The following is a 50818-nucleotide window of genomic DNA, read 5'->3' on the forward strand; positions in this document are numbered from 1 at the left end:
TAACGGGTACAAAATACCCGTTATTTTAAAAGATGATACTAATATCAAAGAATCCTTACTATGCTTTTTTATCCAACGCTAGTTTTTCTTCATTTTCTGAGTATCTTCTCATCCTCACTTTGTAGTTGTATACACCTCTTTTTGAAGGATATTTCTCAGCGTAACCTTCTTCGTACCAAAGCTTATCGGCATATTTTTTCCATTCATCGGCAAGTTGGTCTAATTCAGGGGCTAATTCATTCACGGTCCGTTCACTACCGGGATGCTGTGGAATAGCGTTGAACTTTTTTACCATTGCTCTGAATACCTTGGGATTATCTATTATAGGGCATGGTCTAAACAAATTATTGGAATAAGGAATGGTTCTCTTATAACCCTCAAAAAACGGCGATTTTAATATATCTACAATTCTCTTTTCCCTTATATTATCTACAGCAAACTGTTGAAAGACACATGGTTCTGCATAACCTTTGGCGTTTATATGTAAATACTTAGATCCCGCTGCCAAACAACCGTTGGTTAAGAAACCATGATTCCAAAAATCGGCAACAAACGCGAACTTTCCACTTAACCTTAACTCTTCCAATTTGTAAAACCTTTCATACCTTTGTTCTGGAGTTGGCACTAAATCCATTGAAGCATCCGCTCCTACGGGCATAAATTGGAAAACCCACGAGTAACTCACATTGTTTTCTTTTAAGTACTCCCAAAAATCGTCGTTCATTATTGCGTCGTGATTCTTTCTCGTTGCCGTGACGGAGGCTCCATATATAACACCATTCTCACTCAAGAGCTTCCAAGCGTTTTGAATTTTTTCAAAAACACCTTTACCTCTTCTCCAATCGGTATCGGCTTCATACCCTTCCACTGAGATAGCCAATGTAGCATTACCTAATTCTGCCAACTTTTTAGCGTTTTCTTCATTAATCAAGGTCCCATTCGTATAAAGCAAAAAATAAGAATCGTTGAACTCTTCTAATACATCAAATAGATAAGGATATACAAATGGCTCTCCACCTGTTATAATGAAGAAATAGATACCCAAATCGTTAAATTGTCGAATTACATCAAAAATTTCCTCTTTGGAAAGCATGTACTTGTGTCCATACATAGCAGCATAACAACCCACACATCTGAGGTTACATGCATATGTAGGAGAAAGCACAGCTAATTTTGGAAGAACGATTCCATACTCATGCATCTTTTCCTGTCTTGTTTTTTCACCAACTGCAAATTCGTTGATGATTAGATTGTTTATTATTTTTTCAACAACTTTGGGATTAGATTTCTTGAACAAATCAGCCCAGTTCACGAGCATTGGATCATGATTTTCCGCCCCCGTAGCTAATTTTCTAAGTCCACTTTTCGCAGGTTCCTTAGAGAATTTCGATAAAGTCCATAACAATTTCCCCAGTTGATCTACATCAGAGTTTCTTACGACGCGGGTTATTAATTTAGAACTTTGTTTAAGTAACATATTTTTCATTGAGTCCATAACTGCCATACCAGGCACCTCCTAATTTTTGTTATCTTCTGTAAAACTTAAAATCATTTTTTTAAAATTATTCTTTATTTCATCATTAGAAAATTCTATTCCTACGGCTCTGTATATAACTAAACCATCAAACATCGCTTGTAACATAAATGCTTTCGTTTTCGAATTGAATAACTTTTCAAATCTGCTAAGGATCTTTCCGTAATTTGCTTTAAATGTTAGAGTTAAAATTTGCATCATACTTTGATCATGTGTCGAATTCATCAAAATTTCAAACAATCGCATCAGTTCTTTTGAAGGAAAAGTATTTAAAATTTCTGAATAAAGATTTGCATAAAGTTCAGCACTAGCTTCCACACAATCCTGAGTGGGCTTAGATTCCTTTTCTTCAAAAATTTTTTGGACTTTTTCCAAAAGAACACTAAAAGCAGAAACAATTAGTGCATTTTTATTTTTGAAATAGTTATATATAGAACCTTTAGATAAATTACAAGAAGAGGCAACCTCTTCCATCGTTATATTTGTCAAACCTTTTTCATTTATTAATTCTAGCGTTTTTTCTGCTATGTATTTTTTCCGTTCTTGTTTATCCAGAACCTTTACTCCCACATTCATCTGGATCACCTCTTTTTTACTGACTGGTCAGTCAATTAAATTATAAACTAATGTGAAAAATAATTCAAATATGACCAAATTTATCCTATTTCTTATCGTACGATTTATAATCAGATATAATTCTGTATTTATAGTTAATAGATAGCAAAATTATTAATTAGAATCAAAATCGTATTTTTTTAACTTAATATTTTTAGAAAAGACATTCTAATTACATATTTTGCTTGAAAGTTTTCTATTCTTTTCTACTTTCAATTTGTCAAAAGAGAAGATAAAAAGACTAACCTTTGTAATCTTTTATGCACTCAAGACTTATTTTTACTTGTTCTATTCGAAAAAATATAGGTCTAAAATCTCTATTATGTTATAATTTATGTGTACAAAAAATTTTATATAAATTATAAAGGTGAAATAAAATGCAAGTTGTAGTTATTAGAGTAGACGAAATCGGTCTAAAAAATAAAAATAAAATGTTTTTTATGAATCAACTTAAAAACAACATTCAAAACAAAATTTCAGGGCACGCCATTGTCAAGATTTTCAACAACAGGATATATTTAATTCCTCAAGGCAATAGGGAGATAACAGAAAAAGATACTGATATTCTAAAAAAGATTTTTGGGATACATTCATTTTCGATTGCTGAAAAAACCGAATTAGATATCGATTCAATTAAAAACAAGGTATATGAGGTGGCAAAAAATGCTCTTGAAAACAACAATTATAAAACTTTTAAAATAAGTGTCATTAGAGCCAATAAATCTTTCCCTTATAACAGTCAAGAATTCGCCGGGATGATAGGTGAATTTACGTTGAACTATTTTCCTCAACTTAAAGTTGACTTAAATAACGCGGAGCTTAATATAGAAATAGATATTAGAACAGAAGGCGTATTTATATTCAGCAGTCGTTTAGAAGGACCCAGTGGTTTACCCGTTGGTACATCTTCAAGAGGTACGGTTTTGTTGTCAGGAGGGATTGATAGTCCAGTAGCCGCTCTTTTAATGACGCGGCGAGGAATGTTACTAAATGCTGTGAACTTTTATAGTCCGCCATTTACCGGACCTAAATCTTTAAGTAAAATTTTGAAAATCGGTTCTATAGTGTCTGAATATACTTCTTTCCCTTTTTATTTATATGTGGTACCTTTAACTAAGATCCAACTCTATTTCAAAGATATAAAAGAAAATAAATATTCGGTTATTCTACAACGAAGATCTATGATGAGGATTACCAATAAAATTTCTGATATTACAAACACAAAAGTTTTGGTTAGCGGCGAAAGTTTAGGACAAGTAGCCTCACAAACTATGGAAAATCTACTAACAATTTCTGACTCCAGCCAAAAAGTTGTTTTAAGACCACTTATAGGTTATACAAAAAACGAAACCATTAAATTATCCAAAAAATTTGGATTGTATGAAACATCTATTTTACCATACGAAGATTCCTGTAGCGTATTTATTCCTTCTAAACCTGCCACTAAATCAGATATAAATCACATAAAATCAATTGAAAATTCTTTACCGCGTTTAAGTGAATTAGAAGAAGAAGCCTTAAATGATGTTAAAAAATACAAAATTGAAGATAGTAAAATCTCAGAAATTGATCGCTTTGAATCATAACCTTATGTATATTAAAGAAAACGAACAAAAAAGGAGGACATTCGATGAAAAAGATATTAGAAACAATAAAGGCAATTTTCTTCACAATATGGTTAATTATTGGATTTTTCGGTGTTGTAATTGTATACGGAACTTATGTATTGATAAAAGCAAATATCATAGAAAAAAGAAAAGGCATCAAAGCCTCTCAAGAATATATTAGAAAGGTTGTATCTTGGTTTGGAAGAGCTACTTTTAAATTTTTAAACAGCAAGATTTCAGTTTTCGGTGAAGAAAATATCCCACAGCAAGGTCCTTATGTAATAGTAGCGAATCATCAAAGCATGTTCGATATACCTTTAATTTTAGGTTATATTTATCCCACAGCTTTTATAGCAAAAAAAGAGCTTTCTATGATTCCTATACTGGGAAGTTTTATCAAAAAGCTTGGCTCTATCTTAATAGATAGAAGTAATGCAAAAAGTGGCGCTATAGCTCTTAAAAAATTTGCAAAATTATCACAATCAGGAGAAATAATATCCCTTTTCCCGGAAGGAACAAGGAGTTTAGACGGTCAAGTAGGTGAGTTTAAGAAGGGAACTCTTTTAATACCTTTTAGGTATAATATAAAAATATTACCTGTCACAATAGATGGGACTATCAAAATGAGCAAAAAAGGAAGCGCGTTTATCAAACCTTCAAATATTAATTTATTCATACACGAACCCGTTGAACCAAAACACTTTGCTAGCGAAGGAGAATTAAGAGAATGTCTCAAAAGTATTATCAGTGAAAAGGTTACAAGTGAACCTCAACTGGCTTTGAAAGAGACAAGAAAGTAATTCAAGCTTTTTAAAGGAGGTTGTCAACCATGAAAAAAGTAAGCAATGTTACCATGGGAATAGATAAAGTTTCGAATTCACCAATAGTTTTTTTAAAGGTAGAAGATACAAACGTTGTTGTACCAATATGGATAGGGCCATGCGAAGCTGGAATTTTGGCTTTAATATTGAGAAACGAAGATTTTGAAAGACCTTTAACCCATGATCTCATTGGCAATATACTCGAACAACTTAAGGCGAAAGCTGTTAAGATAGAAATTGGCGAATTCAAGCACGATATTTATTATGCTAAATTAGTCCTGAAAAATAGTGATTCTAAAGAGATCTATATCGATGCAAGGCCTTCGGATTGTATTATTTTATCCTTAAAACACAACTTACCTATTTACATAGAGGAAGAAATAGTATCCGAACATGGTATTGATGCTTCTTTTATAAACACGGAAGATGAAAGCGAATCCAGACAAGATTTCGAGAACTTCAATATAGACGAGCTAAGAAGGAAGTTTGAAAATAAAAATAAAGATCAAGATGACGAATAATTTGTTTAATAGTACGAGGTGAATCGATGGAATTTCTAAAATTACCTGAGTTTAAAAATATCTTTGACCAGAAGATAACGGATTTTTTTGAAAATTTGAATCTGAAAAGTCATTTAAAAGACCCGCTGTTTTATTACATAGAAAACGGAGGTAAAAGACTAAGACCATGGATTATATATAACTTTGGGCAAATAGTCTCTGCAAATAAAAAGAATTTAATGGACATTGCGATAGCTATCGAAATTTTACACTCCTCATCTTTAATACATGATGATCTACCTGCCTTAGACAATGCAAAGTTAAGAAGAGGAGGACCCGCAAACCATTTAAAGTTTGGAGAATATAAGGCTCTACTAGCTGGAGATTATGGATTCACTCTCCCACTGCAGATTGTTGCCAAGTTAGATAATATAAACGAAGGAAATAAACTTCTTTTAATGGATTATTTTATAAAAACCATTTTAAAATTATTCCAAGGAGAAATGGAAGATCTAATCTTTGAAAAAGAAGATAAAGATGTAAGTGAAAAAGAAATTCTTGAGATGTATTCAAAGAAAACAGGGGCGGTTTTTGGTTTTTGCTTCGCCTCTCCTTTTTTAATGACCGGGGAAGTACAACTAGCTAAAGAAATGAATATAATAGGAACTGATTTCGGTGTATCTTTCCAAATTTTCGATGATCTAAAAGATTTATTTACTACCGAAGAAGAAATTGGAAAAGAAACCAATAAAGATATAAACAAAAAAACTCTTTTAAATTTTTATAACTATCAAGAAACACAAATAATCGCCGATAATATCTATAGAAGCGTTTTACAAAAATTAGAAGAAATCAACCTAAAAGAACTATCTCAAATTTTGAAGGAAGTTAGAAAAACTGTAGAAACAAGATAACAATCTCAAAAGGAGTTGACTTGGTTATTAAATTTAAACCTTTTAACTTTTTAAATAACATTAAATATATGAAGAAAAACTACAAAATTCTTTTATTTATTACTGTAATTGCTATTGTAATACTTGTTTTTTCCCTCATTTTTAAAAACGTCTTTTTCCCTCCAAAAGAGAGAATACCTTCTTCTACAAATATTCAAATAATTATATCTAATTTTGCTTTTTCTTCAATCAAAGACATCGGAATCCAAGTTGTAGATAAAAGCTCTTCAGAATATCAAGAATTGATCAAATCTAAAAATTTTTATGGTGACATATATAAAATAACTTTCCAAGATGAAAGTAATGAATCTTCTATTTTACCAGTTACTGTAAGATATAGGATTCCAAAAGATAATTACTTCGGAGATAACTTCGTGAATTTCGCCTTGGCTTACATTACGCGCGAAGATCCCCCTATTGTTTCAGAATTCAAAGGGGGAAAAATAGTAAAAGTTGAGAATGAGTATTACATAGAAGCACAGACATTCCAAATAACTAAAGTAAATTATATAGGTCTAATCATAGAATCTCCAGAAGAATCATCCGGTGGACTCAAGGTTATAAAAGAAGCACCACCAACTCTTGAACCTGATATTATTTTAATTCCTGGAACAGATCTCAACTTCCTTGGAAAGGTAATGAATGTTCCTAAAAATGGTTATCCGCAATCTTTTTGGTCCTCCCTTTTCCCAAATAGAACCATTTGGAGTTACAATTACCCATTGATATCTACTAGAAGTAAAAATTATAATGATTCTTTTGTTGGTTTTGTTGAAAGAACGGGGATTAACAGTTATGTCGAATTTGAAGGAAGGCGACTTGCTCAAGAACTTTCTAGATTTCCTAATAAAAAGTTTGATATCATTGCACATGGCATTGGGGGATTAATTGCTCGATATGCCTTAGAGTCTAGTCAAACAATTCAAAACGTGGAAAATTTAGTACTCATCTCTACTCCAAATAAAGGAAGCAATCTTGCCAACCCACTTTTTTTAAATTTACTCTTTGGAAAAAACACATATATATTATCTCAATTGTTTAATGTTGAGGATAGTACAATATTAAAAATCACCCTACAAATTAGTTCCTACCTAGATCAAATCAATTCATATTATGAAGACCTTATCCCTAACTCTGAGTTTCTCAAAAAATTGAACTCTTTTGGCATAAGAAATGACATCAGATACTTATCAATAATCGGTACTAATCCGGCAATTGAGGAAAATTTATCAGACAAATATATATCCAGACTGTATCCAGAATTTGTTCAAGGAAATGGGGATGGAATAGTGAGTGTCGATAGTGCAAAGTTAGATGGGATAGACAAAACTTACTATTCTAAAAAAAGCTTTTATGAAATTTATAATGACGCTGATGTTCTGAATACGATAGTTAATTTTTTAGATGAATCCGTACCCTCATATTCAGTGGAGCCTTTTAAAGATGATAATTTTGTCGAATACACATACGAAACAGGAGATGAAAACAGCTCTGCCGTTCAAAATAAAAATACCTACCCCAGTATTGTTTCCACTTTTACCCTTCCATCACAGTATAAAGAAAGTACAATCTTACTGAATCCAACTAAGCAAAGAGAAATAGATGAAGATATAATGAGCATTATTGAAATAGGAGAAAACATCTACTTTAAAAGTCCAAATGCTATTTACAACAAAAATCTAGAAAAAATATTTTTCGGCAAAATTATGGGAGGAATAGTATTTAACAATCAATATTATATATCTACCGTCAATGGTGTATACGTTTTGAATGAAAACAGTAAAATTGATAAAATTAATACAAAAATGCCTTCTAAAGGTACCGAAATTTACTATTTACCTAATATTGGTTTTTTAACTGTGGAATATGAACCAAACAATTGTAGAGTCTATCTCAACGATTCTTTGATAAATGAAGTTAGTAATTTTATATCATTAAAAGTAATAAATGGGGAAGTATACGTTATTTTTGAAGATAAACTAACAAAACTACTAAACAGTGATGTCGTAGAATTAATAAATAATTCTACCATTCAAGATGTTTTAGGAACTCAGTTAGGAGAGATTACTGATTTTGCATTATATAACAATAACTACTTTATTTTATTTTCAAATTATAAGTTGGTCCTTTGGGATAGTTCAAAAAGTGGATTACAACTTATAGAAGACGGAAATATAGGAAGACTAAAATTACAAATATTTAATGATAAATTATTTGTATTTGGAAAAGATCATGTGAGCTACCTACTTTTAAAAGAAGCTATTTTCCCTGGCTTTTTTCAGAGATCTGAAACTCACATAATCGATGTCCATATAGATAAAAGAGGCAAAGGATGGATGATTACTAAAAATAACCGAATTGAAATAATATCATTCTCCTTGTGAGGTGAGTCAACATTAAGAAAGTTCTTACTCTTTTAATCATGCTTCTTCAAATAATGTTAATATTCTCCGATAATTATGATATTGCTTACGAATACTATATGAATGGCCTAAAATACTATAGAAATGCTCAATATGATTTAGCTCAAAATTTTTTTGAGCAGACCTTGCAATTATCACCTAGATTAGAAAGTGAAATGCCTGAAATAAAAATGTATTTAGGATTATCTGCATTCCACAACAACGATTATACTACAGCTAAAATATATTTGCAGCCATTTAAGGGTATCCCTCTTGTAGATGAAGCTTTAAATGTTATTGAATCTTTACCACCAGAATCAGATGATTTCTACTCTACAAATCTAAAAATTAATAATGCTCAACCGTTCGAAGAAGAACAACAAAACTTCCATTATTTAACTTTTTTTATAGTAATGCTAATAATATTTGTCATTTCCTTAGCTGCCTCTTTTTTTACTATTTTTTTGATACGCAAACATCTCTCTTTTGAAAAAAAGGAAAATGTGTTAAATGAAATGGAAACATTGACCAATATAGACAAAGTTGAAACTCAAGGAATCAAATACAAAACAATAGACCAATTTGATGAACCACACATAAAAAAAGTTTGGAAGGTATCATCTCCTTTAAAAAAACTTATAGGGATAACTTCAAATGAAGACATTTTATCAGAAGGAAACAACATATCGAAAGACCACAAAGATGGAAAATTAAATGAGATAGAAGACCTTGAAAACAAACTTGATAAAGATATAGACGATATCTTAAAAGAATCAAATCTTGAAGAGATTGAAGAAATTCTAATTGAGTTAGAAAATAATGGTGAAAAAAGCAGCATTCAAGACCCAGGCACCCTTGAAGAGGAAAGCAAAGAAAAAAACCGAGAAGAATATTCACATTTGGAAAATGTTATAAAACCTGATACAGAGATAAAAAACAACTATTCTTTGATAATGGAAAAAGAAGAAAAAGAATTATTATTTGAAGACGATCTAGTAGATAATGACCTTTTTGATATAATTAAGGAACTAGATACAAAAAAACTTTCTCAAAATAGTTTGCAAGAGTTTTTTCATAAATTATTTTACGATGTTAACAAGGACAAAATATAATTAAAATATGAAATATTGATTTTCTATACAAATGTTGGTATAATATATTTGATTCGAAGTAAGGAATAGCCAATGCGGATGTGGCTCAGTTGGTAGAGCTCCAGCTTCCCAAGCTGGGAGTCGCGGGTTCGAGTCCCGTCATCCGCTCCAAAAAATGGAAGGGGCAGAACGAAGCTCCTTCTTTGTTTGTATAAGGTGTAAAAATGGCTTTGAAGATTGAAAGTGGTAAATTTAAGAATATTACCATAGAAACAGTTGATGATCGTAGGACAAGATATACGCCTGCTACTTTAAGAAGAGCTTTGATGAGCATTTTTGATTTTTCAGGCGTTAACTTCTTGGAATTTTTTGCAGGTAGCGGAATAATGAGCTTCGAAACTCTAAGTAATGGAGCAAAAAGCTCCACAATGATAGATATTTCATCGAAAGCAGTTCACTCAATTTTAAAAAACGCTAAATCTTTAGGAGTATTAGACAATATAAAGGTTATAAAATCGGATTTTAGAAAATCCATTACAAAACTTTCAGGTGAACAATTTGACTACATATTCGCGGATCCTCCATTTAATAATCGTTATGTCCAAGGATTTTTAAAATTCATAGATTCTAATAAATCTTTAATCAGAAGGGGAGGCTACATTATTATCGAAAAACACAAGAGTGAAAAATTCGATTATATACCAAAAAATATAATTAGGGAAGAAGTAAGAGATTACGGGGATATTGAAATCTTAATCTTTATTAAACCATAAAAAAAGGGCCTTAATAAGGCCCTAATTTGGAAATGAATTCTTCCGGGGACAGAACACTCCAGGAGGGAGGGTAACCTACAAAAGTGCTCTGTAGATGTATTATACATCATGAAATTTTTTTCTCAAAATCCAGTTATAGGCAATTACTTTCAATTAATGACGATTAAGGTCGTTTAAATCGATTTAAATCAATAAATCTCAAAAATAGAAAAAATTTCATTATTTGATATTATATTTTTATTAAAAGGAACGTTGGAAAAAAGAGGCACATAATCTAGTGTGTGCCCAAAAGTACCCCAATTTATACCCACAGGATCGTTTAACCCTTCATAAAAAGTTTTGATCACAGACGATTGATAAGTTACATTTTCTCTGGAATCCTTGGTATCATAAAACTCTTTTTCTAAATCTAGCGTCAAACCCAATTTTTCTTGAAACTCTTCATAGTTATTAGATTGGTTAAATGTATTTATCAGCTTTTCATACGAATACTCGCTTCGTTGAAGTTTATTCAACGTTAAAAAACCATCTCCTAAACTTAAACCTCCTGTTGAATGATCCGCAGTCACTATGATCAAAGTTTCTTGAGGATACCGCATGTAAAAATCGATTGCAACTTTCACCGCATCGTCAAAATCTAATATTTCGTTTATCAATGAATAAGTATCATGTGCGTGTGCGGCGTGATCAATTCTTCCACCTTCAATCAAAATGAAAAAAGGAGAACCATCAAATTTACTTAATGCATAATTTAAAATTTCTTCTAACGTAACTCTTTCTGGTTCGTCAGTTAAAAAGGGAAAATTCCCATAATATAACATAATAATTTCATTAGCAAGAGGCGGAATTTCATTAAGTTTCTCTCTGTAAAAATATCCATATTCCTCAGCATTTCTATCCTTAAAATAAGCTTTTCCACCCCCAATGAAAAGATCAAAATTACTTTCTAAAAGATCTTGAGTTATCTTTTGGTAATCTCTTCTATTTACCACGAAACCATAAGCTCCTGCAGGGGTAGCATCGATAATGGTGTTAGTTGTAATGACACCAATTTTGTACCCTCGCTTTTTTAGTTCATAAGTAATGGGAAAAATTTTTTCATCATCAGGGCCAATGTTTATCCTGTCGTTGTAGGTTTTTTCTTTAGATAAAATTGCAGTTATAGCGGCTGCTGAATCCGTTACTCCGTTCATTGAAGAAGTTTCAACCATTCCATAGTACGGTAATTCTAGGATGTGTAGTTGTTCTGTAAATAAATATTGTTTGTACATATTAGATAACTGCATATGTGGTATTCCCATTCCATCCGCTATAAATAGAAAAACATAGTCAAATGAAAAAGAAAGATAAACTAAAAGAGTACTGAAAACAACCAACAAAATTCTTTTCACTTTTAAACACCTTCATTGTTTAAAAAATATTTCAACTAAATTTGCAAAACTTTTATCATCTAATTTATCAAAATTATTTAAAATATATCTTTCTAGATCAAATATCTTTTCTTTGTCAAAGTCTAATCTTTCCATGAAAGATATCACACTTTGTCCATAAGGTTCATCATAAAAGCCTGTTTTTTTGAGTTCTAATTCTGTCAAATAATCCTTAGGCAATACTTCTCTAAGAAATAATAACGAATTGGTTTCAGCTAATATTTCGTGCCAAGTATCATTCGAGGAAGTTTTTACCCTGTAACCAAAAAAGTAATGAGATAATTCATGAATTAAATCCTTGACAGAATTAACAACATAAATACTGGGCAAAACTTGAAAAGACCTACCTTGATCCATATAAAGAATATACATAGGTTCATCGATTTCTGAAATATTTTTCAAAAAATCTTTAGAATCAACTATCCAATCCTTTAACCATTTTTCGTTATAGAAAAAATTATCATAGTTATAAAGAGTATTTTTACTTTTGAAATAAACCATTGCCGTTGAATCGTCACTTTGCCTTTGAACTAAAGAATCACCTTTTTGTCGCGGCAAAAATCCGTTTTGTACATTTAACAAGGCAAACTTTTCAAAAGGAATTGCTGCGTAAAAAAAGATAGTTTTTTCTATAAAGCTGTATCCTATATCTTCATAGAAAATTACCTTTGTTAACCCTGTTGAAAATATTCTAATATTATTATCTTCTTCATCAACTAAAGTTACTGGATAAAAGAAAAAAAATAGAAATAAAACAAAAACAACAAGAAGTAACGTCCTTTTTCTATTATAAAATTTCATTTTTATTCCTTTCTTCATACTTAAAAAAGTTATCCAATTTGAATGCTAATGATTATGTAAAGTACATACAAAGAAAACAGGAAGACTCCTAAACCTCTTCCCACTTTTCGATCTTTTTTGAGCATCGTACCAAGCAACAAGATCAACGCCAGTAAAAGTCCATACGATACATCAAAAGTAACCGGTCTATCTGCCCTAGCACCATTTATTAACGCTGATATACCAAGTATGGCTGCGATGTTGAATGTATTGGAACCAACTATATTCCCCAATACTATATCATCCGAATGTTTAATCGCTGCGACAATAGCGGTAACTAATTCCGGAAGGGAAGTTCCTATAGCGACTATAGTTACCCCTATCAAAGATTCTGAGATTCCAATACTTTTAGCAAATATAATTGAATTATTTACCGTCAATTCTCCTCCTATTGTCAACATAGCCAACCCTAAGGCAGAAAAAGTGATTATTTTAGCCCAGGACTCTTCTTTTTCAACTTTTTTCATTTCTTCGTTTTCAACAAGTTGTTTCCTGACTTGTTGATCATTTTTTGCCATATAATAGAGATAAGCCATAAAAATAAGCAAAAAGGTTATCAATATCATGCCATCGTATCTAGTTAATACACTATTCCCTTCCATTATCATTGCAAATATAACTACTGAAATAATAAGCAAAAAAGGCATTTCTATGTTTACTGTAGATTTTTGAATTTTTGTTGGGGAGATTAAAAAAGAGATCCCCAAAATCAATCCAATGTTTGCGACATTGGAGCCAAGAACGTTTCCTAATCCTACACTGGCTCCTTTTATAGACGAAGAAATAGTAACAACTAATTCAGGTGCACTGGTACCAAAGGCCACTACCGTCAAACCTGCAAACAGTTCGGATACACCTGCTTTCCTTGTTAATCCAAGGGCACCTTCTATTAACCTATCTGCCCCTCTTATTAAGAGGAAAATACCTAAAGCTATTAATAGAATATTCACCAATCAATCTTCACTCCTTTTTTTGGCTATTTCCCTTTTGTTTCTCAGGTATACAAAAAGCAAAAAGCCTAGCACGATTAAAATAAAGCTTATAACCACAGCCACCCGAAAATTTCCAAGGTAAAGACTATCTGTTCTTAATCTTTCGATTGGGATTCGGCCAATAGAATAAAGAACTAAATACAGAGCGGTAACTTCTCCATATGTTTTTCTCCTATTTCTAATAAAATAAAACAATATCAGAAATACCACCAAATTCCAGGCAGATTCATACAAAAATGTGGGGTGAAAATACTCATAGGCTTCATATCCCGACATTCGGTCCTGTAATGAAACGTACATCTTCCATGGAAGGTTTGTAGGTGAACCATATGCTTCGTGATTGAAAAAATTACCCCATCTCCCAATAGCCTGAGCTAATGGTAAAACAAAGGTGAATAAATCTAACCCTTGCAGAAAGGTAAAGGTACATTTCTTTTGCAACCGTGTATACAAAAAAACAATTAAAAAGGCAGCCAATATCGCTCCATGTATAGCCAGACCGCCATGCCATATCTTAAAAATTTCTGAAGGATTTTGAGAGAAATATTTAATATTAAAAAGAACATAATATAATCTTGCTCCTACAATACCAAATATAATTCCTAAAGAAACAGCCGTAAAAAGATCGTCTTCGTTTATTTTTTCTCTTTCAGCTTCTTTCTGAGCAATAAATGTTCCCAACAGTATCGATGAAGCGATTAACAGTCCGTACCATCTTATTTCTAATGAACCAACCGTAACCAAAACAGGACTGAAATACCATTCCCCAGAAAAACTTTTTGGCAAGATAACTATACAAATAACTAAAAAAGATGTTATTGAGATCCACAAAGTGTTAAAAAAGACTTTATCCCTTTTCATACTCTTCCTCCTAAAAGTCAAAAATCCCTATAGAACATTTATTAAGTGTATTGAATCTCCATACCTTGTTTGCAATTCGTGTTTTAAATTAGGATATCTATCGAAACTTTGAATAGAAGATAAAAAACGCTCTACCATTTTTCTTGAACTTTCTATTATGTTCACATCTTCGGCTAAATCTAAAAATTTAAATTCCGGTACCCCATGCTGTTCCACTCCAAAGAATTTACCAGGGCCTCTCCATTTTAAATCGATTTCTGCTACCTCAAAACCATCTAATGTTTTAGAAAAGGAGTTCATTTTACTTTTTATCTCATTGTTGGCATCATCATCTAATACTAAGAAACAATAAGATTGTTTTTCACTTCTACCAACTCTTCCCCTGAGCTGATGCAATTGAGATAATCCAAAACGATCGGGATGTTCTATGACCATTACCGTGGCATCAGGAATATCTATCCCAACTTCTACTACCGATGTGGAAACCAATATATCGTATTCTCTTTGAACAAATTTGTCCATAACTTCATTTTTTTCTGAAGGTGAAAGCCTTCCATGTAAAAGTCCGACTTTATATTCTTTAAAAACTTCACTTAGCTCTTCATACATACTCATCGCGTTTTTTAATTCTAAGGCTTCAGATTCTTCTATCAATGGATACACGAAAAACACTTGGTTCCCCTGATCTAATTCTTCTTTAACAAACTCATACAAACTTTTTCTGTTGGATTCAGCAACAAGTATTGTTTTAATCGGTCTTCTTCCTTTAGGCACTTCGTCGATTAAGCTAACGTCTAAGTCGCCATAAAAAGTCATTGCCAAGGTTCTAGGAATGGGAGTTGCTGTCATTACCAAAATATCGGGATGATTCCCTTTTTTAATAAGTTCCAACCTCTGATTCACTCCAAATCTATGTTGTTCATCAATCACTACCAACCCTAGTTTTTTAAATTCCACATCCTGTTGAATGATTGCATGGGTACCAACTACAACATCAATTTCTCCAACCCTTAGCTTTTCTTTTATTAATATTTTGTCGCTTTCCTTCGTATCTCCTGTTAACAAAGCTACTTTCAAACCTAAAGGCTCTAAATCCTTTGATAGCCTTTTAAACTGTTGCTTTGATAAAACAGAGGTGGGGTTCATAACCGCTGCTTGATAGCCGGCTTCACAAACATCTATAATCGCTAGCTCTGAAACAACGGTTTTACCAGAACCAACATCCCCCTGTAAAAGCCTGTTCATAGGATATGGAGAAATCAAATCTTTTTTTATCTCTTCATAACTTCTTTTTTGAGCTTGTGTGAGCTCAAAATTTAAAGTATTGAGAAAGTTTTTAGATAATTCTCCCTTTATCTCCTTCGTCGCACCTTTTTTCATCTCTTTCATCTTCAATTTCAGATATATCATGGCTAATTCAAATAAAATTGCCTCTTCGTATTTTAAAGAGTACCAAGCCCTTTCTTTATGATAAATACTCAAAGGGAAATGGATTCCCTTTATTCGCTTTTTCAAATCTAATAAATTGAATCCTTGAACAAATTCTTCGGGTAAAAATTCTTCTAAAAAATATGTCTGTTTAATAACTTCTTTTGCTATTTTTCGCATAGTTGTTTGGAAGATACCAGAGGTCAGTGGATAAACCGGTAGAATTTCTCTTTTGAAATCCTCCTCATTTTCAATCACTTGGAAATCGGGTGACTTCATCTGTTTCATACCGTATGAATATTCTATCTTTCCATAAAAAGCAGATTTTACGCCTCTTTTTAAAAAAGATTTTACATAGTCCTGGTTGAAAAAAGTAACGATTATGACCCCAGTGTCATCTTCCACGGAAAAGTTGTAAATAGTTAACCCTTTATTTATTTTTGCTTCCTCACTTTTCACTACATTTCCTATTATTACGACTTTTTCATCCTCTTTGGCGTTAAATATTTTAACAACCTTTCTTCTGTCTTCGTAATCCCTTGGTGGATAGTAAAAGAAATCTTTTAATGAAAAAATACCTAATCTATTTAGAACTAAAGCCCTTTTTGTTCCTACTTTTTTTATATATTTTATATCGGTGAGTGGTGCTAATTTTTTTTCTGGTTCTACCGAAACTTCATCAATTAAATATCGCTCTTTTAAAATCTTTAAGGAATCTCTTAAGCCTTCTAGACGTCTTTCCTTGCGTTTTTCTGGCAATGTTTTAAGAGGTTTTATATAAGTCAAAATCTTTTTAACATCTTCTAAAAGACCATTTTCTTTAATTGTTTTAAAATTATTTTTTGCAACGCTATAAAAACTTGGGAAGATCTCTTCCCAAGTTATCATTCCTTTTTCTTTAAGTTGAACTACATAATCAAAAGAATTTATGACTTCTTCTATCATTGTCCTTGAAAACTCCTATTCTTTAAGAGAATATTTTTCAAAGTTACTCAATGACTCTGTTTATAATAATTTTACCATCTTTTTGATATATCTTATATCCATTCAATTCAGCTTCTTCAATTTGACCATCTTCTATAAAAGGTTTAACTTTCATCAAAGAAGCATTTTCAACATAGAAATCCTTCAGGCTACCTTCAAGTGTGTATCCATAAGATTTTACTTTCAAGTAAACAGAAAATACGATCAAAAACCAACTCAAAGATACCAGCAATAAAAAAGTCATTACTTTAATCATTACTTTACTATCCTTCTTGTGATGAATTCGTAATCACTGAAGAAACTTTCGATCCTATCTTGATATCTGGAATAATTAGACGATCCTTCTTCTTTTAAACCCTTATAATAGTTATAAACAGCTTCATAATTGCTAACAATGTTTTCTGCCAGTTGATTTTTTAAGTTTTCATCCCTCAAGGTTGAGTATAACTCAGATAACAATTTTAACGAATTATCTGGTATTCCTCTAAATTTTTGGGCCATGTAATAGTCCGCTTCTCCCTCTTTTTGGGTAATAAAAATTATATTGTTTATTAATTCATCTTGTGGATATATATTTATCAATCTTGCGGTTAACAGCAAATATTCGTAATAAACATCTTCCCATTCAGGGAACCTGTTCCAACCCCCGGGAAGGATATATATAGCTTGCTGCTCCCAATGATGAAAATTATTGTAAGCGTCATTTTGAAGTTTTTCTAATACTTCTATCTTATCCAATGGAATATAATTCTTTAACTGTTCGTATAGAATTACAATGTTATAATATATTCTGCCTATCAATCTATAGGCATTTTTTTCATTGAAGGATAAGTATGAATATTCCAACTGGTTTATCCCGTCGTAAAGGGTTTGAATTTTTAAAATAATCTGTTTAGCGTTGTTGTTTGTGTCACTGGAATAAATTGGTTCCACGGTGTCTCTTAAAATATTATCTGGAAATGGCATTAAATCAAGTACACCCTCAAATTCTTCGATCATAAAATCGTAACCATTGATTTCTTTTGCAAATATTTTAGGTAAATCTTCATAAGTAAGAGAATTTTGCCGAATTCTAGACGTCAAAAGTTGAGAAAGATAAAATGCTGACTTCCCAAAATTAGGGTTCCATTTTAATGATTTCTGAAAATATTCGAAGGCATTTTCATAGCTTTGTTGTGCTTTACTTTCATATGATATCTTCATATTTCTGTAATTTTCTATCTGCGATTCTATCTGATTTATACTTTGAGTTACTCTTTGAAAACTGGCACTTCCAGGAGTGTAATTCACTAATTGTTTTTGAAGGCTAGATTTTTGAGCTTCAAGTTGACTTATAATATTCGGTATTTGACTTTCAGTAGCGTTAATAAGAGATACCATGGAATTGTATTCACCATTTCCTTTAACGAAAAAAGCTTCCGAGGTAACCTCGTTCATTTTGTAGTATGATGCTACTATCCCAACCACCACTAAAGGAATAATCACAATCTGACTTTTTTTGATATTAAAGCTTTTTACATGTGGATTGAACTGTTCTGATACAGCACTTGAGAGAATAAATACACTTAATATAAGATTTGGATGCATGTGAAATGCAAACTCTGTGAAAGCGTGGATTACCATAACCGCAGCACTCCATCCAAGTAAGGGAAATAAAAGGCTCTTGTTGTCATCGTCTTTTTCAGACTTTAAAACCTTAAAGTATATCACCATTAAACTTACCAACATTAGCAATATTGAGGAGAAACCTAAAATGCCCGTCTCCCCCAACACCTGTAAATAATCGTTGTGAGCCCTTTTGAAGTTATTCCACGCATATAAAAATCTTTCGGGGTTTCCAGCTTGCACCTCAGCTAGGTAGTGAACCGAATAAACTGGATATGTATTTATTCCACTTCCGATTATAAAATGATTTTTATGATTCTCATCTGCAAATTGTTTTACAGCGGAAAGCCATGACAGACTTCTTTCATCCCAAGAAGAAACAGAAGTCATTGCTGCGAAGCGGTCTGCAGCAATTACCTCTCCCCCTCGGTTGAATGGTGTTTCAAAATTAAACATAAGAAATAAAAAGGCTAAAACAGATAAAACCAAAATTATCCAAATTTTAAACTCTTTACTTTTTACATAATTTTTCAAGGTTTCTTTTTTATTGGAAATGAGGTGAGATATTATAGCTAATCCTAAACCAACAAAAGTGGCAAGGTAAATAGAACGAGTTTGGGCTAACAAAACAACCCAATACATTATCAAAACATTCGCTAAAGCATATATTCGAATGTAGGTATTCGTATTTTTCCTTAAAGTAAAATATATAGAAATTGGTAACAGCTGTGCCAAATAATCTGAAACAAAATTTGGATTCCCAATAGTTGTTCTTAAGGCAATTCTTTGAGATGGATCGCCATACTTACCAAAAAACAAATCAAAACCTAAAAACTTATTCAAAAGCCCATCTATGGCAATAACAGTCCCAGTAACCATAAAAACAAAAAGACCGTACTCAATAAATTTAAAATCCTTTCCAAAGCGTGTGGTAATTACATACGAAAAAAAAACAATAAGAACGATATAAAAAGCTATCCCTAAAGATGTAGATAGATAATATTTATTCTCCATATAAACCGATATCAAAGATAAAAAGGCAAAAATGCTGAAAAAAGATAAAAAAATTTGTGGATAAGTGAACTTTATTGAAATAGGTTTAGAAAGGTATCTGAACAAATAATAAATTAAAATAACGACCATGAATAAAGAAAAAACCAAATGTTTTTGTGTGGAATACTCATACACCAAATTGGGTAACATTAAAAAAGGTATTAAAGCAAACAAAACTAACAAAATCAATATATCATTAGGAAATTTAGCTTTCTCTTGCAAATAAATTAACCTCCTTTGTGGTTCGCCGGTTTGTGCAAACCAATTAATCAAAATAGATTTAAAATACTTCTGGGGGTTTGGTTTGCCGGTTTTCTAAACGATGTTTTTTAATTGTTTTATGGTTTTTAAAAAGGTTTTAGGGGCCTTGGCCCTTAAAGGTTTACGCCTTTTAGAATGCCCTTCCAAATACTAAAATAAATTTAAAGGTTCTTGGGGGGTATCCCCCAACGCCCTATTTTAAACCAAAAAAATCAATAACTGCATTTTTAATAATTTCAGCAAAAACATCTACATATTTTCCATTTGTAAACTCATCTACCACTTTAGGGTTACTGATAAATTCCATTTCAAATAAAACAGCGGGGCTTCTAGTATAAGCCAAAACAGCAAACTCCGCAGTATAAACTCCCCTAAATTTAACTCCATTTACATTCAAATAATTTCCCAATATATTAGCAAACTTCTCACTTTCATCTAGACTGTTTTCTTTATCCGTTACCCATGTTTCTATGAGAGTCTTATCGGAATTAAAATCTAAATTTTCCCGATAGGCTATTCTTCTTGCATATGCGCTTTCTGAAAAATCAAAATAGTAAACCTCCGATCCATAAACTGTTGAATCTTGAGGATAATCATTCAAGTGTAAACTAATGAATAAATCCGCACCTTTTTCATTAGAAAAAACCGCTCTATCATGTAAATCAACGTATACATCATTTGCCCTAGTCAAATAAACGTTAACACTGTACGGTTTCAAAAGTTCTTGAGCTCTTTTTGCTACTTCTAAAGTAATATCTTTTTCAAAAGTTTGGTTAGGGCCAACAGCTCCCGGATCTATCCCTCCATGACCTGGATCCAAGACTAAAACAGGCAAGGTTATTTTATCTTTAAAAGAAAGGTCTAATATGATTCTATTTTCTTCAATTAATTCCTCTAAATCAGCAGAGTTGTTCAGTTTTACCTGTATCCATACTTCTGTTGGTGAATAGTGATACGCCTTTATGTAATTAATCTTATTGTTGTATTCTTCATAGTAATAAGAATTGGGAATTTCGGCCCCTTTAATCTTAATCAAATATCCAGATTTATTAACCAAGGGATATATTCCAACATCTTCAGGACTTGAAGAAAGTTCTATTATTATTCTAGCATCAGTTTTTTGTATGATCGTTTTTATTGAACTTAATTGAGTTAGTGGCAGATTCAAGTACACAGCAGAAACATTAGAAATTAATTCTAGGTTGATCAACTTAGCTATCAATTCTGTAGTTAAATAAATCTCTCCATCGACTATTTTTAGATCATTTGGATCGAAATGAATGGATTCGGTGCTGTTAATAATTGCTAAACTATTCTGGGGAAAAATGAAAACTTTCCATTTACTATCTTTTATGTAAATCAACGTATCGTTATATACATCTAAAGTTCTTCCACTTTTTTCAGAAATAACCTTTAAACTAACATATAGATTCTCCCCATCTTCATAATAGTAAGCAGAATCTATTTCTCTCCATTGAAAATAAAGTGTTTTTGGAAATGTAATAACTGAGAGAAATAAAAAACCAAAAATTATTAACCGCCGAATTACCCTTTTACTCATCTTTTTATCCCCTTGGTTGATCAGTTAAAATTTCTAATATCTTTTCTGCAATATCGTAATTGGGAAGAACAAAATCCGCATAACCTTCTTGGGCAACAATTTTAGGCATTCCATAAACAACGGAAGTTTCTTTTGACTCCGCTATAACCGTCCCACCGTAATGTTTAACTTTAAATGCCCCTTTCGCACCGTCTCTTCCCATCCCTGTCAGAATAACTACTAGTGCGTTTTCTTTAAAAATCTCCGCAGCTAGGTCAAAAGTGAAATCAGCTGAAGGCCGTACGTTATTAATTTTATCGCTTTTATCTAGAAACAATTTTATTTTATGATCCTCTTGCTTTAAACCTAAATGAAAATCCCCCGGGGCAACATATACAACATTCTTTTGTAAAGATTCACCATCTTCGGCTTCTTTCACCTTTAAATTTGAAATTTTATCCAATCTATAAGCCAACGAAGCTGTGAAACCTGCCGGCATATGTTGAACAATAATTATAGGGACATTTAAATTTTCTGGTAGTTGTGGAATTAAAACGTCTAAAGAACGAGGCCCTCCTGTTGAACTCGCTATCAAAACAACTTTTTCTCCCAATATATTTATTCTTGCACTTTTCCTTATCTTCTTGCTTCCTACAAAATGGATATTTTTCAATCTTTCGATAGAGACATTCATACTTTCTCTTATCTTTCTCAACAATTCATCCTGAACGTCTCTTATAGTCCAAGAGGTACTTCAGCTGGTTTTTGAATGAAATCAAAAGCTCCCTTTTCTAAACATTCTATTGTAATAGAGGCTTCTTTTGAAGTTAAACTACTTACCATAATAACCCTTGTTGGAGATTTTAACATTATCTCACTTAAAGCATCGAGCCCATTCTTTTTAGGCATTTCAACATCTAAAGTAATCACGTCTGGTTTTAAGGACACAGCTTTTTCTACCGCTTCAACTCCATCTTTAGCTAATCCAACCACTTTCATGTCAGGTTCTTTGTCTATAATATCTCTTAGAACCATTCGCATAAAAGCGGAATCATCAACTATTAAGGCCTTTATCTGATCCAAGTATTTTCCTCCTCATTATTTTTCTCTTTTTTTATAAATAAAACCACATAAATTTAAGAAAAGCAAAAAAACTATTGCTAAGATTATACCATATTTAGGATTTAGATTGAAAAAAGCGCGACCGAATATAATTATTCCGATCGCAACAGCGAAGATAGAAGTTATAAAAACCGATGCAGCAGAAACATCTTTGATTATCTTTACCGACGAACTATAAAAAGGATGAAGAAAATCCAACAGTTTCTCTGTTACGGTATTCACTGTTTCCATGATCAACACTAGCATAACTGTGAATATTAAAAGTATAAACTCTACTTGAGTTAAGTTGGCAAAAATAGCAACAATTAACACTATCAACCCTATTAAACTTTGTATTCTAAAATTTCTTTGAGTTTTATAAATTTCAATGAGCCCTTTCAATGCGTAAGAAAAACTACTTTTTAGGCTCCTATTTTCATCATTTTTATTCATAACCTTTCCCTAATTTTTTATACATTTTAGTTGACTCTAAAGGATACCTTTTTTTATATAAAGCATAACCAATTTTGAGAGCTTTTTCATCAATTTCTAAGTAACTTTCTGATACGTTCAAATTGACTTCTTCTATAAGCCTTTCCAAACTAATTACCTCAGTTACTGAACAAAGGACCCCTAACCCTATCATGTTAGCCACATTTTTGTTTGATAATTCTTCTATAGCTATTTGTGAAGCTGGGACTTTGATTATTTTTTTGGTAATCCTTTCTACATACTGAGGTATATTTTCAACAAATTTTTCATCGTATAATAAAATGCCATTTCTTTTGAGATTCCCAATATGACTTAAACCAACATCGTGCATCAAATACAATATATCAAAATTTTCAGCTTCAGGATAATCTATAGGTTCTTGATCGAAAAGCACATCACAATAAGAAAGTCCACCTCTCACTTGGGCACCATAATGTTGAGATTGAACTACCCAAAATCCTTCTTTTACCAATGCTTTTGCAAATATTATTCCCATTAAGATGTTACCTTGACCGGCTTCTCCACTGAATCTCACCGAATTAGGTGTACTTATTGAACTACTCACTTTGGTGATACCTCCTGTGAAACCAATTTTTTCCTTAATTTTTCATACCTGTCAACGTAGCCTTCTTTTTCAACTTTCAGAAATTCACCTATTATAATCTTATCTTTCAAGTCATTTTCATACATATTTTTAGCTTTGCTTAGTATGACAGAGTTATCTTTGAAATATCGCAACATTTTAGTAGGTCCCGTCATTTTATTGTATCTTCCATAATAAGTATGGCAATTTGTAACAATCTCAACAACCGACATACCTTTGTGTTTTAAGGCGTTTTCTATGTATTTAACGGATAACATGTAATGAAAAACGGTTGATCTAGCTACGTAAGTGGCACCCGAGGTTATTGCAAGATCAACAGCATCAAAATTGTTTTCTAAATTCCCATAAGGGGAAGTTGAAGCGTAAGTCCCAGGAGGTGTTTCAGGTGAATATTGCCCGCCTGTCATGCCATAAATAGAATTGTTGAAGATAATAACAGTTAGATCCATGTTTCTACGGCAAGCGTGAATAAAATGATTTCCACCTATTGCCAGTATATCTCCATCTCCTCCCATTACTACCACATTAAACTCTGGCTTTGCTAGTTTAACTCCTGTTGCAAAGGCCACAGCCCTTCCGTGGAGTGTGTGCATAGTGTTAAAGTCAAGGTACCCTGTAGCTCTTGAAGAACATCCTATACCTGATACAACTGCCACTTTGTTTTTATCTAAACTTAAATTATCGACCGCTTCCACAAAACTTTTCATTATTATTCCATTACCACATCCAGGACACCATACATGGGTCATTCTATCTTTTCTTAAATACTTAAAGTATCTTTCTACAGGCATTTTATCCCACCTTTCCATTTTGATATTTATTTTGATCATTCAACAACTTTTGTTTGTATGTTGCAAGTATCAAAAAACAGTTTTGTTAGACTATCCGGATAACCTTCTCTATAATAAACCTTTTTTATTCCAGCGTTTATTATCAACCTAGCACATACAGAACATGGTTGGTGGGTGATATAAATTGATGCGTTATCAGTACTAATACCAAATTTAGCAGCTTGCATCAAGGCATTTTGTTCTGCATGAAGACCATAACAAATTTCTTGGTTTTCTCCACTTTTTATACTTAAATCGTCCCTTATGCAACCTATATCATCACAGTGAGGAAAACCGGACGGCGGTTGATTGTAACCGGTTGCTAAGATCCTTTTTTCCTTTACAATTACTGCTCCTACTTTTCTATGCAAACAGGTTGATCTTTTACTTACCAAATCCGCTACTTCCATAAAATATTTGTCCCAATCTTTCCTTTTTTTGAATAAGTTGGGACTATTAAAATTTTTATTCTGCAAATAATTTTCAACTTCATCCTTTTTTCCCAAGAAAAAACCTCCCTTATGTTGGAGCTATATCTAATAACTTCTCAAAAACTAACCTTGAAAAGTTTAAACCTTTTGTAGTTAATTTAATAGAATCATCTATAGATATATATTCTTCCAAATTATTTTTTAACTGATTTAAGACATTGTCAACCAAATTTTTAGAGAATCTTTGAACCAAAGAATCATAAGTTATTCCTTTTGTTAGCCTCAAAGACATAAATAGTGTTTCTAACAACTCAGCAAACTCGTCATTCAACTTTTTTGTCCGATATGGAAGCTTATCATCATTTAATTGTGTAATATATGCTTTAACATCTGAAGTATTCACATATCTTTTTTTGTTGATATACCCTCCAGCAGAAACTCCAAATCCAACATAATCTAAGTTATACCAATAAAACAGATTGTGAATACATTCTTTGTTGGGTAACGACCAACTTGAAATTTCATATCTATTATATTCAGATTTCTCAAATTGATCATAGATATAATCAAGGAGGTCGTATACCAAGTCATCTTCCGGAAGTTTCATTTCCTTGATTTCAAGAAAATGTTTTAAGGGAGTATCATGTGAAGAATCCAATAAATAATAAGAAATATGAGAAGGTTTCATCTTTTCTATAAATTCCAAATTACTATTAACCGTATCGAAATTTTCATATGGTAATCCGACGATAAAATCTATATTTATATTATCATAAAAAGACGTCAAAAGTTTATAAGATTCTAATTCTTTATTAAAATCATGAGATCTTCCAACAGTTTTTAATATCTTATCAGAAGTACTTTGAAACCCCATTGATATTCTGTTGATTCCTATTTCCTTATAAAAATGTACTTTTTTCTCATTAACACTTTCTGGATTTACCTCTATCGTGAATTCTTCTAAATTAGAAAGATCAAGATGTTCTTGTAATGTACGAAAAGTTTGAAAAATAAATTCTTCCTCAACAAAAGACGGGGTTCCACCTCCAAAATAAATCGTTCTAACTTTCCTATCTTTTAATTTTTTACCTTTCAAAGCGATTTCTTTGTATAATGCGTTAAAATATTCTTCTTTTAAAGATAAATCGGTTGTAGATACATAGTCACAATAAAGGCATCTCCTCACACAAAAAGGTATGTGTAAATATAATGCAATATAATTAGAATTCAAAAAACAAACCTCCTCCTTTTTCGTTGAACGAAAAAAGTAGAGGCAACTTAAGATTTTCATTATAAATATAAAATTCGTAAAAAAAATCTTGACCAAAAGCTATTCTTGTACCAAGATGCAACTGCTGATCGAATATATTCATTGGAACTGAAAATCCAATATTTGGGTACCATTTTTGTTGTATTAACGCTGCTCCTACGTCGATTGTATCTACATAGTAGCTGTCTAGGTTAACGAGAGGAACATTTAAATAGAAACCATTTGAATAACCTAAACTAATTGGTATTTCTATAGGCCTATATATTCGAGCTTTTACTTCAAATAGATTTATATTTTTATTGTTAAAAAGAAATAAATTTCCTATAGCATATGAAGGGACATTGAACTTAGCTTGAGTGAAGTTATATATATCGTGGTCGACATTTTTAACCTCAACTCTTTGAAAATTTTTTACTGTCAAAACTCCCAAAAAATTATTTTCAAGTTTGTACTCATATCCTACACCAAATTCACTGTTGTATACTGGTACATTCACAAACACATTAAAAAAAGACTCTCCAGTTTTCAGTTTTATCGTCCTGTTGAAGAGCTTATTTTCTATATATAAAGAGTGGTAATCGGAATAACCGATCTCTAATCCAAAATCTTCAAAAGACGATGTAGACAGTGTAAAGGTCGCACCTTTATTTTCTATCTCTGGACCGAAGGGAGTGTACCCTACATAAGATAAAAGTATTGTTGAAATAAACATAAAAAATCCGATAAAATACAATTTTCTCAAGGATCATCACCTCGTGATGATTTTCAATTATCTTCAAGTAATTCATTGAGTATTTCGTTCGTTTTTTGAGGGTTAGCTTTGCCCTTTGTTTGCTTCATAACTTCGCCAACAAAAAATCCCAAAAGTTTCTTTTTACCATTCTTATACTTTTCAACACTATCGGGATTTTCTTTTAAAACATTTTCAATTATTTTTCTTAACTCATCTTCATTTTCTATTTGTTTTAAGCCTTTCTTTTCAACGATCAGTTTGGGGCTATCACCTGTTCTATACATCTGGGGAAAAATATCTTTAGCGATCTTTGTTGAAATTGTATTTGTATCTAAAAGCATTTTTAATTCCGCAAAATGCTCGGGTTTAATTTTTACATTTTCGATACTATCCTCATTTTCTTTCATCTCTCTTAATAACTCAGTTAAGATAAAATTACTAACAAATTTGGCATCCTTAGTCAATTCTACGCATCTTTCATAATAATCAGCTAACTCTTTGTCTGAAGAGAGAATTTGTGCGTCATATTCAGGTATGTTGTACTGTGCAACAAACCTTTTAGTCTTCTCTTCTGGCATTTCAGGAATGAGTTTTTTTACTGTTTCAATAAGTTCATCGTTCAAAATTAGGATGGGGAGATCTGGTTCAGGAAAATATCTGTAGTCCATCTCTTCTTCTTTTGTTCTCATCGAAAATGTCTCTTTTTTGTTGGCATCCCACCCTCTCGTTTCTTGTATTAACTCCCTACCTTCTTCTAAATTATTAATAATCCTATCTCTTTCATATTCTAACGCTTTTTCTACAAATTTGAATGAGTTTATATTCTTAATCTCTACCCTTTTACTTATTTCTTCGTTTTTTTGGTTAAGAATAGAAATATTTGCATCACATCTCAAAGCTCCTTTTTCCATATCACCCGTTGAAATATCAGCGTATCTAAGCAAATTTCTTAATTTCTCCATAAATATCCTTGCCTGTTTAGGAGTCTCTATATCCGGCTCGGTTACAATTTCTAAAAGAGGTATGCCTGCCCTATTAAAATCGATTAAACTTTCTTGAGCATAGGAAATCTGATCCCCTTCATGAAGCATCTTAGCCGTATCTTCTTCCATATGCATCCTTCTTATTCTTATCTTTTTGCCTTCAACGTCTATGTATCCTCCACTTACTATGGGATGAAAATACTGCGTAATTTGATAACCCTTTGGCAAATCGGGGTAAAAATAATTCTTTCTATCGAACCTAGAAAACTTATTTATACGTCCATTTAATATTAATCCAGCTTTTATCGCAAGTTTAAGCGCTTCCTCGTTTAATACCGGCAACGTTCCAGGTTGGCCTGTACATACTGGACAAATATTAATATTCGGCTCAGCTTCATAATGCTCTGTACTACATGAACAAAAGGCTTTGGATTTTGTTAGTAATTGGGCGTGTATTTCTAATCCTATAATGGTTTTATACATAATTTTTCAACTCCCTGGAGGTCTCTTTAAAGAAATTGTCTGCTATAGTTAATAATTCCTCATCCTTCATATATCGACCAATGAATTGTATACCAAAAGGTAACCCTTGGACATCACCAAAAGGAATACTTATGGCAGGTGATCCATTTAAATTCGCAGGGATTGTAAAAATATCCATTAAATAATAATCTAAAGGTTTTAACTTTTCCCCTATCTTTGGTGGGAGAACAGGAGATGTGGGGGTCATTATCAAATTATAATCGTTTAAAACTTCCTTTATTTTGTCACTCAACAATTTTCTTACTTTTGAGGCTTTTGAGTAATATTGATCGTAATAAAGAGAAGATAGATTAAAAGTTCCCATCATTATTCTTCTTTTTACTTCCATACCAAAACCAACTTCTCTAGTAGATTTATACATTCTATTCAAACCTAAGGCATCGTTCCTCAACCCATATTTGACACCATCGTATCTTGAAAGATTGGATGAAGCTTCAGCAGGGGCTATTATATAATAAATTGCTACTGAATATTCAAGTTCCGGTATGTCTTTTACGTCAACTATTGCTCCTTTGCTTCTCAAAAAGTTAATAGCCCTTTCAAATTGTTTTATTACATTATTATCTGCATTTTCATGGTAAACAACCTTTGGAATGCAAATTTTGGTTTTGGATAAATCTATATCTACATCTTTTACCAGATCTTTATCGTGCTCCAACGTGGTTGAATCCTTGGGATCTTTTCCTTTCATAATTTCTGTAACAGTTCTAACGTCCTTAACATTATTTGCAAAAACACCTATTTGATCCAATGAAGATGAAAAAGCGGTTAAACCGTATCGTGATATCATACCGTATGACGGCTTAAATCCAACAACACCACAAAAAGCGGCGGGCTGTCTTACTGAGCCTCCGGTATCGGATCCTAGAGAAAATGGAACGTACCCTGCTGCTACAGCTGCAGCTGAACCTCCACTACTACCCCCCGGGACTCGTGCCAAATCCTTAGGATTTCTTACAGCTCCAAAGGCTGAATGTTCGTTGGTATTACCCATGGCAAACTCGTCCATATTAGTTTTCCCTACCACTGTAAAACCTGCTTTTAAAAGCCTTTCAACGGCAGTTGCGGTATAAGGAGAATTATAATTTTCAAGGATTTTAGAACCGTTTGTTGTTTTAGTTCCTTCAACTAAAATGTTATCCTTGACCAAAAAAGGTATGCCAAAATAGTCGCCATCTTTATTCCCTTCAACCTTTTCTATTCTCAAAACTGAATTTATTTCTTTATCTTTTTCATAAATCTTTTTGATACTTTCTTCTATGACATTTTTACCAACCAAATCATCTATGGTCAAATACATCACCTCAAAAAAGAGTTTTAATTAAAATATGTAGTATCTAAAATCGAATATCAAAAGTAAAACAAAACTTGCAATAATTAATCCGTAAGACAAGTAAGAAAGCGTTCTCCACCCTTGGTAACTCCTCTTTGTGTACCTTATAGGTGTTAACCAACCAAAGGTAAAACCTATTCCTAATCCTCCTAAATGTGCAAAATTGTTTATATTAGCACCTGGTAAGAATCCCCAGATCACGTTTATTAAGATAATTGGGAGTAAAGCGGTCCCTGTTACAGGTCTCAATATAGTTGGGGTATCGTGCCTAAATCCCGCCCCAAAAAGTAGTCCTATCAATCCGAATATCGCACCTGATGCTCCTACAGAGATCGCACCCGGTAAAAATAAGTGGGTTAAAAGATTACCAAAAAGCCCTGATAAAATGTATATTGAAATAAATCTTTCTTTTCCATATGCCCTTTCAACTAAGTTTCCCACGTAAAATAGGGCAAACATATTGAAAAATACATGAAATAATCCACCATGAACAAACATAGAAGTAATCAATCGAAACCACTCCCCAGCAGTGATTAAATTACCAAGTTGGGCTCCAAAAAGTATGTATATACGTGGGCTAGAAAAAGCTCTTATACCACCAAATAAAAACATCATTATAAATATCAAAACATTCAATATTATTAAGTAACTTGTGACATTTCTTTGCATCTCTTTCTCCTTTCTTTATCTATATGTATGGTATGCCTTAGTTTTCACGGAGTTTGATTCCTTTATCGTTCAATCTTTCTAAAATGGATCTTTCCACTTCATTGACTTCTTCTTCTGTTAAAGTTTTATTTTCTGATCTATAAACTATTGAAACGGTTATACTTATTTTATCTTCTTCTATGTTTTTCCCTCTGTAAACGTCAAAGATCTTAAAATCTTCCACAATATCTGCAGCACTTACTATTATTTCTTGAATCTCTTTAAATTCGATGTTGATGGGAACAATCATAGAATATTCCCTTTTGATAGCAGGAAAATCCACTTTTTTGAATTCTCTTTTTATTTCTTTTTTATCTATAAAAATCTTATCCAGATTGATCTCACAGATATATATTGGGTCTTTTATTTCGTAATAATTCTCTGCTGTTGCCGGATCAAGTAGACCTAAAAAGCCAACTTCTTCGTTATTGAAAAATAACCGAGCACTTTGTGCTTTCAGAAAACCAGGTTGATCATTTCTTACGTATTCTATTTTTACGTTGAATTCATTCAATAAGTTTTCTAAAGCTCCTTTTACAGAATAAAATGTAACCTCTCTCTTATCTGTGAAATCATCATTATTTTCTCTTCCTGTTGCAACAAAGGCGAGGTTAGTAAACTCCTTTGCACCTGTCTCACCGTCTTTATCTGCTTGAAAAACTTTATCAATTTCGAACATTTTTATATCTTTTGTTTGGTTTCTATAATTAAAAGAAGCCGAATCTAATAAACCATATATCAATTTGAATGACATGTATTCTAATTCCGCAGAGATAGGATTAATCAATCTTAAATCCAATTTGTTTTCCATCCACATTTTATTCCCGTTGTTCAGCGGAAAGGTCTTTGCCTCGTGATAACCGTTAGCCAACATAATCTCTGCTACCTTTTCTTTAAAAGAAACAAAATCTCCCTTACTTCCGATCATTCCACTTAGATTTGGGAAAGCAGACTGTATTTTTGAATAGCCGTAAACTCTACCAACCTCTTCAACAAGATCAATTTCTTGTGTAATATCTGGCCTTTTTGTTGGAATAGAAACCTTCCATTCCTCATCTATTATATCCCGAGGTAAATCCATCACCTTAATTTTTTCTTCCATTGATTTCTGGTTTGAACTTTTTTCCACTATTGTGAAATAAAAATCTAATTTTTTTAATATTTGTTCAATTTCTTTTTCTGCTAATTCTTTTCCCAATCTATTGTTTATATAACTCTTTTTAATTAATATTTCTTTATTTTTTATAGGTTCTGGATAAATATCCGTTGTAGGTCCGTCTACTTTTCCCCCTGCCAATTCGTTAATCAATTTAATTAATCTACCCATTACCATCTCACTATCGTTTGGATCAACTCCTCTTTCAAAACGGTACGAAGAATCAGAGGTTATCTTATGGTAAGTGGAAGACTTTCTTATATTAACAGGATCAAAATGCGCAACTTCTAGTAAGATATCTTTCGTATTTTCATTGATCCCACTTAATTCTCCACCCATTATGCCTCCAAGTGCAATTATGTTATCACCGTCGGTTATAAGTGTTTCTGCTCCTTCCATGGTGTACTCTTTACCATCCAAAAGCAGTATTTTTTCGCCTTTTTTGGCTTTTCTAACAACTATTTGATCCCCTATAAGATCTAAATCAAATGCATGGATGGGGTGACCTGTCTCTAACATTACATAGTTCGTTATATCTACAATATTGTTTATACTTCTTATTCCTGATCTTCCCAATCTTTTAACAAGCCACATGGGGGAGGGACCAATTTTAACATTTTTTACAACTGTTGCCATATATCGATTACATTTTTCATATTCTATTCTTACGGGAAACCCCTCACCTTTACTAATTTTTATATACTCAGGTAATTTAAATCCTACACCACAATCTATCGTTTCTAACTCTTTTGCAACACCTAAATAAGAAAGTAAATCAGGCCTATTGGGGAGTATCTCTATCTCTAAAATTTGATCGTATACATCAAAAAATTTAACAAAATCCGTTCCATTCGCAACGTCATCTACTATTCTATAAACTTTATCCGCATCATTAGATATACCTAATTCTTTCAAAGAACACATCATTCCTTGAGAAATTACTCCCTTAAACTCTCGTTCTTCTATTTTTAAATTATTTGCTAAAGTCGCCCCAGGAAGTGCCACCGGAACTTTTTCACCAACCTTAACTGTAAGATCCCCAGTGACTATATTTTTTATACCTTTCCCTAAATCTATCTTACATACTACTAAATTATCAGCATTTTCAAGCGGAGCTATTTCCTGAATCTCTCCAACTATGATATTATTAAGATTACTCCCGACTTTTTCAAAACCTTCTACATCCGACGAGTGAAGTTTTATCTCTTTTACCAATTCTTCGATATTTTTTGTGACTTTTATATAATCTTCAAGCCAATTTAAGGATACTTTCATCGTTACCTCCCTCTAAAATTTTGCTTGCCTATGCCGTATTGTTGATTATAAAGTTTCTATAAATCTAATGTCATTTTTATAAAATTCTCTTATATCTGGAATGTTATATTTCAACATCGCCACTCTTTCAATCCCCATTCCAAAAGCAAAGCCTTGCCATACTTTCGGATCGTAATTAACGCTTTGAAAAACGTTAGGATGAACTAGACCGGCTCCCAATATTTCTATCCAACCGGTATTTTTACAAACACTACACCCTTTTCCTCCACAAAAGATACAACTGATATCTACCTCAAAACTTGGTTCAGTAAAAGGGAAATAACTCGGACGCAACAATACCGAAACTTTATTCCCGAAAAATTTTTGTGCAAAAACTTCAAGATACATTTTTAAATGTGAAACGGAAACATTTTTATCAACATACAGCCCTTCTACTTGATGAAAAACAGGGGAATGGGTGGCGTCTAATTCATCTTTTCTGTATACCCTTCCGGGAGATATTATAGCCAACGGAGGCTTACTTTTCAACATCGTTCTCACTTGAACGGGAGAGGTATGGGTCCTTAAAAGCTTTTCTTTGTCCAAAGATAAATAAAAAGTATCCTGCATTTCTCTGGCAGGATGCCATTCAGGGGTATTAAGCGCATCAAAATTATACCAAGAATTCTCTATCTCTGGACCTTCAGCTATCGAAAAACCCATTCCGATGAATATTTCTTCTATTTCTTTTCTTGTTTTTGTGATTAAATTTTCTTTTCCAATCTTTCTACGGGCTCCGGGAATTGTAATATCAACCCAGTTTTTTTTCTCCTTTTCTTCCCTTTCTTTTTCTTTCAATTCATTTAACTTTTTATCAAAAATGGTTTCTAATTCTTCTTTTAATTCATTCACAGTTTTACCATATTGTTTTTTTAATGCTACGTCATCGATATCTTTAAGATTGTTCATTAGAGATTTGATCAAACCTTTTTTACCTAAATATTTAGATTTAAGATTTTGAAATTCCTGTATTTCTTTTACTTCTATTAGTTCTCTTTTTAAAGTGCCTATGATTTCATCTCTGTCTATTGTTAAAGACATCAAAATCCTCCTAAATTTTAAAAATTTAACTTTGGAAAATTGTTTTTTTCTAAAATATCAATCGAAAAATTCTTTTGATCCATACACAATAGATTCTCCCAACATATTAACTACCCTATCAGTGGTTGCTTGCAATAGTTCCACAGAATCACTTACTACCAATATACTACAGTCCTTTTTATAATAAGAAATGATCGTTGAAATGTCAGAAAGCTCAGCGTAGTTAATATCACATTTTCTCGCTCCTATAAATATCAAATGACGTCGTTTAGGTTTGTTTTTTAGTATGTTGTATATACTATCTTGCCAAATTTGAGGTACCACTATATGTGTAAAGGATCTTCCTACCCAATTCATTCCGTTGGCCAGAAAACCATTTATTTTAACTTCTTTTGCATACTTTTCAGGTTCAGAAATTAACTTAAAGAAATATGACGTCATTAATTCGGTCTCAGTGGTATATAAACCTAACGAAATACCTTTTTCCAACTTAATTTCTGGAAAGGTGAGAGAAGGTTGTACAATATCCAAAATAAGGCTATTTGAAACTCCTCCCTCAATCACCTTGCACACCTCTTTTTAACATTATTCTGATCTCTTCGATTATTCTCTTAGTATCTATCTTTTTAATTTTACCTGCGTCAATAGTAGAAAAAGTATCTTTAGTTAGATACATCAATGGTTTTAAATTCTCTAATGATCCCTCATTTTCATGGACAGCCACAACTTTTCCAACAACAAACTCATGGTCTCCTGTAGTAAAGGAATTTTCTAAAGTACATTCCATTGAAAAATAACCATCTTCGATATAGGGAGCTTTTACAAATTCAGAATCTTTCATCTTAACTCCGACTGCCAAGAGTTTATCACCTTCTCTTGCGGAAATCCGCCCAAGTTTTACAGATAATTCTGCTTTCTCATATGGTAAAAAAGTAACTGTAAATTCTTTTTCTTTAATTAACATTGGATAAGTATATCTTTGTTTTTTAATAGCAAATCCAAACAAGGGTGGGTTTGCAGAAAGCGGAGTATTCCAAGCTACCGTCATTGAATTGATAAAAGATCCACTTTTAACTGTGATCAAGCACACCGGCATAACCATATTTTTGCTGAATTGATTGATACTCATATTTACCCCTCCAAAAGAAAATTATACCATAACAATAGAAAAATCTGACATTTTCATTGACAATTTGGAAGAAAAAGTTATAATATAATTATCAATTTCCGATATCGAAATTAGATATATATGGAGGGAATAATTTTGATTGAATTTCAAAACGTTTCAAAAAAGTTCCAAGGTAAATACGTTCTAAGAAATTTTAATCTCAAAGTCCAAGAGGGGAGTAAAACCCTTATCTTTGGAAAATCCGGAATTGGAAAAACCACCATTTTTAGATTACTTTTAGGATTCATGAAACCAGATGAAGGACAATTACTATACAAAAATGAACGATTGAATGGTAAAAATATATGGGTTTTAAGAAAAGAGACCGTGTACATAGGGCAGGAACTAGATGTTGTTGACGGGACGGTAAGAGAAATAATTCGTAATATATTGAGTTATAAAATAAACCTTAAAGCACCTTTTGAAGAATCAAAATTAATAGAATTATTTGATTTTTTTGAACTAGAAGCAAATATTTTAGATAAAGACTTCCAAGCTCTTTCGGGTGGTGAAAAGCAGAGAGTTTTGATATCTATCTTTACACTTTTAAATAAAAAGATATACTTACTAGATGAGAGTACCTCTTCACTGGATAGAGAAATGAAAAATAAAGTTATAAAATATTTATTATCAAAAAAAGAATGGACTTTGATAGCAATATCTCATGATCAAGAATGGCTGAATAATGAAGGTTTAAATATAATAGAAATGGGGGGAAATTAAAATGGAACCTACAACTGATCTTTCTTTATTTTCACTTGCAATGGCTTATTTATTAATATTTTTCCCTGTTATTTTGAGTTATATTTTTAATTTGAAAATAAGCCGAGATGCCGTAATTTCAACGATCAGAATGAGCGTCCAACTTTTTATCATGTCTTTAATTTTAGCCTATCTTTTTCAATTTGATCATACATGGTTAAATATAGGCTGGTTATTTTTTATGATCTCCTTTGCCGCATTTCGAGTGATTGGTAGCAGCGGTTTAAATTTTAAAAGGTTTGTTTGGCCGGTATTTTTTGCTCTTACAATTTCTAATTTTATTGTACTTTTTTATTTTGATTTTGTAATTTTAAGGCTAGATAATATTTTCACTGCGAGATATTTCGTTGTAATAGGTGGTATGCTTTTAGGCAACGCTTTAACAGGAGATATTATTGGAATAAGTAATTTTTACAAAGATATACAAAGAAATAAGCAGAGATATTTTTTTGCCTTGGGAAATGGAGCTACCGTTTATGAAGCCACACTTCCATACTTAAGGAGTGCGTTGATATCTGCTCTCAGACCAACCATAGCAAACATGGCTACAGTTGGAATTGTGTATCTACCAGGAATGATGACCGGCCAGATTTTGGGAGGTGCATCTCCAGAAACAGCGATAAAATATCAAATTGCTATTTATGTATCTATTTTAACATCTGTCTCTCTTACTATAACACTAACAATATTATTCACAATGAAAAGTAGCTTCGATGAGTATGGGATACTTCGAGAAGATATATTTAAAAAATAAAAAAAGAAGGTGTTCTAAAACGAAAAAAACGGCTATGGGTTTTATAGTTGTTATGGGAATTGTAAGTTTATTCGCAGATATCACCCACGAAGGGGCAAGAAGTTTAATCGGTCCGTATTTAGGTTTATTAGGAGCAAGTGCAACAGCGGTGGGAATCATTTCTGGTTTAGGTGAGTTCATAGGTTATGGTTTGAGGTTGTTAACGGGTTATTTAAGTGATAAAACTCGTAGATATTGGCTCTTCACTTTTTTAGGCTATGGAATGGATCTATTTTCTGTTCCTTTATTAGCTCTTGCAGGAAGATGGGAAATAGCAGCTATGCTGATAATTATGGAAAGAACAGGAAAAGCTATAAGAAAGCCTTCGAAAGATACACTTATGTCATACGCAGCACGAAATGTGGGAAGTGGTAAAGGATTTGCCATAGCAGAGGTACTCGATCAAATTGGAGCTGTCTCAGGACCTGTAATTTTAAGTTTAATCCTATTATTCAAGTCAGGCGATGAGTTAACAAACTACCGATTAGCATTTGCAATATTGTTGATACCTGCATTGATTACCCTAGTTTTGTTGTCGATTAGTAGATTGAATTTTCCCCAACCCAAGAAGTTTGAAGTAAAAGAGGATAAGATCAACTTTGAGGGAATATCAAAATCGTACTGGTTGTACTTAGTAGCCATCTCCTTAATTGCTGCAGGTTTTGCGGATTTTCCTTTGTTGGCTTTCCATTTTCAAAGAATTGATATTTTCAATTCAACCATGATACCTTTTATGTATGCGATAGCTATGGGCGTTGATGCGGTTTCTGCATTGATCTTTGGTTTGTTTTATGACAAAGTTGGAGTCACCAGTCTTATAATCGCCTCTAGTCTTTCGATATTTTTTTCTCCCTTTTCATTTTTATCTAACTCTTCATTGTTAGTGATCTTAGGGGTTATTTTGTGGGGAGTCGGAATGGGAGCCCAAGAATCCATTTTAAAATCTGTAGTAGCTGATATCGTGACCCCTGAGAAAAGAGGTACAGCCTATGGCTTTTTTAACGCTATCTTTGGCCTTTTTTGGTTCATAGGCAGTGCGTTTATGGGGATCTTGTACGATCATACAGTCGTAAGTTTGGTTGTCTTTTCCATGATAATAGAAAGTGCAGCTGTTTTCACTCTTTTCCTGTTCAAATTTAAACTTGTTAACACTCTAAATAAAAATGAAAGGGGGTAAATACTCATAGAAGAATCAAAAGATCATATTAAAACGAATAAATATTTAAATAAAATTTTAAATGGTTTAATTCAAATACACATATTGCACCATGCACAAAAAACACCTATCTATGGAAGTTGGATGATTTCTGAGTTAAAAAGGCACGGTTACAATATAAGTCCCGGTACTTTGTATCCATTACTACACAAGATGGAAAAAGAAAATCTTCTGGCTAAAAGGATTGAAATAGTAGAAGGTAAAAAAAGGATATATTACTCTATTACGAGCCAAGGAGAAAACCTATTAAAGAAACTAAGAGGAAAAGTAAAAGAACTATTTCATGAAATCATATAAAAAGAAAAGTTGGAGTTTGTCCTTACATTCTCATTTAAAAAGTTATGATATAATTAAAAAACATAGAAAAAGGAACGGGGAAAAATCGAAAGAGGGAGGGCAAAATTGTGAATTTAGAGGAGTATGTTTTAAATAAGGCAAGAAAGGCTAAAGATACTTCAAGAAGCTTTAGTTCAACTTCTGATACGGACAAGATCAAAATTCTTAACTGTATTTCAGAAGAGTTAATCGCAAATAAAAACTATATAATATCAGAAAATCAAAAAGATGTTGAAGCAGCTAAAGACACAGGAATGTCAAACAGCCTTTTAGATAGGTTGTTACTTAACGATGAAAGAGTCAGCAAAATGGCTAAAGGTGTGCAAAAAGTGGCTCAACTTCAAAGTAGCGTTGGCAACATCTCTGAGATGTGGAAAAGGCCAAATGGATTGATGATTGGAAAGATGGTAGTTCCATTAGGTGTAATCGCTATTATATATGAAAGTAGGCCAAATGTAACGGTGGATGCAGCGGCTTTATGTATAAAATCCGGTAACTGTGTGGTATTAAGAGGCGGTTCTGAAGCGATCCATTCTAACAACGCCTTGGTAAAGATTATCCATCAAGCTATTGAAAGAGCTGGTTTTTCAAAGGATATAGTGCAGTTCATTGAGGTAACAGATAGAAAAGCTGTTGATGAATTGATGAAGTTGTACGAATACATCGATGTGCTGATACCTCGAGGCGGTCCATCTTTAATTAAAAATACCGTTGAAAATTCTATGATCCCTGTTATACAAACGGGGGCGGGGAACTGTCACGTGTATGTTGATAAACAAGCAAATCTTGAAAAGGCACTTAAAATCGTTGAAAACGCTAAAACCAGTAGGCCTTCTGTCTGTAACGCAGCAGAAAAATTATTGATCCACAAAGATATCGCAAAAGAGTTTCTACCAAAAATATACTCAATCTTTGAAAAGAAAGTAGAATTGAGAGGTTGTGAAAAAACCTTGAAAATAATACCTAAAATGAAACCGGCACAAGACGATGATTGGTCAACTGAATATTTGGATTATATAATGGCCGTTAAAATAGTTGATAGTACTGAAGAAGCTATAAACCATATAAACAAGTACAGTACAAAGCATTCCGAAGCGATAATCACTGAGAATTATACAACCGCTCAAAAATTCCTAAACGAAATAGACTCTGCAGCTGTTTACGTCAATGCTTCCACGAGATTTACCGATGGCGAAGAGTTCGGTTTCGGTGCGGAAATGGGAATAAGCACACAAAAATTGCATGTCAGAGGGCCTATTGGAATCAATGAGTTAACAACCACCAAATACATTATCTTGGGAAACGGGCAGGTCAGATAGTATGGATAAAAAGCTATGTGTAATAGGATTGGGAAAAATGGGAAGCACCTTAATAAAAGGTTTAATTCAAACTAAAACACTTAAAAGAGAACAAATAATAGGAACAGATCTCTTTGAATACGATTCTGAAAGAAATTCTAATTACTGTGACATAAAAACCATGACTGATAACGCAAAAGCTGTGAAAGAATCCGACATCGTTCTTTTAGCTGTGAAACCGCAAGTAATAGACAAAGTATTGAAGGAAATAGGCCCCTCTTGTGAAGATAAGATAGTTATATCAATAGCTGCAGGAGTAAGTCTGCACCATTTGGATAAATCTTTACCAAATTCATCAAAGATAATTAGAGCAATGCCCAATACTCCTATTTTAGTTGGTGAAGGCGTTATTGCTATAAGTAAAAAGAATAACGTTGAAGAAAATGATTTGAGAACGGTTATGGAGATTTTGGAAAGTGTTGGAAAAGTATATTTGGTTGAAGAAGATATGATGGACTCGATAACTGCTTTAAGTGGGAGCGGACCTGCATATGCCTATATAATGATAGAGGCTTTATCCGACGGTGGTGTCCTGATGGGTTTGCCTAGAGAGCTTTCTACTGAATTTGCGGCAAGAACTTTACTCGGGGCTTCAAGAATGGTTTTAGAAACACAAAAACATCCCGGAGAGTTAAAAGATATGGTTACTTCCCCAGGAGGCACAGCAATAAAAGGAATAGAAGTTTTAGAATCTCGTGGTTTAAGAGGTATCCTTATGGACGCAGTAAAAGAAGCAACTATAAGGTCGAAAGAACTGAATTCACAAAGAGGTGTTGATATTGATTGAAAGGTACTCTCTTTCTCCAATTAAAGACATTTGGACTTTAGATGCTCAGTATAAGAGATGGCTTGAAGTAGAAGTAGCTGTAATAGAAGCCTTCGAAGAACTGAATCTTGCTCCCAAAGGTACATCCAGAAATATTCGACAAAAAGCAAAATTAGACGTTCAAAAAATATTAGATACAGAAAAAATAGTGGATCATGACGTCATAGCCTTTATAAAAGTCGTAACTGAAGATATGGGAGATGAGGCAAGATACTTTCACAAGGGCCTGACATCATCAGATATTGTCGATACAGCTTTATCGTTAGCTATAAAAAGAGCAGGAGAGGTTATTCTTGATGAGCTAACTAAATATATAGCTAATCTGAAAAAAATGGCTGTTGATCATAAGTATACTATTATAGTTGGAAGAACCCATGGGGTACACGCCGAACCAACGTCTTTTGGATTAAAAATTTTAGGATTTGTCGCAGAAGAAGAAAGAAACAAAGAAAGGTTAGAAAAGGCTATAGATAACATTTCTCAAGGTAAACTCAGCGGAGCCGTTGGAAATTATGCTAACATAGAACCAAAAGTAGAGGAAATCGCTTTGAAAAAACTCAACCTCAGACCTTGTAAAGTATCTACTCAAGTTTTGCCAAGGGATCTTCATGCTGAATTTTTCAGCGCTTTAGCTATGATAGGAAGCAGTATAGAAAGACTTGCTATAGAAATCAGGCACTTTCAAAAAACAGAGGTCCTGGAAGTAGAAGAACCTTTTAAAAAAGGGCAACGGGGTTCTTCAGCGATGCCCCATAAGAAAAACCCCATATTGTGTGAAAGGTTGACGGGGATGTCAAGAATGCTAAGATCTTATCTATCTTCTGCTTATGAGAATATCTCCTTGTGGCACGAAAGAGATATTTCTCATTCCTCTGTAGAAAGAGTGTTTATACCGGATGCAACCATGCTTACTTACTATATGTTGAATAAAGCAAATTACCTAGTTCATAATTTAGTGGTTCACAAAGATAGAATGAAAGAAAACATAGAAAAATCTTATAATTTAATTTATTCTCAAAGGGTTTTGTTGAAGTTAGTTGAATTAGGGGTAAGCAGGGAAGAAGCTTACAAAATAGTTCAAGAAAACGCTATGAAAGCTTGGAATGAAAGACGTGATTTTAAAGCTATTTTATTGGAAGATAAAAGAGTAAGGGAAAAATTATCAGGGAAAGAAACACTTGAAGATATCTTCTCGCCTGATTATTATCTAAAAAATGTAAATGAGATTTATGAAAGGTTTAATTTATCTTGAATGGAGGCATAAACCATGAAACTTACTTTAAGTGATTTTAAAATTAAAATCCCCGACATAAACATCGATAACACCTCAGAAATTAAAATTGGTTCTTATCAAGATTACACCATACAAACGGATGCATGTGAAATACTGCAATTTGCCTTGGAAAGCAGCAACGATTCAAACAACGTTTTCGTAGTTGGTCCAAATCGTAGCGGTAGAAGAGATATGACGCGGAAGATAATAGAAAAAATATCTTTATCTCAAAGAGCCCCTCAAGATCTTATGTATGTTTTTAATTTCAAGGAAGAAAAGAAACCCAAGCTGTTGAAACTGCCCGCAGGAGAAGCTAAAAATTTCAAATCTGAATTACAATCTATTATTAATTCGTCTGTACAAGTTTTAAATAAGACTATGCAAACAGAAGAATTTCAACAAAGGTTAAGCTCATTAGAAAAAGATTACAATGAACAGAGGGAAAAATTATGGTCTGATCTAAGAAAACAGGCTCAAGCTCTTGGTTTTATACTTGAGGCTTCTGAAAAAGGTATAGTGAGTGTTCCAGTGTACAATGGCAAAAAAATAAGCAGTTCTGAGTTTGAAAACCTTCCAGAAGAGATAAAAGAGTACTTTCGAAAAAATTCAGAGAAGTTGAGAGAATTAATTGAAAAAACTATGGTAAAGATCACGGAGATGGATAAAGAATACTGGGAAGAAGTCAAAAACTTACGACGTTATTGGGCTGCATTTAGCTTAACTAAGCTTTTTGAGCCCCTTGAAAAGAAATATCTTAAATATTCGGATGTTTTTGAATACCTTCAAAACTTAAAAGAAGACATAGCTTCTCACCTATCCCAATTAACTTCCGAAAATCAAAACCTAATAACTTATCTTAAAGAAAAAAGATACAACGTCAACATTGTAGTGGATAATTCTTATCTACAAGGCGCTCCTGTCATAGAAGAAGACAATCCTACTTTTTCCAATTTGGTTGGTAGAATAGAGTATTATTCACAAATGGGACTCCTTCAAACTGATTTTACAATGATAAAATCGGGAGCTTTTCACAGGGCAAACGGTGGTTATCTAATAATGGAAGCAGAAAAAGTTTTAAAAAAACCTTACGCTTGGGAGGTAATTAAGAGAGTTTTAGCGGAAAAAGAAGTGAAAATTGAAAATATTCAGACCGCTGAAGGCTATTCGAGTTTTGAAAGTTTGGAACCAGAACCGTTATCTTTAGCCGTTAAAGTGATACTTATTGGAGAAGAATGGGTGTACGATTTATTAAGACTTTACGATAGTGAATTTGAAAAACTTTTCCCTATAAAATCACAATTTGACTATGAGACAGATTTAAATAACGATAATTTGAATAGATTTTTAGCCTTCTTAAGCAACACAGTTGAAGAAAACGATATCTCACATTTTACAAAAGATGCGATTAAGGAGATTATCAAGTACAGTTGTAGGTTGAATGGAAACAACAAAAGGTTCTCTTTAAAATTGGGAGAAATTAAAAATCTACTAATTGACTCTTTCAATATTTCTCAAAAAAATGGAACATCCCCATACATAACCTCCAAAGATATAAAAGACACTATAAAGTTTAGAGAAAAGATGTTTTCATTTCATAAGAAAAAATTATTCAATGCAATAAAAGAGAAAAAGATTGACATAAGGATTGAAGGCTCTGAAATTGGACAAATTAATGGATTAACTGTTTTGGATACAGGAGATTTCACCTTTGGCCATCCAGTCAAGATAACAGCAAAAAGTTACAGATCCTCTTCTGAAAAAATCATAAACATCCACAGAGATATCGATTTAAGCGGAAAAATATACAAAAAATCCTCATTGATAATAGAAAACTATTTCAAACACAAATTTTCTTCTTTCATAGAAACAGGCTTCGGTGTTTCTTTAAATTTCGAACAAGTTTATACCCTCATCGAAGGAGATAGCGCTACAATAGCAGAAACGCTGGCTTTAATGTCTTCTATAGCTAACATTCCATTGAAACAAAATATTGCCATTACCGGATCTATGAATCAAAACGGAGAAGTTTTACCGGTTGGAGGAATAATCGAGAAAATAGAAGGATTTTACGATGCCTGTAAAAATCTTAATTTTACAGGAGACCAAGGGGTGATTATTCCAAGTAAGAATATCGATAATATCGTATTGAAAGACGAAATAAACGAAGATATACAAAATGGGAAGTTCCATATTTGGGCTATTGATAATATAGACGAAGGGATCGAACTAATGACAGGCTACAAAGCAGGAATACCAAACGAAAAGGGAGAATATGAAGAAGGTACATTTTATTACTATGTGAGTGAAAACCTCAAGAAATTATCAAAAGAAGAGAAAAAAGGAAAAAACGAAGAAGAAAACAAATAACTGTCCACTTTTAAAACCCCCATCATATATATTGATGGGTGTTTTTAATTATAAACCATAAATTGCAGAAAACTTCTCTTGGCTTTGTCAGCTGAGAGAGCTCCCCACCCATTTTAAACTTTATCCTTAAATCCCTTTAATTTGGCATCGTTAATACTACAGCCTCTTGTGTTATCCTTTTCCCAGCTACTACTGTGAAGAAAAATAAAAATATCCCTCCTAACAGTATCCATAACAGTATGTCATTGAACTCTTCTGTCACAGGAGACTTTCTCTACACACCCCATAAATTGATAACAGCTTCTTTGTTTTCTTTCCCAAACCCCCTAGTATTTTATTCCATCATGCTTCCTTTTCTCTTTTAACTTTTTAATTATTTAAAAAGTTTCCCATTTACATATTTTTTGTGGGAGAGAAGACTCAAAGAAATATCTCTTAAGGTCTCTGTGATTGTATATGTAGAGGATATTTTTCCCATCGGCATTTACATTTTCATCAAAGGCAAACTTCGGATAGTAAAGCAAATTTGGACTATTTATATACAATCTTATATTCAAATCTTCATCTAATACGAATATTTCCACTTCACTTTGAATCTATGATATACACTAAGCCGTTCTCTGACAAAAGATACACATTACCTTTTCGGCTAACTATATCCAATATTTCGCTTTCATTGTCAAGCAAATTAACAATAAAGCTTTCATCAAATTCTAAACTTACTGAAAAAGTGAAGGTGATAGAAATCGAAATAAACACTATCAAAAATTGCCCTCTCAACATTTTCATTTTTTTCCTTCCTTTCTTTATATTTCATACAAAAATGAATTTCTTATATGGAAGAGAAAAATTTCCTCTTCCCCTATAATAATAAATTACTTATCTTCCTTTCAACAAACGTATACCATAGTAGCTAAACTAATCAGCATAAGTACGGACCAACCTCCTAATAAGCAACCACTACAAATAAAACACCCCGCACACTCAGCGCCTTCTAAGGTGTATTCAGGGTTCAGATTATTCATATTTTCATTCTCCTCCTAGTACAAGGTTTTTTAATTGCCTTCAAATATACATTGATAAAGTATTACAGAGATCGGTCAAAAAAACTTATGTTAAAATTATTTACGATGTTTTTTATCGGATATGATGCCTTTGTCTTTCTTTTGGTTATTATAAGAGGGTTATGATATAATAAACTCTAGAATAAAATATAAAAGCTTCAAGAGTTATTAACATTCCAAAGAAAGGGTTTTTGAAGTAAATTTTATTTCATATTTTTGTTGCTATTGGGTAAAGGAAAAAGAGGTATATAAATGAACATTAAACTATTGGTTGAAATTGTGAATAAAGGACAGTTCATAAGACCGATTTTGAATTATGTTATTCATTACTTAGAAAGTGATAGACCAGATAAAAATAAAAGCATTGTCAATTACATAAACGTTTTAAAATTAAAATGGGATGTTAAATACTATGAAGCCCTTGAGATAATAGATGAAGAGATAAAGGGGCTGAAAAAAGGTGGTTTGTATTGTCTTTTAACGAAGAAAGATACGAAGAAGCAGCTCGCTTAAACATTGAAGCATTTAAGGTACTACAATTTAAAAGATATACCCAAAGAATTCACACCGAAAGTACCAAAAGAGATTAATTCATTCGTGAAAAAATACACGTTGAAAAGAAAACCTTCTGCTATTTCTTTTTATGTTTTTGAAGGGGAAGAAAGAGAAGAGTTCATCAAAATTAGCAACAATTTTTAATTGAAAAAACGCCCATGTTGGGCGTCTTTTCAAAGATTAGGTTCTCTTGAAAATAGTGACTAATCAAACTTTCATACAATCAACTGACTTTCTATTATTTCTCTGTAAATGGGAGCATTTTTTAATAACTCTTCATGTACTCCTTCTCCTTTTATCTCTCCATCTTTCAACAGTATCACTTTGTCAGCCTTTCTTATCGTTGACAATCTGTGGGATATTATTATCAAAGTCATCTTGTACTCTTTCAATTCATCGAATATTTCTTCTTCTGTTTGAGAATCTACCCCTGACGTTGCTTCATCCAGTATCAATACCTTTGGTTCCCTTATCAATGCTCTTGCTATCGCTACTCTCTGCCTTTGCCCATCCGATAACTTACTTCCTCTTTCTCCAACTACTGTGTCGTATCCTTCATCTAAAAGTCCTATGAATTTATCTACCTTAGCTTTCTTTACCGCTTTCATGAATTCCTCTTCAGTGAATTCATCATCCAACATTATGTTTTCTTTGATCGTCATGTTGAATAAATAATCATCTTGCCTAACAATGATAATATTTTTTCTTAATTGCTTCAGATTATATTTTTTAACATCTATACCATTGATCATAACTTTTCCTGTAGTAGGTTCGTAAAATCTTGGGATTAGATTGACAAAAGAGGATTTGCCTGCACCACTTGTTCCAACAATTGCGACCTTTTCTTTTGTTCCAATGGTTAAATTTATATCATGCAGGACGGTGTTGTCTTTATATTTAAAACAAATGTTTTCAAAGGTAATAGGGTAATCATTGTTAGGAAAAGGTTCTTCTTCTCTCATTTTTTCTTCTGGGAAATTATGTATTTCAAAGATACGTTCTGAAATTTGTCGGACTCTTTGCATTTGGATATAGAAACTGCTAAGATTTCTTATAGGAGTAAATATCCAACCCAGGTAAGCATAAAACCCCATTAGGGTTCCAAGGGTAGCTTTTCCTTTTAATATTAGATACGCACCACAACCCAGTATCAAAACAGGGATCAATTCATATATAAAAGACATAAAATCCTCAGCAGATTGATTAAACATATTCAGTCTGTTTTTTCTCTCAACCCAAATCCATGATATTTTCGAGAATTGTTTTGAAAAAAATTTTTCTTTACAAAAAGATTTTATTGACACAAGACCTCCTATTTTTTCTCTCAATTCTTCAGTAAGATCACTGTAAGCGATCCTTTCTAACTCAGAACTCTTTTGAAGTTTTTTATCAAATGCTCGAAGTGAAAAATAGTAAAAAGGAACCATAATGAAGGTTATAACAGCAAGTTGCCAATTTAGATATAATAAAACCGAAGAAACAAGGATGAGTTGTATAATATTATAGGTTATTACTGAAATTCCTGCTCCAAGGAAAAAGGAAACTTCCAACGTATCGGAAAGCACTCTTGACATGAAATCACCAATTTTGTTATGCGAAAATTCTTTTATAGGGATCGTTAGTATTTTTTTAAACATGTAAATTTGTTCGTCTCTTGCTGCTAAATTGGTAGATTTATAATAACCATAATTGACAATAAAGGAAATTAACCTTTCAGTTAATATTACGGTTGTAAAAAGGATAACAAATGGTAATATTTGCGAAAATTCATGGTTACCAATGATATCATCAATTAAATATTTGATTAAAAAGGGACTTAGAATAGAAACCAATAACAATAATGGTGTGAGAATCAGAGGGGTTTTCTGATACTTTAAGTATTTTTTAGAGTATTTTAACAATTTTCTCAAACTTTGAACGTTTTCTTTTTTCAATTTTGTACCTCCTGAGATGTAATTTTGGCATATTCTAAAAGCAACTCTTTTACTGTTTGTTTTCGAATTTCGCAATCAGAGAAAGAAGGAACCATATTCCCTTTTAGCAAATAATTTGCGGAGGGACAACCAGAACAATAATTTTCTAAATAACAGTTTTTACATTTATCGTATTTTGCCTTTTCAACTATTTTTTTTTGCTTAAGTGCGAAGTTTTCTAAATTCATTTTTAATTTTTCTATATTTTCTCCAACATTCCCTATCTTGAATTTTTCCATTCCGACTAACATATGACAGGGGTAAATATCTCCAAATGTATCTACTGCATAGCCCTCAATTCCCCCATCACAGAAATATTTACTAGGAACATAACTTAGAACAGTATTTTCAACATGTTTTTTAAACTTATCTATACTATATCTTGGATAAGAAGTTACGTTTTTTACGGATTTTAACATTTTAACATGATATTCATACAATATTTCTATTTCAACGTCTCTTGGCAAAGCCAAAGAAGGATCTTTAGAGATTACAGGAATTACAAAAACCAACGATTCCTTTAATCCTAATTCTTCTTTAAAGTAATTTATTAAATCTGATGGTAATATCCCTTTGTCAAAATGGATCTTTGTATAAGTAACTTCGATTGCATGAGGTTGACCATATTTTTTTAAATAATTGAGATTTCCAATGACAGAGTTATAAGATGGTTTACCATTCTTAAAAGGTCTTAAAATATTTTGAATTTCAGAAGGTCCATCACAGCTAACTGTCAATCGTATTTCTGGATAAACTTGTAATAGTTTTGCAAACTTTCTCACTATTTCTTCAGGTACGCCTAATCCACTTTCTACAAGGAAATCTGGTTTCTTCTGAATAATTTTTTCGGAAAATAATTCTTGTATTAATTTAATTGTGTACTCTATTAGTTCTAAATTTAATAGAGGTTCTCCACCAAAAAACTGAATCATCCCTATATTATCAAAAATTGAAAGAAAAGATTCCAAGCTGTTTTTTACGGCTAGAGGTTTCATAAAAGAAGGGTAACCATATGTTCCTTTTTTAGCATAGCAATAAAGGCAACCTAACAAGCATTTTTGGGATATTAAGAGATTGAGCTGACGTAGGTTCTTACTTTCTTTTTTTAAATTTAAATCTTGAAGTAACTCTATTAGTTCATTTTCTAATTCGGGAGATTTATTTATTTCTCTTATAATGAATTTATTTATTTCTTCTTGATTTTCTATTTCTAGAAGTTTGTTAAAGAATTCTGTATGCTTTTTGTCTAACGAATATGCATTTAAAGTTAATTTATCCCACAAAACAGTGGCTCCGTTTTTTTGGAACAAGGAAAAATCTTGCATCCGCTTTTTTTTTGTGATTATCAAATCGAGTGCTTTGTTCAATTAATTCACATCCTTTCGAGTTTGATTTTCATTAGTTAAACTTATATCATGTATCAAGGATTCCTTTTTTCAAGGAATCCTTGATCTTAATCACCATCTACTTTACTAATCCGCTTTATGTGGCAGGTTGATTACCACAAGAACCGATAAAGCAACCACAAGCGAGGACGTATTTGCTCATAGAGTTTAATTTTATCATTATTCTCCTCCTCCTTTCGAATTAATCTTTTTCTTTCCCTGCAGGGTTGCTTCTTGCCGGCAAATAATTCCTAACTTCGCAATCTTTTCTTTCGAAAACTTATCTAGATACTTTCTTAAATCTTCTAAGCTTTCCCAAGCGTTGTTTTTTGTCTAGAGTAACTGGCCCAAACAAGCATTTACTCTACTTCTTCCACAACATTTACAATCTCAGTCTGTTCTATACCAGATGTACCATTTTCTCATCCATCAGCCCCTCCAAAAACAAATATACCCCCTAACACCAGTACACTGATCAACAAAACAACAAAAAATTTCTTCATCCTCTTTCACCCCCTTGAATTATTCTTTTAATTTAAAACTAATATCTCAAATAATCCAACCCTTCACTTTAATCATACACTTTCCCATATGGTTTTCAAGTGTTTTTTTAATTGTCTTCAAATATACATTGATAAAGTATTACAGAGATCGGTCAGAAAAAGCTTATGTTAAAACCAAACTCGATAATTTTTGTTATCTTTAAATTACTTATATTCTCTTTTTCTTTTTTTATCTGTATTATGGTACAATTGTGTTTGAATGATTTCGATCTATTTTTAGAAAAATTTCTAAGTTGAATTAAAGTAAACGAATATTCCATTATTATAACGCTGTGTAAATATTTTTTGAGGATAAGGAGGTTCATAGAATGAATCTTCGATCTTTGGTTGAAATTGTGAATAAAGGACAGTTCATAAGACCAATTTTGAATTATGTTATTCATTACTTAGAAAGTGATAGACCAGATAAAAATAAAAGCATTGTCAATTACATAAACGTTTTGAAATTAAAATGGGATGTTAAATACGATGAAGCCCTTGAGATAATAGATGAAGAGATAAAGGGGCTGAAAAAAGGTGGTTTGTATTATCTTTTAACGAAGAAAGATACGAAAAAGCAGCTCGCTTAAACATTGAAGCATTTAAGGTACTATGATTTAAAGGATATACCAAAAGAATTCACACCGAAAGTACCAAAAGAGATTGATCCATTCGTGAAAAAATACACGTTGAAAAGAAAACCATCTGCTGTTTCTTTTTATGTTTTTGAAGTGGAAAGAAGAGAAGTGTTCATCAAAATTAGCAACAATTTTTAATTGAAAAACGCCCATGTTGGGCGCCTTTTCAAAATCATTTCAATAACTCTTTTAGTTCTTCTATGGTTATTTCTAACAAGTTATCCCCTATGTAATCTATCGTTTTTTAGCCTGCTCTTCTTATCTTATCTTTTATTTCTTCAGTTAATTGGTTACCGAATCTTTTGCTTAAATTTTTTATAATGAATTCTATAAATCTTTTCCTTTCTTCAAGTTTACCTTCACTCTTAGCTTTTTCTCTGTCTCTTTTTGCTATCTCTTCTAATGTGTCAAACCTACTTGGACCTCCATTTCTTCTAGCTCTTTGTACCTTTCTATCTCTTTGTATCCAGCCTTTCACATCCGTTAGCTATGCCTACTTATAGACATAAATACATTCCAACCAATATCTTATTTAAATGGCAATTAATTATGATACAACTTTAACTCCTGACTAATTAACCTCTATTTTCGGGAAAGAATCGGGCTCACTTTTTCTTAATCTAAAACTGCATCTGGATTATTTTCTTCTAGGTTCATTACTACTTTATTAAATAGCATTAAAACACAATGAAAACAAGCATTAATTTCACTAATTTGATTCCTCAACATTCTC

At 32.4% G+C, this 50818-nt stretch carries 48 protein-coding genes, 1 tRNA gene and 1 pseudogene; 20 read left to right on the top strand and 30 right to left on the bottom strand.

The genetic code is table 11. The annotated features are described in order from the left end of the window. Positions 1 to 58: 58 nt before the first annotated feature. Positions 59 to 1504, bottom strand: coding sequence for a radical SAM protein (locus tag AD60_RS00965; RefSeq protein ID WP_103876010.1), 1446 nt, complete (start codon positions 1502 to 1504; stop codon positions 59 to 61). A 12-nt stretch (positions 1505 to 1516) separates the two neighbouring features. Next, on the bottom strand, positions 1517 to 2110 hold the full coding sequence (locus tag AD60_RS00970) for a TetR/AcrR family transcriptional regulator (protein ID WP_103876011.1): 594 nt from the start codon (positions 2108 to 2110) through the stop codon (positions 1517 to 1519). 416 nt (positions 2111 to 2526) lie between these two features. Between AD60_RS00970 and thiI the strand changes: the two genes are divergently transcribed. The 8 genes from thiI to AD60_RS01010 all read left to right on the top strand — a co-directional run bounded on the left by thiI (position 2527) and on the right by AD60_RS01010 (position 10296). Further along, positions 2527 to 3735, top strand: a complete 1209-nt coding sequence (gene thiI, locus AD60_RS00975) for a tRNA uracil 4-sulfurtransferase ThiI (RefSeq protein ID WP_103876012.1) — start codon at positions 2527 to 2529, stop codon at positions 3733 to 3735. A 44-nt stretch (positions 3736 to 3779) separates the two neighbouring features. Further along, complete coding sequence (locus AD60_RS00980) at positions 3780 to 4556, top strand: 1-acyl-sn-glycerol-3-phosphate acyltransferase (RefSeq protein ID WP_103876013.1); 777 nt, start codon at positions 3780 to 3782, stop codon at positions 4554 to 4556. A 29-nt stretch (positions 4557 to 4585) separates the two neighbouring features. Continuing rightward, positions 4586 to 5098, top strand: coding sequence for a bifunctional nuclease family protein (locus AD60_RS00985; RefSeq protein ID WP_103876014.1), 513 nt, complete (start codon positions 4586 to 4588; stop codon positions 5096 to 5098). A 26-nt stretch (positions 5099 to 5124) separates the two neighbouring features. Then, complete coding sequence (locus tag AD60_RS00990; protein WP_103876015.1) at positions 5125 to 5991, top strand: polyprenyl synthetase family protein; 867 nt, start codon at positions 5125 to 5127, stop codon at positions 5989 to 5991. A gap of 20 nt (positions 5992 to 6011) precedes the next feature. Further along, the gene (locus tag AD60_RS00995; RefSeq protein WP_103876016.1) at positions 6012 to 8414 is read left to right on the top strand and encodes a triacylglycerol lipase; all 2403 of its coding nucleotides are present in this window, start codon (positions 6012 to 6014) and stop codon (positions 8412 to 8414) included. 53 nt (positions 8415 to 8467) lie between these two features. Next, positions 8468 to 9544, top strand: a complete 1077-nt coding sequence (locus AD60_RS01000; RefSeq protein ID WP_134080025.1) for a tetratricopeptide repeat protein — start codon at positions 8468 to 8470, stop codon at positions 9542 to 9544. 74 nt (positions 9545 to 9618) lie between these two features. Next, positions 9619 to 9694, top strand: a tRNA-Gly gene (locus AD60_RS01005). Between the two features lie 53 nt (positions 9695 to 9747). Further along, positions 9748 to 10296 (top strand): RsmD family RNA methyltransferase, encoded by a 549-nt coding sequence (locus AD60_RS01010; RefSeq protein ID WP_103876018.1) that lies wholly within the window; start codon positions 9748 to 9750, stop codon positions 10294 to 10296. 188 nt (positions 10297 to 10484) lie between these two features. Here AD60_RS01010 and AD60_RS01015 read toward each other — a convergent pair whose 3' ends face one another. The 22 genes and pseudogenes from AD60_RS01015 to AD60_RS01120 all read right to left on the bottom strand — a co-directional run bounded on the left by AD60_RS01015 (position 10485) and on the right by AD60_RS01120 (position 34958). Continuing rightward, a complete protein-coding gene (locus AD60_RS01015) occupies positions 10485 to 11687 on the bottom strand; it encodes an alkaline phosphatase (protein ID WP_103876019.1) in 1203 nt (400 codons plus the stop codon). A 12-nt stretch (positions 11688 to 11699) separates the two neighbouring features. Continuing rightward, positions 11700 to 12527, bottom strand: coding sequence for a hypothetical protein (locus AD60_RS01020; RefSeq protein ID WP_103927199.1), 828 nt, complete (start codon positions 12525 to 12527; stop codon positions 11700 to 11702). Between the two features lie 29 nt (positions 12528 to 12556). Then, positions 12557 to 13516 (bottom strand): calcium/sodium antiporter, encoded by a 960-nt coding sequence (locus tag AD60_RS01025; protein WP_233186777.1) that lies wholly within the window; start codon positions 13514 to 13516, stop codon positions 12557 to 12559. A 3-nt stretch (positions 13517 to 13519) separates the two neighbouring features. Then, a complete protein-coding gene (gene lgt / locus AD60_RS01030) occupies positions 13520 to 14419 on the bottom strand; it encodes a prolipoprotein diacylglyceryl transferase (protein ID WP_103876022.1) in 900 nt (299 codons plus the stop codon). A 27-nt stretch (positions 14420 to 14446) separates the two neighbouring features. Continuing rightward, positions 14447 to 16792, bottom strand: a complete 2346-nt coding sequence (gene recG / locus AD60_RS01035; protein WP_103876023.1) for an ATP-dependent DNA helicase RecG — start codon at positions 16790 to 16792, stop codon at positions 14447 to 14449. A gap of 43 nt (positions 16793 to 16835) precedes the next feature. Beyond that, a complete protein-coding gene (locus AD60_RS01040; RefSeq protein WP_103876024.1) occupies positions 16836 to 17087 on the bottom strand; it encodes a hypothetical protein in 252 nt (83 codons plus the stop codon). Beyond that, on the bottom strand, positions 17087 to 19711 hold the full coding sequence (locus AD60_RS01045; RefSeq protein ID WP_103876025.1) for an O-antigen ligase family protein: 2625 nt from the start codon (positions 19709 to 19711) through the stop codon (positions 17087 to 17089). The genes AD60_RS01040 and AD60_RS01045 overlap by 1 nt, the downstream gene beginning before the upstream one ends. Positions 19712 to 19943: 232 nt before the next feature. After that, on the bottom strand, positions 19944 to 21311 hold the full coding sequence (locus AD60_RS01050) for an N-acetylmuramoyl-L-alanine amidase (RefSeq protein WP_103876026.1): 1368 nt from the start codon (positions 21309 to 21311) through the stop codon (positions 19944 to 19946). A 4-nt stretch (positions 21312 to 21315) separates the two neighbouring features. Continuing rightward, positions 21316 to 22331, bottom strand: a pseudogene (locus AD60_RS01055) (chemotaxis response regulator protein-glutamate methylesterase). A gap of 57 nt (positions 22332 to 22388) precedes the next feature. Next, on the bottom strand, positions 22389 to 22844 hold the full coding sequence (locus AD60_RS01060; RefSeq protein ID WP_103876027.1) for a diacylglycerol kinase family protein: 456 nt from the start codon (positions 22842 to 22844) through the stop codon (positions 22389 to 22391). Continuing rightward, positions 22837 to 23448, bottom strand: a complete 612-nt coding sequence (locus AD60_RS01065; protein WP_103876028.1) for a 2-oxoacid:acceptor oxidoreductase family protein — start codon at positions 23446 to 23448, stop codon at positions 22837 to 22839. Before AD60_RS01065 ends, AD60_RS01060 begins: the two co-directional genes overlap by 8 nt. Then, positions 23445 to 24278 carry a 2-oxoacid:ferredoxin oxidoreductase subunit beta gene (locus AD60_RS01070; protein ID WP_103876029.1) on the bottom strand — a complete coding sequence of 278 codons (834 nt, stop codon included), beginning with the start codon at positions 24276 to 24278 and terminating at the stop codon, positions 23445 to 23447. Before AD60_RS01070 ends, AD60_RS01065 begins: the two co-directional genes overlap by 4 nt. Before the next feature lie 35 nt (positions 24279 to 24313). Continuing rightward, entirely contained in the window at positions 24314 to 24823 is a 510-nt protein-coding gene (locus AD60_RS01075) for a dCMP deaminase family protein (RefSeq protein ID WP_199177797.1), read from the bottom strand. Positions 24824 to 24836: 13 nt separating this feature from the next. Next, entirely contained in the window at positions 24837 to 25979 is a 1143-nt protein-coding gene (gene hemW / locus AD60_RS01080; RefSeq protein WP_158248344.1) for a radical SAM family heme chaperone HemW, read from the bottom strand. Continuing rightward, positions 25969 to 26760, bottom strand: coding sequence for a hypothetical protein (locus tag AD60_RS01085; protein WP_103876031.1), 792 nt, complete (start codon positions 26758 to 26760; stop codon positions 25969 to 25971). The genes hemW and AD60_RS01085 overlap by 11 nt, the downstream gene beginning before the upstream one ends. 23 nt (positions 26761 to 26783) lie before the next feature. After that, positions 26784 to 28220, bottom strand: a complete 1437-nt coding sequence (gatB, locus tag AD60_RS01090; protein WP_166667770.1) for an Asp-tRNA(Asn)/Glu-tRNA(Gln) amidotransferase subunit GatB — start codon at positions 28218 to 28220, stop codon at positions 26784 to 26786. Beyond that, positions 28210 to 29571 (bottom strand): Asp-tRNA(Asn)/Glu-tRNA(Gln) amidotransferase subunit GatA, encoded by a 1362-nt coding sequence (gatA, locus tag AD60_RS01095; RefSeq protein WP_199177798.1) that lies wholly within the window; start codon positions 29569 to 29571, stop codon positions 28210 to 28212. The genes gatB and gatA overlap by 11 nt, the downstream gene beginning before the upstream one ends. Before the next feature lie 27 nt (positions 29572 to 29598). Beyond that, positions 29599 to 30279 (bottom strand): rhomboid family intramembrane serine protease, encoded by a 681-nt coding sequence (locus AD60_RS01100; RefSeq protein ID WP_103876034.1) that lies wholly within the window; start codon positions 30277 to 30279, stop codon positions 29599 to 29601. A 37-nt stretch (positions 30280 to 30316) separates the two neighbouring features. Further along, a complete protein-coding gene (pheT, locus tag AD60_RS01105) occupies positions 30317 to 32749 on the bottom strand; it encodes a phenylalanine--tRNA ligase subunit beta (RefSeq protein ID WP_103876035.1) in 2433 nt (810 codons plus the stop codon). Between the two features lie 45 nt (positions 32750 to 32794). Next, positions 32795 to 33829, bottom strand: coding sequence for a phenylalanine--tRNA ligase subunit alpha (pheS, locus tag AD60_RS01110; RefSeq protein WP_103876036.1), 1035 nt, complete (start codon positions 33827 to 33829; stop codon positions 32795 to 32797). A 57-nt stretch (positions 33830 to 33886) separates the two neighbouring features. Continuing rightward, positions 33887 to 34393 carry a hypothetical protein gene (locus AD60_RS01115; protein ID WP_103876037.1) on the bottom strand — a complete coding sequence of 169 codons (507 nt, stop codon included), beginning with the start codon at positions 34391 to 34393 and terminating at the stop codon, positions 33887 to 33889. After that, positions 34386 to 34958 carry a flavin reductase family protein gene (locus AD60_RS01120; protein WP_103876038.1) on the bottom strand — a complete coding sequence of 191 codons (573 nt, stop codon included), beginning with the start codon at positions 34956 to 34958 and terminating at the stop codon, positions 34386 to 34388. The genes AD60_RS01115 and AD60_RS01120 overlap by 8 nt, the downstream gene beginning before the upstream one ends. A 135-nt stretch (positions 34959 to 35093) precedes the next feature. On the opposite strand from AD60_RS01120, the gene AD60_RS01125 reads away from it, so the two are divergent. The 8 genes from AD60_RS01125 (at position 35094) to AD60_RS01160 (ending at position 43928) form a co-directional block, all read left to right on the top strand. Beyond that, positions 35094 to 35720: an ATP-binding cassette domain-containing protein gene (locus tag AD60_RS01125; protein ID WP_158248345.1), complete on the top strand. Its 627-nt coding sequence runs from the start codon at positions 35094 to 35096 to the stop codon at positions 35718 to 35720. A 1-nt stretch (position 35721) separates the two neighbouring features. Further along, positions 35722 to 36513, top strand: a complete 792-nt coding sequence (locus tag AD60_RS01130) for an ABC transporter permease (protein WP_103876040.1) — start codon at positions 35722 to 35724, stop codon at positions 36511 to 36513. A gap of 52 nt (positions 36514 to 36565) precedes the next feature. Next, positions 36566 to 37729 (top strand): MFS transporter, encoded by a 1164-nt coding sequence (locus tag AD60_RS01135; protein WP_103876122.1) that lies wholly within the window; start codon positions 36566 to 36568, stop codon positions 37727 to 37729. A gap of 27 nt (positions 37730 to 37756) precedes the next feature. After that, positions 37757 to 38065, top strand: a complete 309-nt coding sequence (locus tag AD60_RS01140) for a PadR family transcriptional regulator (RefSeq protein WP_103876041.1) — start codon at positions 37757 to 37759, stop codon at positions 38063 to 38065. 107 nt (positions 38066 to 38172) lie between these two features. Beyond that, positions 38173 to 39423, top strand: a complete 1251-nt coding sequence (locus tag AD60_RS01145) for a glutamate-5-semialdehyde dehydrogenase (protein WP_103876042.1) — start codon at positions 38173 to 38175, stop codon at positions 39421 to 39423. Between the two features lies 1 nt (position 39424). Continuing rightward, entirely contained in the window at positions 39425 to 40249 is an 825-nt protein-coding gene (gene proC, locus AD60_RS01150; protein ID WP_103876043.1) for a pyrroline-5-carboxylate reductase, read from the top strand. After that, positions 40242 to 41540 carry an adenylosuccinate lyase gene (purB, locus tag AD60_RS01155; protein WP_166667769.1) on the top strand — a complete coding sequence of 433 codons (1299 nt, stop codon included), beginning with the start codon at positions 40242 to 40244 and terminating at the stop codon, positions 41538 to 41540. Before proC ends, purB begins: the two co-directional genes overlap by 8 nt. Before the next feature lie 15 nt (positions 41541 to 41555). Further along, positions 41556 to 43928, top strand: a complete 2373-nt coding sequence (locus tag AD60_RS01160; RefSeq protein ID WP_103876044.1) for a Lon protease family protein — start codon at positions 41556 to 41558, stop codon at positions 43926 to 43928. Between the two features lie 136 nt (positions 43929 to 44064). Here AD60_RS01160 and AD60_RS10580 read toward each other — a convergent pair whose 3' ends face one another. The 3 genes from AD60_RS10580 to AD60_RS10585 all read right to left on the bottom strand — a co-directional run bounded on the left by AD60_RS10580 (position 44065) and on the right by AD60_RS10585 (position 44953). Beyond that, positions 44065 to 44190, bottom strand: coding sequence for a hypothetical protein (locus tag AD60_RS10580; RefSeq protein ID WP_255396808.1), 126 nt, complete (start codon positions 44188 to 44190; stop codon positions 44065 to 44067). A 323-nt stretch (positions 44191 to 44513) separates the two neighbouring features. Beyond that, positions 44514 to 44717: a hypothetical protein gene (locus AD60_RS01170; RefSeq protein ID WP_103876046.1), complete on the bottom strand. Its 204-nt coding sequence runs from the start codon at positions 44715 to 44717 to the stop codon at positions 44514 to 44516. 101 nt (positions 44718 to 44818) lie between these two features. Beyond that, positions 44819 to 44953 carry a hypothetical protein gene (locus AD60_RS10585; RefSeq protein WP_255396809.1) on the bottom strand — a complete coding sequence of 45 codons (135 nt, stop codon included), beginning with the start codon at positions 44951 to 44953 and terminating at the stop codon, positions 44819 to 44821. A 291-nt stretch (positions 44954 to 45244) separates the two neighbouring features. On the opposite strand from AD60_RS10585, the gene AD60_RS01175 reads away from it, so the two are divergent. Continuing rightward, positions 45245 to 45505, top strand: a complete 261-nt coding sequence (locus tag AD60_RS01175) for a hypothetical protein (protein ID WP_199177799.1) — start codon at positions 45245 to 45247, stop codon at positions 45503 to 45505. Between the two features lie 3 nt (positions 45506 to 45508). Continuing rightward, positions 45509 to 45691 (top strand): hypothetical protein, encoded by a 183-nt coding sequence (locus AD60_RS01180; RefSeq protein ID WP_103876047.1) that lies wholly within the window; start codon positions 45509 to 45511, stop codon positions 45689 to 45691. Positions 45692 to 45762: 71 nt separating this feature from the next. Here AD60_RS01180 and AD60_RS01185 read toward each other — a convergent pair whose 3' ends face one another. After that, positions 45763 to 47481 (bottom strand): ABC transporter ATP-binding protein, encoded by a 1719-nt coding sequence (locus AD60_RS01185; RefSeq protein WP_103876048.1) that lies wholly within the window; start codon positions 47479 to 47481, stop codon positions 45763 to 45765. Beyond that, positions 47478 to 48887 (bottom strand): radical SAM/SPASM domain-containing protein, encoded by a 1410-nt coding sequence (locus AD60_RS01190; RefSeq protein WP_103876049.1) that lies wholly within the window; start codon positions 48885 to 48887, stop codon positions 47478 to 47480. Before AD60_RS01190 ends, AD60_RS01185 begins: the two co-directional genes overlap by 4 nt. 889 nt (positions 48888 to 49776) lie before the next feature. On the opposite strand from AD60_RS01190, the gene AD60_RS01195 reads away from it, so the two are divergent. Together AD60_RS01195 and AD60_RS01200 are read left to right on the top strand one after the other, a co-directional pair. Continuing rightward, positions 49777 to 50037 (top strand): hypothetical protein, encoded by a 261-nt coding sequence (locus AD60_RS01195; RefSeq protein ID WP_233186775.1) that lies wholly within the window; start codon positions 49777 to 49779, stop codon positions 50035 to 50037. A gap of 3 nt (positions 50038 to 50040) precedes the next feature. Beyond that, positions 50041 to 50223 (top strand): hypothetical protein, encoded by a 183-nt coding sequence (locus AD60_RS01200; protein WP_103876050.1) that lies wholly within the window; start codon positions 50041 to 50043, stop codon positions 50221 to 50223. 106 nt (positions 50224 to 50329) lie between these two features. Here the strand turns inward: AD60_RS01200 and AD60_RS10285 are convergent, their stop codons facing one another. Beyond that, positions 50330 to 50563, bottom strand: coding sequence for a hypothetical protein (locus AD60_RS10285; protein WP_166667768.1), 234 nt, complete (start codon positions 50561 to 50563; stop codon positions 50330 to 50332). Positions 50564 to 50818: the final 255 nt, after the last annotated feature.

Origin of the sequence: Petrotoga sp. SL27, assembly GCF_002924605.1 — a bacterium.
Taxonomy (GTDB): Bacteria; Thermotogota; Thermotogae; order Petrotogales; family Petrotogaceae; genus Petrotoga; species Petrotoga sibirica.

Coding starts and splice junctions, on each gene's coding strand:
- AD60_RS00965 (WP_103876010.1), bottom strand. CDS start 1,504: ATGGCAGTTATGGACTCAATGAAAAATATGTTACTTAAACAAAGTTCT.
- AD60_RS00970 (WP_103876011.1), bottom strand. CDS start 2,110: ATGAATGTGGGAGTAAAGGTTCTGGATAAACAAGAACGGAAAAAATAC.
- thiI (WP_103876012.1), top strand. CDS start 2,527: ATGCAAGTTGTAGTTATTAGAGTAGACGAAATCGGTCTAAAAAATAAA.
- AD60_RS00980 (WP_103876013.1), top strand. CDS start 3,780: ATGAAAAAGATATTAGAAACAATAAAGGCAATTTTCTTCACAATATGG.
- AD60_RS00985 (WP_103876014.1), top strand. CDS start 4,586: ATGAAAAAAGTAAGCAATGTTACCATGGGAATAGATAAAGTTTCGAAT.
- AD60_RS00990 (WP_103876015.1), top strand. CDS start 5,125: ATGGAATTTCTAAAATTACCTGAGTTTAAAAATATCTTTGACCAGAAG.
- AD60_RS01000 (WP_134080025.1), top strand. CDS start 8,468: ATGTTAATATTCTCCGATAATTATGATATTGCTTACGAATACTATATG.
- AD60_RS01010 (WP_103876018.1), top strand. CDS start 9,748: ATGGCTTTGAAGATTGAAAGTGGTAAATTTAAGAATATTACCATAGAA.
- AD60_RS01020 (WP_103927199.1), bottom strand. CDS start 12,527: ATGAAATTTTATAATAGAAAAAGGACGTTACTTCTTGTTGTTTTTGTT.
- lgt (WP_103876022.1), bottom strand. CDS start 14,419: ATGAAAAGGGATAAAGTCTTTTTTAACACTTTGTGGATCTCAATAACA.
- recG (WP_103876023.1), bottom strand. CDS start 16,792: ATGATAGAAGAAGTCATAAATTCTTTTGATTATGTAGTTCAACTTAAA.
- AD60_RS01040 (WP_103876024.1), bottom strand. CDS start 17,087: ATGATTAAAGTAATGACTTTTTTATTGCTGGTATCTTTGAGTTGGTTT.
- AD60_RS01050 (WP_103876026.1), bottom strand. CDS start 21,311: ATGAGTAAAAGGGTAATTCGGCGGTTAATAATTTTTGGTTTTTTATTT.
- AD60_RS01060 (WP_103876027.1), bottom strand. CDS start 22,844: ATGAATAAAAATGATGAAAATAGGAGCCTAAAAAGTAGTTTTTCTTAC.
- AD60_RS01070 (WP_103876029.1), bottom strand. CDS start 24,278: ATGCCTGTAGAAAGATACTTTAAGTATTTAAGAAAAGATAGAATGACC.
- AD60_RS01100 (WP_103876034.1), bottom strand. CDS start 30,279: ATGCAAAGAAATGTCACAAGTTACTTAATAATATTGAATGTTTTGATA.
- pheT (WP_103876035.1), bottom strand. CDS start 32,749: ATGAAAGTATCCTTAAATTGGCTTGAAGATTATATAAAAGTCACAAAA.
- pheS (WP_103876036.1), bottom strand. CDS start 33,829: ATGTCTTTAACAATAGACAGAGATGAAATCATAGGCACTTTAAAAAGA.
- AD60_RS01120 (WP_103876038.1), bottom strand. CDS start 34,958: ATGAGTATCAATCAATTCAGCAAAAATATGGTTATGCCGGTGTGCTTG.
- AD60_RS01130 (WP_103876040.1), top strand. CDS start 35,722: ATGGAACCTACAACTGATCTTTCTTTATTTTCACTTGCAATGGCTTAT.
- AD60_RS01135 (WP_103876122.1), top strand. CDS start 36,566: ATGGGAATTGTAAGTTTATTCGCAGATATCACCCACGAAGGGGCAAGA.
- proC (WP_103876043.1), top strand. CDS start 39,425: ATGGATAAAAAGCTATGTGTAATAGGATTGGGAAAAATGGGAAGCACC.
- AD60_RS01160 (WP_103876044.1), top strand. CDS start 41,556: ATGAAACTTACTTTAAGTGATTTTAAAATTAAAATCCCCGACATAAAC.
- AD60_RS01170 (WP_103876046.1), bottom strand. CDS start 44,717: ATGAAAATGTTGAGAGGGCAATTTTTGATAGTGTTTATTTCGATTTCT.
- AD60_RS10585 (WP_255396809.1), bottom strand. CDS start 44,953: ATGAATAATCTGAACCCTGAATACACCTTAGAAGGCGCTGAGTGTGCG.
- AD60_RS01175 (WP_199177799.1), top strand. CDS start 45,245: ATGAACATTAAACTATTGGTTGAAATTGTGAATAAAGGACAGTTCATA.
- AD60_RS01195 (WP_233186775.1), top strand. CDS start 49,777: ATGAATCTTCGATCTTTGGTTGAAATTGTGAATAAAGGACAGTTCATA.